The organism is Verrucomicrobiia bacterium (genome assembly GCA_019634635.1).
Taxonomy (GTDB): Bacteria; Verrucomicrobiota; Verrucomicrobiia; order Limisphaerales; family UBA9464; genus UBA9464.
The window spans coordinates 1-57,671 of sequence record JAHCBB010000014.1; the positions used below are offsets into that span (position 1 = coordinate 1).

At 65.8% G+C, this 57,671-nt stretch carries 35 protein-coding genes (1 of these 35 running past the window's edge); 16 read left to right on the forward strand and 19 right to left on the reverse strand.

Going from position 1 to position 57,671, the window contains the following annotated elements:
* Positions 1-32 precede the first annotated feature (32 nt).
* The gene (locus KF791_11350; protein MBX3733175.1) at positions 33-893 is read right to left on the reverse strand and encodes a type II secretion system protein; all 861 of its coding nucleotides are present in this window, start codon (positions 891-893) and stop codon (positions 33-35) included.
* Positions 894-1,150: 257 nt separating this feature from the next.
* Between KF791_11350 and KF791_11355 the strand changes: the two genes are divergently transcribed.
* The 4 genes from KF791_11355 to KF791_11370 all read left to right on the forward strand — a co-directional run bounded on the left by KF791_11355 (position 1,151) and on the right by KF791_11370 (position 4,977).
* Entirely contained in the window at positions 1,151-1,696 is a 546-nt protein-coding gene (locus KF791_11355) for a sigma-70 family RNA polymerase sigma factor (protein ID MBX3733176.1), read from the forward strand.
* A gap of 13 nt (positions 1,697-1,709) precedes the next feature.
* On the forward strand, positions 1,710-2,195 hold the full coding sequence (locus KF791_11360) for a hypothetical protein (GenBank protein MBX3733177.1): 486 nt from the start codon (positions 1,710-1,712) through the stop codon (positions 2,193-2,195).
* 15 nt (positions 2,196-2,210) lie between these two features.
* Positions 2,211-4,142 carry an RDD family protein gene (locus KF791_11365; GenBank protein ID MBX3733178.1) on the forward strand — a complete coding sequence of 644 codons (1,932 nt, stop codon included), beginning with the start codon at positions 2,211-2,213 and terminating at the stop codon, positions 4,140-4,142.
* A 97-nt stretch (positions 4,143-4,239) separates the two neighbouring features.
* Positions 4,240-4,977 carry an alpha/beta hydrolase gene (locus tag KF791_11370; GenBank protein MBX3733179.1) on the forward strand — a complete coding sequence of 246 codons (738 nt, stop codon included), beginning with the start codon at positions 4,240-4,242 and terminating at the stop codon, positions 4,975-4,977.
* A gap of 38 nt (positions 4,978-5,015) precedes the next feature.
* Here the strand turns inward: KF791_11370 and KF791_11375 are convergent, their stop codons facing one another.
* From KF791_11375 to KF791_11400, 6 genes are all read right to left on the reverse strand, one after another.
* The gene (locus tag KF791_11375; GenBank protein ID MBX3733180.1) at positions 5,016-6,827 is read right to left on the reverse strand and encodes an ABC transporter ATP-binding protein; all 1,812 of its coding nucleotides are present in this window, start codon (positions 6,825-6,827) and stop codon (positions 5,016-5,018) included.
* Positions 6,828-6,853: 26 nt separating this feature from the next.
* Positions 6,854-7,945 carry a glycosyltransferase family 9 protein gene (locus KF791_11380; GenBank protein MBX3733181.1) on the reverse strand — a complete coding sequence of 364 codons (1,092 nt, stop codon included), beginning with the start codon at positions 7,943-7,945 and terminating at the stop codon, positions 6,854-6,856.
* An 82-nt stretch (positions 7,946-8,027) separates the two neighbouring features.
* Complete coding sequence (locus tag KF791_11385) at positions 8,028-9,275, reverse strand: sodium ion-translocating decarboxylase subunit beta (GenBank protein ID MBX3733182.1); 1,248 nt, start codon at positions 9,273-9,275, stop codon at positions 8,028-8,030.
* Positions 9,272-11,077, reverse strand: a complete 1,806-nt coding sequence (locus tag KF791_11390) for a biotin attachment protein (protein ID MBX3733183.1) — start codon at positions 11,075-11,077, stop codon at positions 9,272-9,274. The genes KF791_11385 and KF791_11390 overlap by 4 nt, the downstream gene beginning before the upstream one ends.
* Positions 11,078-11,136: 59 nt before the next feature.
* On the reverse strand, positions 11,137-11,406 hold the full coding sequence (locus KF791_11395; protein MBX3733184.1) for an OadG family protein: 270 nt from the start codon (positions 11,404-11,406) through the stop codon (positions 11,137-11,139).
* An 89-nt stretch (positions 11,407-11,495) separates the two neighbouring features.
* Positions 11,496-12,995, reverse strand: a complete 1,500-nt coding sequence (locus KF791_11400; protein MBX3733185.1) for an arylsulfatase — start codon at positions 12,993-12,995, stop codon at positions 11,496-11,498.
* 323 nt (positions 12,996-13,318) lie between these two features.
* Here KF791_11400 and KF791_11405 point away from each other — a divergent pair, with 323 nt between their 5' ends.
* The 6 genes from KF791_11405 to KF791_11430 all read left to right on the forward strand — a co-directional run bounded on the left by KF791_11405 (position 13,319) and on the right by KF791_11430 (position 29,067).
* Positions 13,319-13,915 (forward strand): sigma-70 family RNA polymerase sigma factor, encoded by a 597-nt coding sequence (locus KF791_11405; GenBank protein ID MBX3733186.1) that lies wholly within the window; start codon positions 13,319-13,321, stop codon positions 13,913-13,915.
* Between the two features lie 238 nt (positions 13,916-14,153).
* On the forward strand, positions 14,154-17,183 hold the full coding sequence (locus tag KF791_11410; protein MBX3733187.1) for a hypothetical protein: 3,030 nt from the start codon (positions 14,154-14,156) through the stop codon (positions 17,181-17,183).
* 91 nt (positions 17,184-17,274) lie between these two features.
* On the forward strand, positions 17,275-18,504 hold the full coding sequence (locus KF791_11415; GenBank protein MBX3733188.1) for a hypothetical protein: 1,230 nt from the start codon (positions 17,275-17,277) through the stop codon (positions 18,502-18,504).
* 41 nt (positions 18,505-18,545) lie between these two features.
* Positions 18,546-27,521: a hypothetical protein gene (locus KF791_11420; GenBank protein ID MBX3733189.1), complete on the forward strand. Its 8,976-nt coding sequence runs from the start codon at positions 18,546-18,548 to the stop codon at positions 27,519-27,521.
* A gap of 25 nt (positions 27,522-27,546) precedes the next feature.
* Positions 27,547-28,398 carry a hypothetical protein gene (locus tag KF791_11425; GenBank protein ID MBX3733190.1) on the forward strand — a complete coding sequence of 284 codons (852 nt, stop codon included), beginning with the start codon at positions 27,547-27,549 and terminating at the stop codon, positions 28,396-28,398.
* A 21-nt stretch (positions 28,399-28,419) separates the two neighbouring features.
* Entirely contained in the window at positions 28,420-29,067 is a 648-nt protein-coding gene (locus KF791_11430; protein MBX3733191.1) for a toxin-antitoxin system YwqK family antitoxin, read from the forward strand.
* 22 nt (positions 29,068-29,089) lie between these two features.
* Here KF791_11430 and KF791_11435 read toward each other — a convergent pair whose 3' ends face one another.
* Complete coding sequence (locus KF791_11435) at positions 29,090-34,171, reverse strand: protein kinase (protein MBX3733192.1); 5,082 nt, start codon at positions 34,169-34,171, stop codon at positions 29,090-29,092.
* A 283-nt stretch (positions 34,172-34,454) separates the two neighbouring features.
* Here KF791_11435 and KF791_11440 point away from each other — a divergent pair, with 283 nt between their 5' ends.
* The 6 genes from KF791_11440 (at position 34,455) to KF791_11465 (ending at position 50,380) form a co-directional block, all read left to right on the forward strand.
* Positions 34,455-37,802 carry a VCBS repeat-containing protein gene (locus KF791_11440; GenBank protein ID MBX3733193.1) on the forward strand — a complete coding sequence of 1,116 codons (3,348 nt, stop codon included), beginning with the start codon at positions 34,455-34,457 and terminating at the stop codon, positions 37,800-37,802.
* Between the two features lie 52 nt (positions 37,803-37,854).
* Positions 37,855-39,468, forward strand: coding sequence for an amidase (locus tag KF791_11445; protein MBX3733194.1), 1,614 nt, complete (start codon positions 37,855-37,857; stop codon positions 39,466-39,468).
* 247 nt (positions 39,469-39,715) lie between these two features.
* A complete protein-coding gene (locus KF791_11450) occupies positions 39,716-40,162 on the forward strand; it encodes a hypothetical protein (protein MBX3733195.1) in 447 nt (148 codons plus the stop codon).
* Between the two features lie 1,207 nt (positions 40,163-41,369).
* Complete coding sequence (locus KF791_11455; protein ID MBX3733196.1) at positions 41,370-42,209, forward strand: ThuA domain-containing protein; 840 nt, start codon at positions 41,370-41,372, stop codon at positions 42,207-42,209.
* Positions 42,210-43,137: 928 nt separating this feature from the next.
* A complete protein-coding gene (locus tag KF791_11460; protein ID MBX3733197.1) occupies positions 43,138-46,395 on the forward strand; it encodes a sigma-70 family RNA polymerase sigma factor in 3,258 nt (1,085 codons plus the stop codon).
* Between the two features lie 1,282 nt (positions 46,396-47,677).
* Positions 47,678-50,380, forward strand: coding sequence for a M1 family metallopeptidase (locus KF791_11465; GenBank protein MBX3733198.1), 2,703 nt, complete (start codon positions 47,678-47,680; stop codon positions 50,378-50,380).
* Positions 50,381-50,407: 27 nt separating this feature from the next.
* On the opposite strand, the gene ruvC is transcribed toward KF791_11465, so the two are convergent.
* The 11 genes in view from ruvC to KF791_11520 are tightly spaced (at most 60 nt apart) and all read right to left on the reverse strand, a layout consistent with a single transcriptional unit that may run on beyond the window.
* Positions 50,408-51,010: a crossover junction endodeoxyribonuclease RuvC gene (gene ruvC, locus KF791_11470; protein ID MBX3733199.1), complete on the reverse strand. Its 603-nt coding sequence runs from the start codon at positions 51,008-51,010 to the stop codon at positions 50,408-50,410.
* Positions 51,011-51,055: 45 nt separating this feature from the next.
* The gene (locus KF791_11475) at positions 51,056-51,523 is read right to left on the reverse strand and encodes a DUF420 domain-containing protein (protein ID MBX3733200.1); all 468 of its coding nucleotides are present in this window, start codon (positions 51,521-51,523) and stop codon (positions 51,056-51,058) included.
* On the reverse strand, positions 51,520-52,131 hold the full coding sequence (locus KF791_11480; GenBank protein ID MBX3733201.1) for an SCO family protein: 612 nt from the start codon (positions 52,129-52,131) through the stop codon (positions 51,520-51,522). The genes KF791_11475 and KF791_11480 overlap by 4 nt, the downstream gene beginning before the upstream one ends.
* Positions 52,132-52,191: 60 nt before the next feature.
* Positions 52,192-52,968 carry a cytochrome c oxidase subunit II gene (locus tag KF791_11485; GenBank protein ID MBX3733202.1) on the reverse strand — a complete coding sequence of 259 codons (777 nt, stop codon included), beginning with the start codon at positions 52,966-52,968 and terminating at the stop codon, positions 52,192-52,194.
* Positions 52,965-53,240 carry a hypothetical protein gene (locus tag KF791_11490; GenBank protein ID MBX3733203.1) on the reverse strand — a complete coding sequence of 92 codons (276 nt, stop codon included), beginning with the start codon at positions 53,238-53,240 and terminating at the stop codon, positions 52,965-52,967. The genes KF791_11485 and KF791_11490 overlap by 4 nt, the downstream gene beginning before the upstream one ends.
* Positions 53,237-53,443, reverse strand: a complete 207-nt coding sequence (locus tag KF791_11495) for a hypothetical protein (protein ID MBX3733204.1) — start codon at positions 53,441-53,443, stop codon at positions 53,237-53,239. The genes KF791_11490 and KF791_11495 overlap by 4 nt, the downstream gene beginning before the upstream one ends.
* Entirely contained in the window at positions 53,433-53,813 is a 381-nt protein-coding gene (locus tag KF791_11500; protein ID MBX3733205.1) for a cytochrome C oxidase subunit IV family protein, read from the reverse strand. The genes KF791_11495 and KF791_11500 overlap by 11 nt, the downstream gene beginning before the upstream one ends.
* A 20-nt stretch (positions 53,814-53,833) precedes the next feature.
* The gene (locus KF791_11505; protein ID MBX3733206.1) at positions 53,834-54,697 is read right to left on the reverse strand and encodes a cytochrome c oxidase subunit 3; all 864 of its coding nucleotides are present in this window, start codon (positions 54,695-54,697) and stop codon (positions 53,834-53,836) included.
* Positions 54,698-54,740: 43 nt separating this feature from the next.
* The gene (locus KF791_11510; GenBank protein ID MBX3733207.1) at positions 54,741-56,561 is read right to left on the reverse strand and encodes a cbb3-type cytochrome c oxidase subunit I; all 1,821 of its coding nucleotides are present in this window, start codon (positions 56,559-56,561) and stop codon (positions 54,741-54,743) included.
* 6 nt (positions 56,562-56,567) lie between these two features.
* Complete coding sequence (gene cyoE, locus KF791_11515) at positions 56,568-57,569, reverse strand: heme o synthase (GenBank protein MBX3733208.1); 1,002 nt, start codon at positions 57,567-57,569, stop codon at positions 56,568-56,570.
* A 2-nt stretch (positions 57,570-57,571) separates the two neighbouring features.
* Positions 57,572-57,671, reverse strand: partial view of a COX15/CtaA family protein gene (locus tag KF791_11520; GenBank protein MBX3733209.1) — the 3' portion only. 1,118 nt of this gene lie beyond the right edge of the window; the window shows 100 of its 1,218 coding nt (coding positions 1,119-1,218); the start codon falls outside the window, past its right edge — the gene reads right to left on this strand; the stop codon is at positions 57,572-57,574.

Consider the following 57,671-nt stretch of genomic DNA (forward strand, 5'->3'; position numbering starts at 1 on the left):
GCATGGCCGGGGCAAAGCCCCGGGACGGCCCGTCAAGGCAGCGGGCGCCAGGCGGCATGCTGAAACCGGTCCCAGACCCATCGAAAGTCGGGATTGCGTCCGTTGCCGCCCTGCCAATAGAAGCTGCTGATGCCCCGGGCCGAGTCCTGGGCGGCCTTGATGGTGGCACGGTCCACCCACTTGCGGGCCTCGGCATGCCCGTCGAGGAAGGAAAAATCGCTGACCATGCCGTGAAAAACGGCAAACGGGTCCACCCATCCCGGGGGTTGCACGTCGAGCACCCAGGTGCCCGCATTGAATCCCCGGGGGTCCGACTCCTCGATGAACACCATGCTTTGGGCCGGGTTCGGTGCCGCATCCACCTTGATGAAGGGCCTGATTCCTCCCCACCCGCCGGTGCCCATTCCATCCGCCTTGGAGTAGCTGTCGTAGGCCCATCCACGTCCCGGCCGCAGCCGAACCCTGGTGTCGCCGGGGCAATGATAAGAGGCGAAGGCGGAGACGTACTTGTAAAGCGGCCCCTGTGCCAGGCCTGCCTGGACGCCCTGCATGGCCCGGGCGACAGGAATGCCCGTGGCCGGGTCCGGGTTGGGTGCCGGCCAGTACCCGCCGGCCACCAGGTTGACCACCTGGTTGTTGGTCAACCGCCACGTGGGCGGGAGGAGCCCGTCATTGTTGTCCTGCGCATACATCAGGGTGCCCAGAATGAGCTGCTTCTGGTTGTTCAAACACGCCGCAAGAGTTGCCTTGAGTTTCGCCTTGGCCAGCGCCGGCAGGAGCATGCCGGCGAGGATCGCGATGATCGCAATCACCACGAGGAGTTCAATCAACGTGAAGGCGGTCCGGTGGAGTCGGGGGCCTCGTCGTGACGTGCGGAGGGGATCGGCGTTCATAACGTGGAGAGCGTGGAGGATTCGTTGACTGTATGGAATACCCCAAACGGTTGAGCTGGGAAGTCAAAACTCTTGGCAGGACGGGACAAGGTCCGGTTTCCCCGGGGAGCCGGTGCCTTCCCGGATCAGGGATCGCGTGTTTCCGGCCGCGGTGAGCCCCGGACTCCCGGCCGGGGCCTCCGGGAATTCGCTGAAACTTGCGGGACCCGGCGCGGGTGCTGATGGCACAATGACGTCCGTCCCATGACGGGGAGCCCATGAGTGACCCGGCCCAGTTCGAGGCGTTCGTCGTCGCGTATCAAGACATGGTGTTCAGCACGGCATCACGCCTCCTGGGCAACGATGCCGACGCGCAGGACGCCGCCCAGGAGGCCTTTCTCCGCGCCTGGAACCATTTCCCGGAGCTCGCCGGAAGCCCCACGGCCGGCGGCTGGCTCAAGACGGTCACGCGCAACCTGTGTCTGAACCATCTCCAGCGGTATCGCGCCCGATGGAAGCTCTTCACCGACCTGGCCCGCGAGGATGACGAAGGGGCGGAGCGGATGCCCGAGGCGATTGCACCCGACACGCTCGAAGACACCCTGCTCACGGCCGACCAACGCGAACTCATCGAACGGGTGCTCGCACGGCTGCCGGCCGATCAGCGCGTCGCGCTCGTACTTTACCATTTTGAGGACCTGGACTATGCGGAGATTGCATCGCAACTCGGTGTTTCGCTCGGCAAGGTCAAGACGGACATCTTCCGCGCCCGCGAGACGCTGCGAAAAAGGCTGCAACCGGCCCGCGAATCCGTGGGTGTTTAGACTGGAGCTTTTCATGAATCATTCCCGGGAATCTGAGGAGGCGCTCGCCCGGTGGGCGGATGGTGTCCTCCAGCAACTGCCGCTCCGCCCTGCCCCGACGGCGTTGGCGGCAAGGATCCGCGCCGCCGTGGAGCGCGCGGCGATGGTGCCCTGGCACCGCCGCCCCTGGCTCCACTGGCCGCTGGGACTCCAGATCCTCTCCGGAGTCTGCGGCGCCGCCGCCCTCGCACTGCTTTGGTCGCTGCTGCTCCCGGGTGCGGATGCCGCCACGGCATCGGCCGTCGAACGGGCCGCAGGACACCTGGAATTCCCCGCGCCGTTGAAGGCCCTGCTCACGCTGGTTGGGGTCCTCTGGAACGCCGCCCTGGTGGTGCTCCGAGAACTCAATCCCTGGGTGATCGCCGGTGGATTCGGCCTGCTGGCCCTGTTGTGGTCCACCACCCTCGGGATCGGAACGGCATGCTGGCGGCTGGCCGCCGGCGGGCTGCGTCAGCGTTGATCGTCCCCACTCTCCATGCATCTCCCCCCAATTCCCCGCCGGCAATCCCTGCGCGCCCGCCTGGCAGTCCGCCTGCCCGGGTGGCTCGCGGCGACGGCGGTTGCCTGGGCCTTGGTCCTTGGCGGCCCCGGGGCCGCCGGGGAAACCGCGCCACCGCCCCCTTCCCCGGCCGAACGCCCGCTGGCCCCGGAAGATCTGGTGCCGCCCTTGCCCCCCATTCCAGATCCGCCGGCTCCACCGTTGCCCGATGTCGTGAAGGGGCTGGTTGAAAAGGGCTTCAAACCAGGCGGATCCCGCTCGGAGATTGTGCGCATTGGGGAACCGGTCGTCGTGGCCGCCGGGGAAAGCGTCCGATCCGTCGTCGTGCTCCAAAACTCGGCGACCATTGAAGGCCGGGTCGAGAACGACCTCGTGTTGATCGGGGGCTCCGCCGTGATCAACGGATCGGTGGGCGGAGATGTGGTGGCCGTTGGGGGCCGCATTGATCTGGGACCGGAATCCCGTGTGAGCGGGGACGCCACCGGAATTGGAGGCGGGGTTCGGATGGGGACCAATGCGTTCGTTGGGGGGGATGTGGTCGGGATCGGCGGGGTCTGGAGGGCACCGGGTGCCCGCGCCGGTGGCACCATTCAGGACATTCCGCTGCCGTTCTCCGTCGGATCGTGGTGGCTCCATCCCGAAACCCGCTTGCCACGGACCGCCCAGGCCACGGTCCAAGAACTCGTGCTGAAGCTCCGACCGCTCGCGATTGGCGTGCCGTGGGTCTGGTGGGTCGCCGGAGCCTTCGTGGGAATGTACCTGCTGCTCGCACTGGCGGCGCCCGGAATGGTTCGAGGGATCTCCGCAGTGGTCGCGGATCGTGGGGCCACGGCATTCTTGATGGGATTTCTTGCGCTGCCGCTCGGGGCGCTGCTGACCCTGATGCTGCTGATTTCCGGCATCGGCATCGTGGTGATTCCCTTCGTCGGCGCCGCGTATCTTCTGGCCGCCATCGCCGGCAAGGCCGGACTGCTCCACGCGTTTGGCGCCTCCATCCTCCGACGCAGTCGTCCCGAAGTCCCGGTCGTCGGTGCCGTGCTGCTGGGGTCGGGCCTTGTGATGGTGCTCTATCTGGTACCGTACGTCGGCATGGTCTCGTGGGCCGTGCTCTCCATGTGGGCGCTGGGCGCAGCATGGCTGGCGCTGCTGGACCGGCTCCGTCGCGAGTCCCCTTCGCCCGCACCCGCCGCCCTCCAGGCCCCGGCGCCTGTCGCGCCGCCAAACCCCTCCGCACAGAGCCTGAAGGCCGTGGTTCCCTGGACCTCACCGTCCGGCCCATCCGCGGCCCCGGTTCCTCCGTCCTCGGAAATGCCGCCTGCCGCCAGCCCTCCTCCGGATTCCCCAAGCCCGGAGCCCCCGGATTCCCGTGGAAACGCCGCCGCGTCAGCGACCCGTGCCGAAGTCTCCGGCCCGCCCGCAGTCGAGGGTGTCCCCGCCGGTGCAGGCGCCCCCCCACCGCCACCGCCCCTGGAAGGTTCCGCGTTCGCCTCGCCGGAATCGTCGGGGCCATCGGTGCCCGAGGCGCTCAGCCTGCCAAGGGTCGGACTCAAGGAACGCCTGATCGCCTCGGCAATTGATTGGGTCATCCTGATCCCGGCACTGGCCTGGATGGATTTCGATTCATTGCGCTGGAAGTTGCTGGCCGCCGTGGCGTATTTCGCCGGGTTGTGGGCGTGGCGCGCGACAACCATTGGCGGCATCGTGCTTCAGTTGCGGGTCGCCCGGCTCGACGGCCGCCCCGTGGACGGGGCGACCGCCATCGTCAGAGCTCTGGGCGCGCTGTTTGCCACGCTGGCCCTGGGCATCGGATACTTCTGGTCAGCATGGGATTCCGAACGACAGGGATGGCACGACAAGATCGCCGGCACGGTCGTGCTCAAGGTGCCCCGAGCCCAGCCCTTGGTGTGAGGATCCCGTGCCAGCGAACCGGCAGCGAGGCAGCACTTGCCCGTTTACCGGGACCGTCCGACCGGGTAAAGCAACGGGCCGCTGACCGCTGATTCCCATGAAGCCGTTGATTCCCGACGAGATCCGCAACCGCCACGGTGAACGCCTTGAGTTCGTCCATCACCCTGGACCTGCCGAGGGGACTTCGCTGGTGGTGTTGGGGCACGGCGTCACGGGCAACATGGATCGCCCGCTCCTGGTGGAACTGGCAGCCGCGCTCGCTCAGGCGGGCCATCATGCGCTGCGGTTTTCCTTTTCGGGGAACGGCGGTTCGGAAGGCCGCTTCGAGGCGTCCACGATTTCGAAGGAGGTTGAGGATCTCGGTGCGGTGCTGGATGCCTTGCCCGGGTGGCAGTTGGGCTACGCCGGTCACAGCATGGGCGCGGCGGTGGGCACCTGGCGGGCCAGCCAGGATCCGCGGCTGCGCTTCCTGATTTCCCTGGCGGGCATGGCACACACCGCCGCGTTTGCCCTGCGCGAATTTGGCAATGCGGTTCCGGGACGCGACGGCATGTGGGACAAACCGGAATGCCCGTTGTCCCAGGCCTATTTGGATGACATGGCACGAATCGGGAACGTGCTCGATGCCGCCCGTCAGGTGCCGGTGCCCTGGCTTCTGGTTCACGGCCGCGCCGACGACGTGGTCCCCTTCCAGGACTCCGAGGATATTCTGGCCGTCGCTGGCGGACGGAAGCGCCTGATGGAGATCCCGGATGCCGATCATGTTTTCTCCGGTCACCATGCCCGGGCGATGGCCGGCCTGGTGGTGGAGTGGCTCCGGGAACTCAACCCCTGAACCCGCGGCCAGCAACCCCGGGCCGGGCCATGCGGCGCTCAGCAGGCCGCGGCCTGGGGATTTGCCCGTGGTCCAAACTGCATCGCAAACAGCCGCGCATACCAACCGTCGCGCGCCAGCAGTTCCTCATGGCGTCCCCGCTCGACGATGCGCCCCCCGTCGAGGACCACGATCAGGTCCGCGTGCTGGATCGTGGAGAGGCGATGCGCAATGCACAGGGTGGTGCGCCCCCGCATCAGCGCGTCCAGCGCCGTCTGCACCGCCCGTTCGCTCTCGGTGTCCAGCGCGCTGGTCGCCTCGTCAAGCACCAGGATCGGGGCATCCCGCAGCACGGCACGCGCGATCGCCAGGCGCTGACGCTGGCCGCCGCTGAGGTTGCCCCCGCGTTCGCCAATGACGAAATCGTACCCCCCCGGCTTGGCCAGGATGAACTCGTGCGCCTGGGCCGCCCGCGCGGCCTGCTCCACTGCGGCGTCGGTAGCTCCCGGACGCCCCAGGAGGATGTTGGCGCGGATGGTGTCATTGAACAGGACGGTCTCCTGGGTGACGACGGCGATCTGCTCCCGAAGGTCCCGTGCCGCCACCGACCGCAAGTCCGTATCTCCGATGCGCACCGAGCCTGCCGCCGGGTCGTAGAACCGGAGCAGCAGGCTGGTCAGGGTCGTCTTGCCCGAACCGCTGGCCCCGACCAGGGCGACCAGCTGTCCGGGAGCCACGGTGAGATGAATGTCGTGCAGGGCAGTGCGCTCCCCGTACGCGAAGCGGACGCCGTCGAAGCATACCGCCGCCCCGGCCGCCCGCAGTGGTACCGGATGCGGCGGGTCGGCGACGTCCACCGGGGCCCGTTGGAGTTCCTGCACCCGTTCCCCGGCGGCGCGGGCCTGCTGCAACTGGCCGTAGAACCGGCTGAGATTCTTCACCGGCTGATACAGGAGGAAGATGGCCGTAAGAAACGAAAGCAGATCCCCGGCGCTCATGGCCGCCTGCCCGGTCTCGCGTTGCCGCAGCACGACCAGAAACACCAGGGCGACCCCGATGGAGGCCGATACCTCGATGAGCAACGAAGGCATCTCGTGGCCCCGCACCGTCCGCATGGTCTGGCTCACAATCCCGGCGGACTGCCCTGTGAAGCGGCGCTGGAATTCCGGTTCGAGGTTGTAGGCCTTGACCACCCGCTGGCCGGTGAATGCCTCCTGCATGGTATCCGACAGCTCCGCGTGCCCCGCCAGGCTGGCACGGGACGCCCGCCGGACCCTCCGACCAAAGTACACGATGGGCAGCACGCAGAGCGGAAACACCATCATGGAGATCAGGGTCAGCCGCGGCTGTGCCGCCACAAGAAAGGCGCCAAGGAACACGATGGACAACGGTTCCTTGACGATCACCGCAAGCGAGGACTCCACCACGGAACGCAGGGAACCGGTGTCATTCAGCAGCCGGGCCATCAGCTCGCCGGTGCGCGACCCGCTGAAATACCCGACCGGAAGCCGCATGAGGTGGCGGAACAGCTCCACCCGCAGCTCGTGAATGGCCTGATGGCCGGCGCGGGCCAGGAAATAGAAGTTGCCGTAGGTGGACGAGGCCCGGAGTGCCATCACCACCGGGATGGCCGCCACCCAGGTCCAGGAGTAGCCGGCTCCCGAAGACTCGAGCGTCCGCTGCAGCCACGCGGCCAGTTCGGGGGCGTGACGGATCACCACCGACGGCAGCTCCACCACCGCCTTGCCGGGAGCCGGGAACAGCAGGTCGCAGGTGAGCTTGACCACGGCGGCCAGCAGGCTGTTGCTGATTGCATAGGCCACGCCACATCCGATGCCCAACACCAGGCGGCCTCGTTGAGGCCACAGCATCGGCCAAAACCATTTCAGGAAGTCCTTCATCCGGCTGCCCCCTCCCGGGACCACGGAAAGGCCTCGCGCAGTCCGGAAACCGCAGCCTCCAGCGCGGCGATCTGTTCCGGTCCCGGCGCAATCACCGAACGGACCCAGGGATGATGGTGTTCCGCCGCGGGGAACGACCGGTTGAAAATTGCCACGGTGGGAACCCTCAGAGCCACTGCGACATGATACGGACCCGAGTCCCCGGACACAAACAGGCAGCAGGACCGGATCAAGCCCGGCAGTTCGATCAGGCGGGTTTCCCCCGCAAGATTGACCACGGGCAGTTCGGCCCGGGGACGGTATCCCGCAATGAGATCCGCATTCACCGTCCGTTCATAGGGCGCGCCACTCAGCACCACGGCACACCGGTGGCCACGCTGCAGGCGCTCCAGCCAGAGGCGCAGGAGCGGCAGATCCGGACGCCGGTCAAGCGCTCCAGGGGTTCCGCAGCCCACGTTGAGTCCCACCAACGGCAACTCCGGAGGAATGCCATGCCGCGATCGCAGCGCTTTCCGGAAGCGGACCGCCTCAGGCGCCTCCTCCAGTTCGATCGGTCGCCCGTTCCGGCGGATCCCCAGACCCGTCAGCACCACGAAGTCCAGATCCGAGTAGTCCACCGCCCCGGCCATCCCGGCAGCCTGGACACGACGTCGGGACGGGACCGACTTCTGGTAGAACCACCCCCGACCCGGGACGTCCGCAATGCCAAGGGTCCCGACTCCGAGCGCTTGGCGGGCCAGCCAGGCCAGCATCGCGGTGCGGACCCCGGCGGACTCGAAGTCAATGATCAGGTCGGCGTTGCAATCCCGGACCCGCTGGAGGAACCACCGCCGCGCGTCCCTCCAGGCAGACCAGGATGTGGGCCATTTCGGACGCACATGAAACGAGGCCAAGAGGTGATGGCGGGCGATGAGTTCCTCGGACGCCGCGCCGGGATCCTGTGTCAGAAATACCAGGTGCAGCCTGGTGTCTGGATACCGGTCCTTCAGCGCACGCCATGCGGCCGAGCTGCGCAGCAGGTCTCCCACCCCGGCGCTGTGGCCCTTGAGGAGAATGATGTTGCGCGGCGCTCCCGTCATGAACGGCATCAGCCTACGGGCCGGTTGCTGCCGGGGCGAGCGCCGCCAGCGGGCGCCCGCCCCGCTTTTGCGCGCCGGCAGGAGGCTGCAATCACCCACCCACCACCGCCATCATCACCCCGGCGGCGATCGCCGACCCGATCACCCCGGCGACATTCGGCCCCATGGCGTGCATGAGCAGGTAGTTTCCGGGGTCGGCCTCCAAACCAACGCGGTTGGAAACCCGGGCCGCCATGGGCACCGCGGACACGCCCGCGGAGCCGATCAGGGGGTTCAGCTTTTCCCGCAGGAAGAGGTTCATCAACCGGGCCAGGAGCACGCCGGAAGCCGTCCCGATGCAGAAGGCCACGAGCCCCAGAGCCAGGATGCCCAGCGTCTCCGCGCGAAGGAAGATGCCGGCCGCCAGTTTCGAACCAACGGCCAGGCCGAGCAGGATGGTCACGATGTTGATCAATTCGTTGGCGGCCGTCCGGGAGAGCCGCTCGACGACACCGCACTCGCGAAACAAATTGCCCAGCATGAGCATGCCCACCAGGGGTGTCGCTGAGGGCAGGAGCAGGACGCACAACCCGAGAACGAACAGCGGGAACACGATCTTCTCGATGCGCCGTACCGGACGGAGCTGGCGCATCACGATGCGCCGGTCCGACTCGGAGGTGAGCAGCCGCATGATCGGTGGCTGGATGATGGGCACCATGGCCATGTAGGAATAGGCCGCCACCGCGATCGCCCCGAGCAGGTCCGGGGCCAGTCGTCCCGCGACAAAAATGGCCGTCGGCCCATCGGCGCCTCCGATGATCCCGATGGCGCAGGCCTCCTTCAGGGAGAACCGGACTCCCGGCACCCATTCGGACAACGCCACCGCGCCGAGGACGGTCGAAAAGATGCCCAACTGGGCCGCGGCCCCGAGCAGGGCGGACTTGGGATTCGCAATCAGCGGACCGAAATCGGTCATGGCCCCCACGCCCAGGAAAATCAGCAACGGAAACATCCCGGTGCGGATTCCGAAATCAAAGACCAGCGCCAGAAAGCCGCCCTGTTCGAGGTCGGCTATGCCCGCATAGGGAATGTTGGCCAAAAGCCCCCCGAACCCGATCGGGACCAGCAGCAGGGGCTCGAAACGGCGCGCGATTCCGAGGTAGATGAGCCCAAGACAAACTCCGATCATCACCAGATTGCCCAGACCTCCGTGGGCAAATCCATGGACCCCGGTTCCCTCCCAAAGCCGTGCCAGGCGCACGGAAAAGTCCTCGACCTCGGCATGAAGAGCCCCGGGGAGACACACACAGCCCACAAGGATCCATGACCACCGGAGTGACAAGCGGCGGCGGCGGGTCATGGCGTGATCCTCGCCAATTCCTGACCGGAAGTCACCGCGTCGCCCGTCCGCACGCGCACCTCCTGCACCGTCCCGGATTCAGGCGCGTTGAGCGGCATTTCCATCTTCATGGCTTCCAGCACCAGGATGGGCTCGCCGCGCTGCACCTTCTGGCCGGCGATCCTGAGGATTTTGGTGACGACTCCGGGTATCGGTGCCGGCACAGAGACGACGCCGCCCTTGGGGGACGTTTCACGCGATGGCGCCGACGCCGCGGCATCCGCAACTCGGACCTCGAACTCTCGTCCGTTGACCCTGGCCCGACCGCCCTCCAAGGAGACCGAGAAGGCCGCCCCGTCCACGGTGACTTGAAACGTCTGCGGACCGGCGACCGGAGCCACCGCGGCCGGAGTCTCTGCCGATCGTTTGCGCACCGCGAGCCGGGCCTTGCCCTTCAAGAAGGCGACGCCCTTGTCGCCACAGGCTGCCACGATGAAAATGTTCTCCTCCGTGTCCGGCAACCCCTCGCGCTCCAACCGTGCACGCGCCGGAGCCACCCCCTTCCGCGGATCCTCATTGTCCATGTCCAGCGGACTGCGCGTGGCGGGCGGCAGACCCAGTTGTTCCGAGGCCAGACGGATGATGTCGGGATCCGGGGGCACCGGGGTGCGTCCGAAGTAACCAAGAACCATCCGTCCGTAGCCCTCGGCGACCTTGGCCCAGGGCCCGAGCATCACGTTGTTGAACGCCTGCTGGAAGTAGAACTGGCTCACCGGAGTGACCGACGTGCCAAAGCCGCCCCGCCGCACCACCTCGCCCATGGCTCCGATCACTTCGGGATACCGGTTCAGGATCCCCTGGTCGCGCATCATCTGCGTGTTGGCCGTCAGCGCGCCACCGGGCATGGGACTCCAGGGAATGAGGGGCTCCACCGCCAGCGCCTCCGGCGGCAGGAAATAATCCTGCATGCATGCCTTCAAGACCGCCTCCACGCGCATCACCTTCGCGATGTCGAGGTTCAGGTCCCAGGGACTGTCCCGCAGGGCGTGCCACAGGCTGGCAACGTCGGGCTGCGAGGTCCCCCCGGAACATGGGGCCAGCGAGAGGTCCACCTGGTCCACACCGGCCTCGATCGCGGCCCGGTAGCAGGTCACCCCGGTGCCCACCGTGTCATGGGTGTGGAAGACGATGCGCGTCCCCCCGGGCAGACGCTGCCGCGCATGGCGCACCGTTTCGTGGACCGTGGCAGGGACCGCCGAGCCGCTGGCATCCTTGAAGCACAGGGAGTCAAACGGCACGTCCGACTCCAGAATCTCATCCAGGACGCGGGCATAAAACGCCGGGTCATGGGCGCCCGAGCAGCCGGGCGGCAGGGCCATCAGCGTGATGCAGACTTCGTGGCGCAACCCCTGCTCACGGATCAACCGTCCCGAGACCGCCAGATTCCTCACGTCGTTCAGCGCATCGAAGTTCCGGATGGTGGAGATCCCGTGCCGGCGAAACAGGCGGGCATGCAGGGTGATGATGTCGGCGGGTTGGGAGTCGAGCGCGACGACATTGATGCCCCGCGCCAAGGTCTGGAGGTTGGCTTCCGGACCGGCCTTCTCCCGGAACTGGTCCATCATCCGGAAGGCATTCTCGTTGCAGTAGAAATACAGGCTTTGAAACATCGCCCCGCCGCCTGCCTCGAAATGGGTGAGACCCGCCTCGCGGGCGGCCTCCACCGCCGGCAGGTAATCGGCCGGGATCACCCGGGCCCCATACACGCTTTGAAATCCGTCCCGGAAGGCGGTGATCATCACATCCACTCGCTTGCGTGACATGGCGGCAGGAGGAATTCGGAGGTTTGTGGAAGATCGTTTCGGCCCACCCGGAGGCACCGTCAGCGCGATCCGGATCCACGTCCGGCACCGTGCGCCCGGAACGCGGCCGCCACCGCAACGGCCGCCGCCTCCAACCCGCCGCCCACGCCGGCTCCTGCCATCACACCGGCAACCGGTGCGGTCTCAATCGCCGGATCCGGAAACCGGTGTCCGTGGCGCGCAAAAAACGCTCCCAGTCCATGCAAACAACCCACCAGCAGGAGCAGGAAGGCAAAGACCACGCCCATCCCGATCACCATCAGTCCGAGGCCCTGTTCCAGCATTTCCATCGCCGGGACCTTACCCGAGCGCCTTCCGCCGCTCCAAGCGACAAGCGCAGAAAGCCGCCCGGATCCGGAAACAGGCACCATGTGCCGCGTCAACGACGGGTTGCCGGGTTCTGCTCAAGATCCATGAGCCGCAGTTCGCCGGCATCCGGCCCCCCGCCAAACTGGCGCCAGTAGCGTTCCTTGAACGGATTGATTGCCGGCCCGCGGACCCCCTCGTTCACCAAATGCACCTGGACCGACACCCACCACGCATCGAACCGCGATGCCAGGTCGGTGACGACCTCCGGATCCCTGCCTGCAACATCGTTGGCCTCGCCGGGATCCGCGGACAGGTCGAACAGCATCCAACGCGGCTCCCGTCCGCCATCCGCCGAGACCAGGTTCCAGCGGGTGGTCCGCACGGCGCAGGCCCGATACCGGGCGTCGGCAGGCTCCTCCCAGCGCGCCCACCGTCCGACGTGGGTGACGAGGGTCCTGTCCGGCCATGGGGTCGCCGGATCCTCCAGCAACGGGACCAGACTGCGCCCTTCCACCTGCGTCTCCAGCAGCCCGGATAGCGACACGCCGGCAAGCGACGCCAGCGTGGGCAGCACATCCACGTGCGCCGTGAGCGCGGCGCAGTCCCCGGGCTTGAGCGTGCCCGTCCAGCGCCAGAACGACGCCGCCCGGGTGCCGCCGAGGAATGGCGTGCCCTTCCGCCCGCGCATCCCGGCATTGTATCCGGCCAGCAAACCGCCGTCCGCCCCGTTGTCGGTAAGGAAGATCATGAGGGTTTCCCGCTCGATCCCCCGGTCCCGGACCCAGTCCAGCAGGCGTCCCGCATTGTCATCAATGTTGGCCACCATCCCGAGAAAGCGGGCGGCGTTGGTGTTTGCGACCCTGCCGGCATAGCGCGCCTCGTCCTCCGGCCGCACGTCGAGGGGGACGTGCGGGGCGTTGCACGCGATCCAGGCAAAAAACGGCCCCCGTTCCCGCACCGAATCCATCCAACGCATCGCCTGACCAAAAAACACGTCGGTGCAATACCCCCGGGTGCGGACGAACCGCCCGTTGTGCAGGATGACGGGATCGAAATAGCGATTGGCCGGTGCGTCCCCGCAGGACCCGGGATAGGTCTGACCGATGCCGCCGCCGCCATGAACGAACGTTTCCTCAAATCCCCGCCGCCCGGGCTGGTACGCCTCCTCGTCGCCGAGGTGCCACTTCCCAAAGATTCCGGTCGCATAACCCGCGCCGCGGACGACGTCTGCGAGGGTCACCGTGTCCGGCGCGAGACGCTCCCGCTCGAGAATCGTGTGGGTGACGCCATTGCGGAACTCGTGCCGCCCGCTCAGGAGCGCACTGCGGGTGGGCGCACAGGTGGGGCTGACGTGGAAATCCGTGAAGCGCACCGAGTCCGCGTGCCACCGGTCCAGATGGGGGGTGCGCAGCACCGGATGCCCGTGGCACGAGAAGTCGCCGTAGCCCTGATCGTCGGTGAGCACGACGATGATGTTCGGACGCCGCCCCGACACCGGCTCCGCGACGCCGCTACCACCGCCACAAATCAGCAGCAGCAGAGCGGAAAACACTCGCAGAAACCCAATCATGACACGAGTTGCCGGTTGAGGACCCATGGTTCGGAATCGGCCCCGTGGAAGCCACACCAATCGCAATGCCCGACCATCGGCAGTGTTTCCCGGCCAGTGCGTGGAGTCCCCAAGGCCCCAAGTCCAACAGACGTCAGAGCCTCTCCATCTCGCCCGAGGGCGCCCCGTATTTCCCCGGCATTTCCAGCGCCGGTACCCTGCCCGATCACCTTCCGCCACTCCAAGCGCCCAGTGGACACAGGCGCCGCGTGCCCCGGGCACGAACCGCCCTGGTCCGGCAAATTCCTGCTGGCGCGCGGTATTCCCTTCCACAGGCTGCACGCATGCCAGCGATCCGATCACCCGCAGCGGACTCAACGCCGTCGGACGGCGCTTCATCCGCTGACCTGCTCGAGCGGCTGTACAACGATCTGCGACACCTCGCGGCCCAAAAGCTTGCGCAGGAGCTTCCCGGGCAGACGCTGCAGCCGACGGCGCTGGTCCACGAGGCGTGGCTGCGTCTGGTCAAGTCGGGCGAATCGGTCCTGTGGAGTGGTGAAGCCCACTTTATCGGCGCCGCGTCCGAGGCGATGCGTCGGATTCTGGTGGAGCGTGCGCGGCGGAAGTCCCGGGTCTGCCATGGTGGCCAGTGGGACCGCGTGGAGTTCGATCCCGACCAGATCCAGTCCGCCGCCAGTGATCCCGACGATGCCGTCCTTGCCATGGACGCCGCACTCGAACAGTTGGCGGCGTTGTCCCCGGAAAAGGCTCAAATCGTCCGGATGCGCTATTTTAGCGGCCTGGCTCACGAGGAGATCGCCCGCCTGCTTGGGGTGTCAGAACCCACCGTCCGGCGGCACTGGACATTCGCCCGGGCGTGGCTTTGCACCGAGCTCCGCGGGCGGGGCCAACGTCCATCAACGATGCAGGCTCCGGAATAAACACGCCGGCGGTCCAAGGCGGACCGGGAATGGCCGGGAGTTTCGGGTCCAACCCAGCCCAGCGTTCGAAGACCATCCGCCAAGCGACCGGGTCGGACGCCGTGGGCATGCACGGTCGTTTCGGATCGCGCGCAGGCGCACGCGTCTCCCGATGGGTTTCAAAAAAAAATTCGAATTCGGTTGATCGCTTCGGGACGGAATTGTCGCACATAAGGGTCGAGGGGTTCTCCCCCGGCCTATGTCCGACCCGCATCCGACGTTCTCCAGCAGCGCCTCCTTCAGCGGAGGGTTGTTGCCATCAACTCCAGGCGACGATGTTTTCCTGTCCCGCAAGCCCCGAACACCCCGCGTCCTGAGGGTCATCATCGCCGGTTTCATCCTGGGACTGTTGCTGCCCGAGGCCCGGGCTCAGTGGGTGGCCCAGTCGTTTGAACTCCACGCGGGATGGAATGCCATCTACAGCCATGTGGATGCGTCCACCCACGCAACATTGCGGCAACTGGTGGAACGGGATCCGGGCAATCCGATCACGGAAATCTGGCTGTGGGAGCCCAATGCAGCGCGGGACCAGTTCCTGGAGTCCCCGGCAGAAACGGCGGTGGCCAACAGCCAGTGGCGGAGCTGGAAGCGCGGACTCGATGATGCCGTGGACAATTCGCTCTCCACGCTGCCCGGAAATGCGGCGCTGCTGGTTCGGCTTCCGGAAGGGCAATCCCATGTCTGGCGGGTCGTCGGCAAACCCGTGCCACCCCGACACGTCTGGCGGTCCAGCGGCCTCAATTTTGTGGGATTTCCGACCTCCCCCGAGCGGCCGCCGACGTTTCCTGAATTCTTTGCCTCGGCACCAGAGCTGGATGCCGTCGCAGAGGTTTTCGCTTATGGAGGACCCTCCGCGCCGTTTCCGCTGACCCTCCCGATGCTGGGCACCACGCCGGTGCGACGCGGGCAGGCGTTCTGGGTCCGTTCCGGAGAGTTCTTCAACCGCTATTTTGGCCCCTTCGATGTCACGCTTCAGGACAACACGGGCATCCACTTCGGGGGCCTCGTGGGCCAGTATCGCCTGCGACTTCGCAACACAACGGCCGCCCCGGTTTCGGTGGTGCTTCGCACCGTGGAGGGCGAGGCCGAGCCGCCGGGACAGGAGCACTCCTTCGGCAGGCCGCCGCTGCTGCTGCGCGGACCGATCCAGACCGCGACGCTCACCTACGGCTTCACCGAACTCAGCCGTCCGGTCACCAATCACCTGGCGCCAGCCGGCCAGCCGGGGTTCGAGGCGGAAGTCGTCTTGGGACTCGACCGTTCGCAGCTCGTCGGGCCGGCATTTGCGCTCTTTGCCGCGGTGCTCGAGCTGGCCGACACTCGCGGACTTTCCCTGATCCAGATCCCGGTCACCGCCACCCAGGACTCCACGGACGGACTCTGGGTGGGAACCGCCCTCGTGAGCGAGGTGCGGGAGCACCTCCGGATGCCCGTCCGGGGTCCAGCCGGAGAGAGCCAGCTCGGGAGCTCCCCTGCCCTGCTGGATGAGGATCTCGGGGATTTCGCAGCCCTGGCCGTCCGACTGGCCCGCCCGTTCTCCCCGGTCGAACGTTGGTTGTCGTCCCAATTGGCGCCCTCCACCCGTCGAGCCCTGGCCGGGTTTCAGGCGTCCAACCCGGATCCACCGTCCATCGAATCCTCCAAATTTCTGCTCGCCGAAGTGCTCGACCTCGCAGGCCTGGCGGACCGGGTGGTCCAAGGGGCCGATCCCCTGGCAGCCTGGCTTCAGGAACGATTGCCCGCAGACGGCTGGGGCGTCCTTCAGAGCCTCGGTCAGTCGGAAACCGACCCCCGACGGGTGCGCGCCGTCCTCGTGGACACGCTGAACCGGGCCGTGGTCGGGCCCGGCATTTTCATCGAAGGGTTCCTTGAGAGAAATGACCTGTCGGCGGACACCGTGGCCCTGGTGGACCTCGGCACAGTGCTCGAACCGGCCATAGAGGCACGACGAAACCGCCGCCTGCTCGACGACGCGCTCGCGCCCGCGGTGGGTACTTTGGTGATTCGGGCGCGCCAGGTCCTGCTGGACGATCTCAACCGCATCATCCAGGGACCCGGGATCTACCGGGCGGATCGCTTTGAGGGCACGGCCCTCTCTGAAGGAACCCGCCGTCTGGTCGCGGATCCGCCGGAGGGTGATGCACGCGCTCACCTCAACCGGGCGCTCCTCGTGGAGGCTTTTCCCGGGGAAATCCTCCCGAATTACCGTCAATACGGGGTTCGCGCCCCGGATCTGCGCTCGCCCGAAACCTGGCTGCAACGGCTCGGTGAACGGCCTCCGGAAACCTTCGATGAGTGGCTTTGGGATCGGCTGAGCCCCCAGACCCGCAGCGCAATCGCTGCTGATGCCGGGGGCTCCCGCTCCGGCGAGGGATGGACGTCCCTCCTGGCTCAAGACTTGGACCAGCTGGTCCGTGGTGAAACCTCCCTTCATCAGGCCAGCCGCTTCGATGGAATTCCGCTGTCCACCGAAACGGAAGCCCTCCTGGGTCGCTCACCGTCGGGTGCCGACCTGCAGCGGCTGAACCGAATGCTGCTGGAGGACGCCTTCCCCGGCGCACTGGCCCCCCATTTGGGCCGGGTGCTGGTGGATTCGGTGCGCACCCACTGGGGCGGAGTGGCGCGTCCATTCCCTCTCCGCCTCATAGTGCACTCGGGCGCCGCGGCGTCCGGCCCGCCGGGTCCGGCGCGACTGCTGCAACGCGTGTACCTCGGACACGACCTCCGGCAGCAGTTTGTCGTGACAACTCGGGAGGAGCATCTCGACCCGCAGCGACTGGGAAATGCGCGGCGGATCAGTGCGGCGCACCTGCCGTGGACCGCGGGAAACGAACCCTGGAACTTCAACCGCCCGCTCGCGCCCGGCGCCGAACTCCGAACCGAGGTTCGTCTTGCCCATGATGACCACGCCTCCAATCCGTTTCTTCACACCTACCATCCGGATCATGACAACCGCGACGCCACCTTCGATGAAGAGCTGCCCATGGGATGGGAGTCCTACGCGGTCTCCCGCCGCATCACGCTGAAGACGTTGGAGCCGATGGGCGACTTTGAGGCCCGGACCTCAGGGAGTCAGGTGCTCTCCGGAATCTATATGGAACAGATCCGCCTTGAAGGACGCAGCCCGGGCGGCCGGCGGCCGGACGAAATCCGGACGCTCGAAGTCCGGGGCGGCTTTGCCCTTCACCGGGTTCACCAGGATTCGCCCCTGCTCACCGCTGCGCCCTGACACCCCTCTCCCTCAACTCATACCCCGATTGATCATGACTCCACGCTCCCACCCCCTGCTGCCGCTGACGCTCCGAATTCTCCTGGCCGTCGTGCTGGCCTCGCTGCCCGCCGGCCTCGCAGCGCTGGCGCAGGTCCCCGCACCCCCGGAGAAATTGAGCTACCAAGGGTTTCTGGTGGATGCCCAGGGCAATCCCCTCGGCACGCCGAATCCGCTCAACTATGATGCCACCTTCCGGATTTATGACGTGTCGAGTGGCGGCAACCCCCTCTGGACGGAGCAGCAGACGATTACCGTGGACCAGGGTTATTTCAGCGTTCTCCTGGGTGAAGTGACCGCCAGCCCTTCTCTGGCAACGGTGATCGGAGGACGTCCAGGCTCGGAGCGATACATTGGAATCACCATCCGCGGGTTGCCCACCGGCGACGGGGTCGAAATCGCCCCGCGCCTTCAACTGCTCACATCGCCCTACGCCTTCGTCGCGCGCCATGCCATCAACGCGGACAAAGCGGGTGCGCTGGTCCAGGGGGACGGGTCCTCGTTTGTCACCGTGGATGCCGCGGCCGGCAGCAGCATCCTCAGGGTGGCGGGGAGGCTGGAGGCGACGCGACTGGGCGGAAGCGGGGCCGCTCTCACCGAACTCAACGCAGGAAATATCACAACGGGCACGCTTTCGGTGGATCGCCTTCCATCCATTCCAACCAGCAAGATTGGCGGCAGCCTGCTCGAAACCCAGCTGCCCGCCGCGGCCGCCCGAATCACCGCGGCCAACACCTTCTCGGCGAAGCAGACGGTCAATAATGATCTTCAGGCCCATCGGCTCATCGGCCGCGGCTCAATTCCCGTGGGTGGCATCATCATGTGGAGCGGGGTGGTTTCTGATCTCGAGGGGTCAGGATTCAGGTTGTGCGATGGTCACCAAGTTACGTTGGAATTTGAGGACGGACGGCGGCAGACTATTTCCACTCCTAATCTGGTGGATCGTTTCGTGATGGGTGCCCGTGCGTTCGTAATTGACGAACGGGATAAACAGGGTGGCAGTAGCGAGGTGACTCTTCAGGCGGCGAATTTGCCCCCGCACAGCCACCAATACGCGGACCGCTTTTATGTTGAAAGTCAAACGCGGCCTAATCCTCGCGACCGCCATCCCGAAGCGTCTGGCGCTTTCACAGTGACGGCTGGCCTTGGCTCAGGAAGCTCTGACAACAACAACGACACGATCTGGTATAAAAACGACACGACAAGTCAGACTGGTGGCGGGCAGTCGTTCAGCATTCTCCCCAGTTTCCACCGCCTCGCCTACATCATCCGCTATCGCTGACACGCGATCCTGCGCACCCGCCTCTTCCGTCCGGCGTTGTCATGAACACGCGATTCCTCAACCGGTTCCGGCTCCTGATCCCGGCCCTGTGCCTCGGGCTGTCGAATCCGCTGCTCGGGCAACTGGCAGGGCCCCTCGAGATTCGGGAGCCGGGGACACCCTACAACCGGCTTTCCGACGGCGGCCCGCCAAGGCCGCCGACGTCCCAGCAGCAGGAGGCCGCCGGCCTGACCACCGCGCCTCCGACCCGGGGCCAGTTCGCCGGGTGGATCAGCTATGGCGGTGTGGCTGCACCGCGACCCGCCCGGCGGATCGGCACCGCGCCCGCCCAGGGAACCCCCGTTCCCGGGGATGGTTTTGGGCAGCAGGCATTCGCCCTCGGACTCCCGCTGGTGCGCTCCGCAGGCGACGGTTCCGAGGTTCAAGTGGTGTTGCGACGCGCGACCGTCGGGGCGCCCCTCAACAACCGGCGCCTCGATTTCCGATACGGATCGGTGATCCCAGTACCCTCGACGGATGGGGACGGCCGCTTGCTGGCACCGGGTGCCGCCGAAGACTACTGGCTGGCGGAGCCATTCGCTGCGGACGGGCAACACCATTCCTCAGACTATTATTGGAGTCCTCACGCCCGGAAGGTCTTTGCGGCGCGGGCCGGTCCCATTGAGATCACCTGGAAGCGGCGCGAACCCGAGCCAGGGGCGATCAATGGACCTCCCGAGAATTACCATGTAGTCGCCGGACGCCACTTCCGGCTTCTCCGGGTCCGCTATGTGATCTCCAGCAGCCCGGTCCGGAGTCCCAGAACGATCTACTGGACCGAGGGCAAGTTCGCCCCCATCGGGAAGATGATCGAGGTGCCGGCGGCCCGGATCGGAGACATCCATGTGGTGTACAGCGGCCAGGTGCCCGCGCAGGTCGCGACACCGTTCGAGGGCGGGAACGATTTCGGATTCCAGGGACTGGATGAGAATGCGGTGCTGCCGGTCGAAACCCGGACCCTCTGGTATGACCGGACCCGCGGGCTGATCCGCGCCTACAACGCGGAAGGCCGCGTGCTCGTGGAAATTCTCGGGGATCCCAAGTCCGACGGGATCACCCGGGAGCCACTCGGAATGGAGATTGTCCAGATCGTGAAGCAGCCGTCACCGATCGGTGTGACCAATGAACTGGGGGCCCGCCTGACGGCCTTTGATCCCGCGCTTCAAAGGGATGATTCGCATCTGCAGCCATGGGAGATCCTAAACTCGATCCAGGCGGGCTACACCTTTCGACATGTGCCCGGCGGCCAGGACGTCCAGCACCTCTACGCCACGCGGGAGACCGTGTACCTGAACGATCTCTGGGTGCATTGGCTGGAGGAAGGCGTGGCTGGGTTGCGGTGGCCTCTCCATACCGTTCGTTACACATTGGAGTGGCCTCGAAGCCTGCGGGGCCCCGACTGGTCCCGAGGGGGCGCGGAAGTATCCAAATACAGCCACTACATCCGGCCCCCGGCCTCTGATGACGCAGAGGCAGCGACGACGGCCGTGCCGCTTCCGATTCGGAATGCCGGACAGATTGCGTGGCAGGATGCCCTGCCGCTCAGTGCCGCCGGCGAGCCCTTGGGGGCTCGAATCACCCCGGACCAAAAGTTCTACACCTACCTGGACACCAACCATCCGGTCCACCGCACGCTGCTCCGCTTCACGTCGGCAGACCAGGTGGCCTTCGACCGTGTGCTGTCATGGTTGAGTCCATCCCTCGTGCTCCAGGACCAGCTTCAGGCGGCCGCCGGAACCGGTCCGATCGTGGGTCAGGCGCCCCTTGCGGGATCCGTGGTGACCAATTTGACTGACTGGAGTTGGGGACAGAGGCGCCTCGACCTTGGGCGCGCACCCGGATCCAGTCCGCGCGTCCTCCGCGAAACGGTGGATGTCGGATCCCGCATCCGGCCGCCAGCGGACGAACCCGCGGTGGACCCGCGTGCCGACTATTGGGCGGGACACATTCGACGGGAGGTGGGAAGGGACTTCGACCCCTCCGCATACCGGGACCCATTTGAGGTCGGATTCAGTGAAGCCAACCGGGGGGCAATTCTTCCTGTCAATGCCCGGCCCAGCCCATTGAACCGACTGGAGGTCTGGTGGTTCCGGGCAAACGGGTTCGCCAACCGCCCCGGATTTGACACCATTTACTGGCCGTCCGTCATCGGACGTTACTCGATTCGATGGCCCCAGCAGCCGCGCGAGATTGTTCTGGCAAGCAACCAGGGCAGCGGCGGGTTGGGCAGCCTGGAGGCCAATGGCACCATTTACGTGCAGAATTTCCGGGAGCTGGACGGATACAATCCCAACGAGGAACACGCACTGATGCTTGGCGGGCAGGCGTATGCCCTGCGCGATGATCTGAACCTGTTCGGTTCGGGTACCGGCGCGGCAACCTACACCTCCGAGCCCTTCGTGCTGCTCAGGTACACTGCCGCCGATGGACGTCCGGACATGACTCCGTTCCGGGTGCTGAGGGAGAAGCCGGAAGCCGGGTGGGTCTTCGATTATCCGGTCCACGCAGGAACCATCCTGCAGGCCCCCATGCCGCTGCCACTGCTGGAGCGACCGCTGGTCCGTCGGGACGTCGGAGAACCGGAGCGCAGCCTCAATCAGCAACTGGGATTTGTGGACGTTTCCACCCCGGAGGCGGCCGGAAATTTCCCCTGGCTGGCCACGGTGACCTCGACGACGGAGCACTTTTTCCGGGCCTCGGACTACCAAGTGCTCGAACGGGGTTCCGGGGATTCCCTGGAGGGCTGGGGATTCTACCTCACCGGAGTCCAATACGCCCAGAAGCAGTTGACGGGGATCCCGCTCGACATTTCCCGGCCGCCGTTGCGTGTGCGTTCAGCAGGCCCCTATTTCCGCGAAGGAACCGGTGGGCAGCCGGAAGCCGTCCCGAACTCGCTGCGGTTTCTGGTGACCGATGACGGACCCTTTGCCAGCCCGGAGGCGGGCGACCGGGTCATGCTGCTCCCGACGGGCGCGGCCCCGTCGTTGTGGGAAGCGACGGTGCTTTCGATGGATTCCCGCGCGCGGGAGATCGCGGTGCAGTTTGCGAATTCCGGCGTGGCCGGGTCGGCCCTACAGGCGGGTGTCCTTTTGCAACCCGAAGCAAGCCGTCCCAGTTTCGCCGCGGGTGAGTGGCGTCTGGGGTCGAGCTGGCTAAATCCGGCTGCGCCCGCCGGACCCGGGGAACGCGCGTTTCTCTCGGGCCTGACCCTCCAGGATCGCAAGGGAAACGTCTGGGTGTACCGGGGCGCCCACGAAGCGGCGGATCCGGCGTCGTTCCGCATGCAGTTTTACTACCGGACACTGCCCGACTTCTACTTTCCCCAGTTGGAACCGTCGGCTCAGCCACCCGTGGGTACAGTCACCCCGTATCTGAGAAACCTGCTGGTGCCGGGGACGCGAAGCTATCATGGGGACGCCGTGCACGGGGATGCCGATTCGGATCGTGAGGGCGACGGGAATCCGCTCTGGATCACCTACCGCGCCCAGTGGCCTCCCGCTGCCCCGGTGCTCCAACGGGCGGAAACCTTGGCGCTTCCCAAGCGGGGACTGCCCGCAGTCCGCGGGCAGTCCAGCCTCAGGGTTGCCTATCAGCAGTCACGGGTACTGGGCGGAAGGGATCGCCCCTCGGTCGTCTTGCATGACGCCACCCGGGAGAAGGAATTCCGGCTCGGCGCACGAGACAACGGAACCCGGCTTGATGCCCTTCCGGATTCCGTCCACCACCAAACGTACCGAGGCCGGTCCTACTTCCCCAACCTGCCGCCCCATCTGGCGGAACGATTCTTTCTCGACCCCAACCGCGGGGACGGGGACGGATTCCGGACGTTTGGCGCCCTCGTGTTTCACGGACGATTCGTGGATGAGGCGCTCGGCGAAGACTACCTGCACCTGAACGTGCTGAGTCAGGCCGATCGCGATTCGCTGAAGGTCCTTTGCCTTCCCGAGGATCCGCGGAAAGGGCACTGGGATGCCGCGGTGGATGGGATGGCGACCGTGCTCGAGCGATTCCACGAGTCCCCGGCCCGACCGGGAACGTTCGTCGTGGACACCGGGTGGAATCCGGACGGCGACAGCGTCCCTGGGCAACGTGTCGGAATCGCTGATTTGGCGGCGCTTGATGACGACGAAATTGCCGTGGACTCGTATGCCCTCACGGCGGTGGGGCCGGACACCGGTTACGTGACCCTGATCGCAGGCAACGGGCTCGCATTCACCCCTCCCGAGGAACCGGTCAGCGTCCAGGTGCTCCGGGTCGTGGATCGTCTGTATCCCGGGGAACTCAAGGTCATCGAATCTCCCAATCCCCTCGCAGAGAAAGTCAGCCTGCAACAGGTCGTGGACCTCGCGGGTCAAACGGATGCCTACCTGTTCGAGTGGCGCATTGCCTCGCCGGTGGATGGTTTGCCCCCGCTGGTCTACCAGAATGTCCATGAAGTCCTTCTGAATTCAGGCGAGGTCTGGGAGCATCTGGAATATCCACTGGCTTCCGATTTCCCGGGTCAGGTCCACAACTTCCGGTCCGGGCTCCTGACGTCCGGCGTCCGGTCCGGCGTGGTTCCCAATCGAAGCCTGGCCTTGGAGCCATCGGCGCCCGAACGCGACGACCTGACGCTTCGGGTCCGCCTGCGAACCCCGAATGACGCGGCGCTCCTGCGCCCCGGCAACCGCGTGGTGCTCGGGGAGGCAACCGGATTGGAGCGACATGGAATCGTGATTACCGCCGACGCCACCGGCGCCGTCCGGGTCACCCTCGATCCCACGGGCACCGAACTGCCCGACACGTTCCGTCCGTCACGTCTGTTTGAGTCACCGGGCACCGGCCCTTCCAGCATTGTGGTTCGAGCGCTGGATCTTCCTGCAACGGCCTCACTGGGCTCCTTCTGGCTCAGCATGAATCTGGATGCCCAGTTGGGCGTTCGGGTTCATGTCAACGGCACTCCCGTCGTCACCGCAAACCTCGGAGATGGCGACACCGCCCCGCAGTCGCCGGCCAGCGCCTTCCGCCCGCTGTCGAAGGCGTACCGTCTGAGTCCCGCCGTGTTCGCCGGAGGCATCGTCCATCCAACGGACCCATCACTGATCCGCCATCAGGTGTCGGTTGAACTGTTCTCCCAGGCCAGGCCCGATGTCGCGCAGGCTTTCGATCTCAAGCTCGAGGCCCATCGGTTGACCGACGTCACCGGAGTCCGGACCGACTGGCTGGGCCGTGACGCGCCGGATGGCGTTCGCATGGTCCTTGGCGAAACCGCGGATGTGCGCAGCCTGTCCGACAACTACGTGATCATGCGCTATGCCTCGCGACCTGACGCCGGCGGGACGACCAACTGGTCCGTCTGGACCGAGCCGCAGCTCGTGGAGGGTTACATCAAGCGGGTGCTCAAGGGCATCAATCCGTTCAACCAACGGGTCAAGGATCTCTTCGAAAACCGGGTGAACACCGACGCCAGCATCCTCAGCCAGGCCGGCACCCGCTGGGAAGGCGACGTGGCGCTCAACCTCGACCAGATCAACAACTACGGGCTCATTGAAATTTATGAGACCGTACTGCGGCGCGGGCGCATGCTGAGCATTGATGCCGGCATCAATTTCGGTCCCGCGAACGACGCGCTGCTGCTGGCCGCCGGCTATCTGAACGACCTGTACATGATGGTCGGCAATGAGGCCGCCGCGGATGCGGCCAATCCGACCATCGGCATCGGGACCAAGGACCGGACGTACGGCGACGTGGCCACCGCGCTGTTTGCCTTCAAGGGACAGGTGGCCTCGCTCCTCGATGAGGAGCTCGCCCTGCTGCGCGGAAGGGACGACTTCCTGCAGCCCGGAGTCACCGTGGCCCCGGTATACAACCGCCTGATCTGGAACTATACCCGGGGCATTGACTCGGGCGAGGTGATTTACGCCCTGAACTACAACATCCAGGAAAACAACGACACCGGCGTGAACGGCACGGTGGATGCCGACGATGCACGCCGGATGTTTCCGCAGGGGCATGGGGACGCCTACGGACACTACCTCACCGCGACGAAGGGATATTATTCCCTGTTGATGGACACCGACTTCGACTGGATTCCAAGGACCGAGGCCGTGCTGGTGCTCGGAAAACCGGTGCAGGTGGATTACTCGGACGAACGGAAGTTTGCGGCGGCCGCCGTGGCGCTGGCGCGCACCGGACGCCAGATCTTCGACCTGACCTGGCGGCAGGAGCACACAGGGAGCGGCGACTCCGGCTGGAAGGACTATGGCTCCACGCGATCCAATACGCGCCGCGCTTTGCCCACCACCCGATTCTGGGGGCTCGACCACTGGGCGTCGCGCACGCAGCAGGGTGCCTACCTCAACTGGGTGCTCGGGAACACCCTGCTTCCGGAGGAGGACCCCGACCCGGATCACGAGGGCATCCAGCGCATTGACCGGAGAACCGTGCCGGAATTAAGGGAGCTGGCCTCGATCGCCGGGGACCTCCAGAGCGCGCTCGACCAGGCCGACGCACGGCTGTCCCCCTTGGGACTTCCGGCCGGGTCTCTGGCGTTCGACATCAATCCCAACCTGGTGGCCGGCGCGGAACCGCAAACCCACTTCGAGCAGGTCTATGCCAGGGCGCGAGGGGCGCTCAGGAACGCGGTGACGGCGTTTGATGATGCCAAGGATGTCACCCGGTTGATGCGGTCGGAGTCAGATGCCCTCGCGGAATTCCAGGCGCAGGTGGCCTCAGCGGAGACCGCGTATCAGACCCGGTTGACCGAGCTTTACGGGAGTCCCTATCCCGATGATGTGGGCCCCGGAAGGACCTACCCGACCGGCTATGCGGGCGAAGACCGGTTCCACTTCATGTACGTTGACAACGTGGAACTGACCTATGGGAATCTTGGCGAGGGCTACGGACTGCAACCCAGGGAACCCGCAGTCTTCACGCTGGATTACCAGCCGTACCCGGACGGTTGGGCGGACCGGCTGTTCAAGGAGCCAGGCATCGTTGAAGTGGATACCAAGCCCAATACCAATGCGTATGCCGCCAATCCGCATCACATCAAGTTCACCCTGCCATCCCATGGTTTCTTCGGGAAGCCGGAGTCCTGGCGCAGCCGTCGCGAGACGCCCGGACGAATTCAGCAGTCTATCTCAGATATCATCAAGGCGAGGAACCATCTCGCCGCCGCCCTGAATAACGCCGATGGAGCCAAGGATGATGTGGACAAGGCAATCCAGGCGCTGAGCGCACGGATTGAGAACCGGCAGGATATTCGCCGCCTCGAGCGTTCGCTGCTGGCCGGCCGGGATGCAATCGCAGTCGTTAAGGTGGCGGATGAAGTCCTCCGGGCGAGCCTGAGCGCTGCGAAGGCTATTTTTGAAACCGTGGAAGATGGATCCAAGATGGCGACCACAACCCTATTGATCGCGGGAGTCGCAGCCGGCACCGACAACAAGGGATTGGCTATTCCTGCACATACTGTGAAGGGCATTGCCAGCGCGACCGCGGACCTGTCTTCAATCACCAGTCTTTCGATGACCAAGGCCGCCGAAGCGGCCGCCGAATCCGGGGAACGATGGGTGCGATTCCTTGAGATTGCAGAGAAGGAGTGGGACTTGGAGTTGCGATCGTCCGTCGCTGCCATCGGGGACCTTTTGTGGAAGCAGCACGCCGCACTGTTCGGCATCAACCAGCGCCTGCAGGAACTCGAGGACGCCCAGCGTCGCTATCGCGGGCTCCTGGCCGAAGGGGACCGGATCCGCGACGAGCGACAGGTGTTCCGCCAGCGGGCCGCCGCGGTGATCCAGGGATTCCGGACCCGCGATGCGGCCTTCCGGATTTTCCGCAACGAGAAGCTGGAACGGTACAAGAGCTTGTTCGATCTGGCGGCGCGTTACGCGCTCCTCGCAGCCAATGCCTACGACTACGAGACGGGGCTCCTGAGCACGGGCTCGGGAAGGGACTTCGTCCGGCGGATCATCGGCTCCCGGGCGCTCGGGGTCGTCACGGGGGGAGAGCCCCAGTTCGCGGGCAGCAACACCGGCGACCCGGGACTCTCCAGCGCCCTCGCGGAAATGAAGGCCGATTGGGATGTGCTCAAAGGGCGCCTGGGATTCAACAACCCCGATGCCTACGGCACCACGGCCTCGCTGCGTACCGGTCATTTCCGGTTGCCGGCCGGCGACGGGGGAGACGCCGCCTGGCGGGATTCCCTGCAGCGCGGCCGTACCGACAACCTTCTCCGGGACCCGGACGTGCGCCGATACTGTCTCCAAATCCAGGGCCGGGAGGATCTCCCGGTTCCGGGGATCGTTCTCGAATTCTCCACCACCATCGCGCCCGGCTTGAATCTCTTCGGCCGTCAATTGGCCGCCGGCGACCACGCGTTCAGCCCGACGGCCTTTGCGACCAAAATCCATGCCGCCGGCGTGGCACTCGACGGCTACGTGGGCATGGACGCCCCCGCGGGCAATCGCGCGTCCGTCAGCTTCGCCGGCGGCGTTTCCCCGGAGGAACCTTCCCTCGCCTTCCTCGCTCCCGGCGGATTGTCGGCGACGCCCTACGTGTACCTCGTACCCGTGGGCCAGGACTCCATGCGCACGCCCCCGCTGGGGGATGCCAGCGACATCCGGACCTGGAGCGTAGATGACGTGACCATCCCGCTGCCGTTCAACATCGGCGCTTCTGATCGTTCGATGCCGGCCCTGTGGCAGTCCAGTTCCTCGCTCAGCGAACCGATGTTTGGCATCCGGAAACATCCGGCGTTCCGGCCGGTGGCGAACGCCCAACAGTTTCCCAGCACCATCTTCAACGGGGTCGGTGGCCTTGCGCCCTCCCAGTACACCAGCCGGCGGCTCATCGGACGCTCGGTGTGGAACAGCCGGTGGAAGCTGGTGATCCCCGGAAGCACGCTGCTCCACAACCCGGAAGAGGGTCTGGATCGTTTCGTCCGGACCGTCCGCGACATCCAACTGCACTTCGTGACCTATTCCTACTCGGGCAATTGATCGAACGACGCATCCCCCCTCGGAAATGAAGAATCCCCGGATCCCCAAGCACGGCTGGTGCTGCGCCACCTTGGTGCTGTGTCTGGCCTCGCCGTTCGTCGCCCAAGCCTTCCCGCCAGCGCCGCACCATGTCATTCACGGAATGGTCCGTGACGAATGGGGGAACCCCATCCGGACGCCCGGAGCCCGCGTGCTGTTCGAGACGTCAGACGGCGGCGTCCGCTCAGCCCCTCTGGCCGACGGGGTCTGGCCGGGCCGCAATTACCGGCTTGAAATCCCATTGGACGCCGGCGTGACGTCGGACCTGTACTCGGCCACGGCATTGCGGCCCACCGTCGGTTTCCGCATGCGGGTGGTGGTCGGAAGCCAGGTGTATCTCCCCATGGAGATGGTCGGCCGGCTGGAATCCCTCGGCGAACCGGCAGGAATCACCGTGCTGGATCTCACTCTCGGGGAGGATACGGATGGCGACGGGTTGCCCGATGCCTGGGAACGGGAGTTGGCCCGGCGCCTCGGCCTCAGCTTCGAGGACATCCATCCGGACGCCGACCCTGATGGCGATGGACTCAGTAACCGGGAGGAATACCTTGCCGGAACCTATGCGTATGACCCGGCCAATGGATTCCTCCTGACCATCGAAACCGGTGATGATGCGCTCCCCCTGCTGCGGTTTCTTTCCGTCCCGGGGAGAACCTACGCGCTGACCGGTTCTGCCGAACTCGACGCCGAGTGGCAGCCCGTGGAGTTTCAATCCGCTGATGCACCGGCCCCGGCGCCGGGCCAGGTCAGTTACCATGGCAGGGATGTCCGGATCGTCCGGGTGCACCCGGCGCCGGCCGCGATGGAGTTCAAGTATTTCAAGCTGACCGTTCGTTGAACGAATCAGGGAGCCCGGCCAATGAACCCTGAAAGTCCGATTTCGAGACGCGGGTGGGTTGTGGGCATCGCAGTGCTCGCGATCCTGGCCGCGCTGGTGATGGGATTCCGGGAGCGATGGTCCCGCCGGCCGTCCGAACCCGGGCTGGCTGAGGTCCCGCGGTCCAGTCTGGAGGCGCGGGAAGGCGCGCTGTGGCTTCGCAATGGAGCCCGACCGTTCACCGGATGGATGGTGGACCGCCATCCGGACGGCGACCTGCTCGCCCGATCCCAACTCGTGGACGGGCGGCTTCACGGTGCGTCCGAGGCGTGGCACCCAAATGGCACCCTGGAGCTCCGGGAGTTTTTCCGTGGGGGTGTGGCCCACGGTCCTCGTGTCCGGTGGCATTCGAACGGACAGACCGCATCTTCCGTGGAGCTGGTGGACGGGCAAATGGAGGGACCCTTTCGACGGTGGCACGAGAACGGGGTCCTCGCCGAGGAGATTCCGATGCAGCGCGGTCGTGCGAGCGGGATCGCGCGTGCCTATTACCCAGGGGGCTCTCTGAAATTCGAAGCGGTGCTGGACGGAGACCATGCGCTCCACCTGCAGACTTGGTCCGACGGGGAGAAACCGGCGATCGCCGGCGCGGCAACGAGGCGATCGCCTGTTGCCGTCATGGACCCGTGACTATGGCCACGGAATGGCATGGTCAAGGTCCGATCAAAGACAGATCTGCCCTCATCCGCTCCCGGGCCTCATCGGACAGGATCCGCGCCCCCAATGCATCCGACCGCAATACCAGAAGCGACAAGGATGGACGCCCTGGGAAGTGTCCAAGTGTCGAGTCCAGAGCGACCAGGTCTTCGCGCGCAGCATCCGATTGTCCCAGGTGGAGCCTCGCCAACGCCCTGCAGGCCAGGGCCAAATCCTGCGAGTCGGGCGGCGGGCTCTCCCGTGCAGTCACCTCGGCGAGAAGGAGAACCGCCTCACGCGGTTGACCCTTCCGAACGGATGCCAAGGCAGCCGCAACGGTGAGCTGAGGTCTGCCCGGATCATGCAGAGGGAGCGCATCCAAGTAGGGTCGCGCCAGATGAACCGCCCGTTCGTGCAACCCGCCATCCTGGGGCGGACGCAAAAGACAGGTCTTGAAGGCGTTGTAGGAGGTTTTGGGATCGCCCCATTGCGTCTCCAGACCCACCAGTCGCCGGCAGAGTTCCTCGTACTCCCGGAGCCGACCCAGCCAGAGCGAAATCGCGGCCAGGTGCGCGACGTGCTCGGCGTCCGCGGGCATGGCCGAGACGCAGCGCCTCAGGGTCTCCACATAGGCGTCGAGGGCCAGGGACCGAACGTCGGAGTGACCCGACACGCTTCCCGCCGTTGCCAGCCGTTCCCAGGCTTGCAGAACGCGCCGTCCGTCCTCTGCCGCCAACCCGCCGCTGATCTCTGAACAAAGTGCCAAAGACTGTCGAATCGCCGCATGACCGGCAGGTGCGTTCCCGCCAGGCAGGACCGTGGGCGGTACGAGGGCGACCAGATCGGTCAGCAGGCTCATGCGATCCAGGAACGCCTCCATCCCGGTTCGAGACAACCGGTCGATGCCCGTCCTCAGCGCTTCGACTGCCTCCGCCAGTCTGCCTTCGTGACGCAGCGCACCGGAGAGCAACTGCCAGGATCTTCCGTCGTCCGGTTGGTGCCCGAGACCCTCCCGCGCGATGCGTCCCGCTTCCGTCCAGTCGCCTGTCTGGGCCTGGACCAATCCCAAGGCGCGCCAGGCCTCCGCGTTCCGGGAATCCAGGCGCAGGGCTTGCTCGGCCGCGAATCGTGAAGCCGGCAGTTGCAACGCAGACCGAGCGACCATCGCCCATCGGGCCCACGCCCGTGCGTTTCCGGGGTCCAATGCGAGCGCCTCGCGCAGACGGTCGGGCGCATTTTCATCAATGCGTTGCCGGACGTATTCCACAACGGCGACCATCGAGTGGGGCGACAGGGGCCTCTCTCCCGGTTCCGAGGTGATCCAACCGGCGGTGCGCGCGTAGAAATCATCATCCGCCGTCACGGCGGGCGCCTCCCGGTGGTCCAGCGCCCCCAGTTCAAAGGCATCGCGCATCAGGGGGGACCCCGTGGTGCCGGAGGCGACCCACGCATTCACCCCGGCTAGGAACCAACGTGGAAGAGGCACCGGCGCCGGATGCGCCTCCCAGACCCTCGCGGTGGCGTCGGAAGACGCCGTAACCACCCACCGTCCATCCGGACTGAATCGGGCTGATGTGATGCCCTCCGTGTGACGGAAGGGTTCCGCCATCAACTCGCCGGTCCGGGCATCCCAAATCCGGGCGAGTCCATCCCACGAGGCGGTCAACACGCGCCGCCCGTCCGGGCTGAAATCCGCAAAGACGACGCCCCCGCCATGGCGCATCGGCTCTGCCACCGGCCGGCCGCTCCGGGATTCCCAGATCCGGGCGGTACGATCCTCCGATGCCGTGACCACGTACTCGCCATCCGGGCTGAACCGGGCACTGACGACGGAAGCCTCGTGACGCATGGAACCCGACGCCGGATGACCGCCTTCGACATTCCACACTTGCGCGGTGTGATCCAAGGAGGCCGTGACCAACTGCAGACCGCCGGGACTGAACTCCGCGCCGACCACCGAACCTTTGTGGCGGAGGGGTGCGACCAATGGACGCCCGGTGCGCGCATCCCAAATGCGGGCGGTCTGATCGAATGCCGCCGTGGCAATCCGGGCGCCATCCGGACTGAACCGTGCCGATGCGACAAAATCCCCGTGGCGCATCGGCCCAGTCACCAGCCTGCCAGACCGCACCTCCCAAACCCTGGCGGTGCCGTCGTCCGACGCCGTGACCACCCGGGATCCGTCCGGACTGAACTGGGCACCACGGACACCTTTGTCGTGCGCCAGCGGCCCGGCCAACAGGGTTCCGGTCTCAGCATCCCAAATCTTGGCGGTGCGATCGTCAGAGGCCGTCACGATCCGGGATCCGTCCGGACTGAAGCCCGCGGAATGCAGGCCGGCGTCGTGCCGCATCGGTTTTCCCACGGCCCGTCCGGTCCGCGCATCCCAAAGGCGAACGGTGCCATCCCGGGAGGCCGTCAATACGCGCAGCCCATCGGGACTGAAGCGGGCATCGGTCACAGCGCCAACGTGTCGCAAGGGCTGGGGCAGTGGTGGAATGCCCCGGATCTTCCAGACGCGGGCGGTGCCATCCAGGGATGCCGTGACGACCCGCCCGCCATCTGGGCTGAACTTGGCCTGGAACACCAAACCCTCGTGACACATCGGCTCGGAGAGCGGGCGTCCCGTCAGGGCGTCCCACACCCGCGCCGTGCTGTCAGCGGATGCCGTCAGGATGCGAAGCCCATCCGGACTGAAGGTGGCCCACTGAACCCCACGCTCGTGCCGGAGCGCCTCGGTTTGCGGGCGCCCATCATGCGCGTCCCAAATCCGGGCGGTCCCGTCTGTGGACGCCGTCAGCACCCGAAGACCATCCGGGCTGAATTCTGCCGTAACCACCCGTCCACCATGACGGATCGGCTCGCCCAGCGGCTGACCCCTTGAGGCGTCCCAAAGCCGCGCCGTGCCATCCCAGGAAGCCGTGACGACGCGCAACCCATCTGGACTAAAGCGGGCCAAGACAACCCGATCTTTGTGCCACAAGTGATCCGTCCTTGGCTCCCCAGTGTCGGCGTCCCAGACCCGACCCGTGCCGCTCCACGAAACGGCCGCAATCCAGCGCGCGTCGCGACTGAAAACCGCGGATTGGGCGTATTGACCGTGGTGAATTGCCCGAAGCAGAGATGCCCCTTCCACGCCGTCCCTTATGTGCACAATGCCGTCCTCGGCGGCGGCGGCAAGTCGCGAGCCGTCGGGACTGAATTCGAGCGAGGTGAACGCCGAATTGTTGGTGATCGGTTCCACCAGTGGCTCCCCTGTATCCGCATTCCAGAAGCGCAGCGTCCGGTCTGCCGAGGCGGTTGCCAGGCGATGGCCGTCCGGACTGAACCGCACGGCCGTGACGAGAGCCTCGTGGCGCAGCGGTTCGGAAAGCGGCTCACCGGTGCGTGCATCCCAAAGGCGGGCCGTGCCGTCCCAGGACGCCGTGGCGACCCGCAGACCGTCGGGACTGAACTCAACCTCCGTGACCGCCGCCTCGTGGCGTAGCGGCGGTGCCAGCGGCTGCGGGAACGGGACGAGCACCGCAGAAACCAATCGGGAAGCGGCCAGGCTGTTGGACGGATTCCGTTGCAGGATTTGGGAGAGCAGGCCGATCGCCGGCAACCGTCGGTTCGCTTCAAAGTGGTCGTTGGCCTGCCGGAGCAGCATCTGCTGGAACAACTCCTCGACGCGCCCCCGTTCCCGGGCCTCGGCATCCGCCGCTGCTTCCGCGGCGCGGCGGGCCTCCTCGGCAAGGGCCACATGCGCGCGGAGTTGCTGATTGGCCCAGGCTTCCTGGGTCCGGGCACGGTTCGCGATCGCGGCCATCCGAAGACTGACGGCACCCCCGACCGCGAAAGCGAGGAAGACGACCGCGACCGCCCCAAACGCCATCCGATGCCTGCGCACGGCCTTTTGGAACCGATACAGCGGCCCCGGCGGACGCGCGACCACAGGCTCATGATCCAGAAACCGTTGCAGGTCCGCCGCCAGACCGTTCGCCGTCTCGTAGCGACGTGTTCGATCCTTTGCGAGGCACTTCATCACGATCCAGTCGAGGTCCTGGTCAATCTTGATGCCGCAACCATCCGGCGGGCTCGCCGGGATGCCGCCCCGGGAAGTCCGCCCGGGCCTGCGGTGGGGTCCCCTCCTGCTGGGCCATTCCGGTTCCGTTTCGCGAATCACCCGTCGCATCCCATCCAGGCCACGGGAGCCCAATTGGTCGGAGTCAAACGGCGGATGGCCCGTCAACAGTTCGTACAGGATCGCTCCGAGACTGTAGATGTCGCTCCGGGTGTCCACGTCCAGTTCACCGAGCGATGCCTGCTCCGGACTCATATAGGCCGGAGTTCCAATCAACTGGTACGGCCACGTGCAGGCGGTCCGATCGGTCAACCGACCCTCGATCGCCTTGGCGATGCCGAAGTCTATGACTTTGGGCACGGGAGCGCCGTCCTGGAGGATGACCAGGATGTTCGAGGGCTTGATGTCCCGATGGACCACTCCCTTTTGGTGAGCGTGCTGGACCGCCTTGCAGACCTTGATGAACAGGGCAATGCGCTCCGAGATCGCCAGACGCTCGCGGTCGCAGAAGTCGGTGATCCGAACCCCCGGGACGAGTTCCATCAAAATATAGGGGCGTCCGCCATCGGTGGTGCCGGCATCAAAGACCCTGGCGATCCCGGGATGATCCATCCGGGCAAGCGCCTGACCCTCGGCTGCAAAACGCGCCACCCCCTCCCTTGTGTCCATGCCAAGCCTGATGACCTTGACGGCAACCCGACGGCGCACCGGCCGGGTCTGCTCGGCCAGATACACCACGCCGCACCCGCCTTCGCCGATCTTTTCGAGCAACTGGCACGTCCCGACGCTTTGCCCCACGACGGGATCGGTCAGATGCCATCCCTCCAAGACCACCCGGCTCCGCGATTCTGAAAGGGCTCCGGCATGCTCGTGGGCGGACAACAGCGCCTCCAGCCGGGCCCTCAATTCGGGACGGCCGGCACATCCGGCGTCCAGGAACGTGGAACGTGAAATTGCCGGCAGTTCCAACGCCCGGAAGAAGAGGGTTTCCTCAAGGGCGAGTCCGTCGGTCCCGCTGGATTCTACGGGATTCATTCGCGGCGATCCCAAGGGTTTAAGCGAAATCCCCTTGGGATGTCCAGCGTCCCGCCGTCCGTGCTGCAGGGCTCGTTTTGAATTTGCAAGCCGTTGACGGGGAATTCGTGAGAGACGGAGGTCGTGCAGTTTAGGAGGCGTGCGTGAGGAATGCAGCAGCCGGAGGGGCAGACGCAATCCCAAGAAGGGGAGGGCCGCGACGCGGCAGGGACGCCCCATCCCGCGGGCACCCCACATTTTCTTGAAGCCGGAGGGCGCGTCGCCGGATATCGTTGCACCCCGTATGACGCCGCATCGAAAACAGGGCGGGCTCGCAGGGGTCGGGTATGTGGCCGGAGTGCTGCTCCTGGTCGCCGGGATTGCCGGCCTCGCGTGGTGGATGTCGGGCCGCAGCGGACGCGGAAGCGATCCCGAGGCAGCGTTTGCGTCCGCCATGAACTCCGGCAAGACGTTCTTCGAGCGGGGCGAACCGTCCAAGGCCATCGAGGCCTTTCAACGGGGCCTGGCGATGAATCCCGCCAATCCGGATGCACGCCTCAACCTTGCCAATGCCCATCTGCTGGCGGGGCATCCCGGGCCCGCCGCGGCCGAGGCGCGCGAGGCGCTGCACTACGAACCAGGCAATGCGGCCGCGCTCTATGTCCTCGGGTGCGCCCTGCTCCGTCAGAACCAGTTCTCCAATGCCGTTCAGGTCCTCACCGAGGCCAAGGCCGCCGATCCCACGGAAAATCCGGTGAGCTTTCAGCTGGGGCGCGCCTTCCTCGGTTGGGGCCGCCCGGAGGAAGCCGCAGCCCAGTTTGAGGAGGTCCTTCAATTCGAGCCCGATCATCCGGCGGCCCACTACCTGTTGTCCCAGGCGCTGCTGCGTCTGGGCCGGGGCGAGGAGGCGCAACAGTCCCTTGCCGAACACCAGCGCATCAATGCCGGCAAGGTCGGTGGCGCCGACGACCCGGCCCAGTTCGAGCGAAGCAAGTACACCGCGATCCGCGCGCCCTTCGAACTTGAGCAGCCCGGACCCGCAGGGGTGAGGGTCCGGTTCGTGGACGACACCGCCCGGGCGTTCGGAGCCGGTGCCGGCGCGCTGCGGGGTCCGATCGCCTTGTTGGACATCAACCGTCGCGGCGCGAACGACCTCCTCCTGGTCGGGCCGGAGGGCGTGCGCCTCCACCTCAATTCGAACGGCGTGTTCACCGCCGCCGCGGAGCCCCTGCCCGTGACCGGCGCCGGGACCGTGGCCGCAGCGGTCGTGGGCGACGTACAAAACGACCGCTATGAGGATGCCCTGCTGGTCAGCCCGGAAGGAGTGACCCTGCTCCGATTCGCCACCAACGGCTTGTTCACCGACGTCACCGCATTTTCGGGCCTGCGCCAGGCCGGCGCCGCCGGACGCGCCGCGGCGCTGGCCGACCTCGACTTCACCGGCAAACTCGGACTCCTCCTTGCCGATCCTGCGGGCAACCTCCGTGCCTTCACCAACCTGGGAACCGGACTCTTCCGCGAACGCCGGGCCCCGGAGGGCGCGCCGGATCCGTTCGCGGTCAGCGACGTGACGCAGATCACCATCGAGGATCTCAACAATGACGACCTGCCGGACGTGCTCCTCACCCGGAGCCATCAGCCGCCCGTCCTGCTTCTCAACGTCCGCGGCGGCGGCCTGAGCGCCAGCAACCAGCCGCCGGACTGGCCCGTCGCGCGCGCCGTGGCCACCGGGGACTTCAACAACGATCTGCGCATGGATGTCGCCCTGGCCACCGCCGGCGCCGTCGAGCTCCGGTTCAGCGGCGTGAAGGAACCCAGGCGCCTTGCGGCCCGGGGCCACCAGATCGAAGGCCTGCGCGCACTGGATTACGACAACGACGGCTGGCTCGACCTGGTGGCCTGGGGCGCCGACGGCTTCCACGTGTGGCGCAACCGCGGAAGCCTCGGGTTTGAGGACACCACCGCCGCCCTGGGACTGGACGGGTTCCGCGGCCGCCGCATCCGTGACTTCGCGGCCGCGGATTTTGATGGGGACTGCGACACCGACTGGATCGTGGATGTCGAGGGAGAGGGCCTGCGATTTCTGCGCAACGACGGCGGAAACGCCAATGCGATGGTGAAGCTTCGCCTGCTGGGCAACCGGTCCAATGCCAGTGCGCTCGGCATCAAGGTGGAGTTTGCCAGCGGCGGCTGGAGGACCCTCCGCACCGTCCAGCAACTGCCCGTTGAGATCGGGGTGGGGCGGCGTCCGGTCCTCGACCTCGTGAGCACCCGCTGGTTCGACACCCGGCTCGACACCACCGAAGTGACGACCGAGTGCCAGCAGCCCCTCGTGGTCTTCGAATTGGTGCTGCCCACCGGGTCGTGTCCCTACCTGTATGCCTGGGACGGCACGCGCCACCGCTTCATCACCGACCTCCTCGGCGCGGCGCCCATCGGACTCCCGGTGGCGCCGGGACGCTACATTGAAGCCGATCCCGATGAACTGGTGCGTCTCGGCTCGGACCGGGACCTGGCGCCACGGGACGGCCATTACGAGCTTCAGATCACCGAGGAGCTGCGTGAAATCCTCTACCTCGACTCGGCGCGCCTCGTGATCGCGGACCATGCGCCCGGCACGGAGGTGTTCGCCACATCGAAGCTGGTGCCGGGACGCCCCTTCGCGGCGCCCGGCCTGGTCCAGTTGGGGGGACGCATTCCACTACGCCACGCCACTGTATCCCCGGCGGACGGCAAGGATTCCGCGGACGTCACGCGGGCACTTTTGGAAACCGATGGCCGGCGCGTCTCTCCAATCCAGCTCCGCGAAACCCAGTACCGGGGTCTCGCCGAACCCCATGTCGTAACCCTGGACTTCGGGGAACTGCCCGAGCGCGGTCCGCTGGCCATGGCCCTCACCGGCTGGCTGCGCTTTGGTGGCGGCATGGCCAACATCGCCGCGTCTCACCAGCCGGAGTTCCCCTTCCCCTTCCCGGTCCTGGAAGCCGGGACGCCGGACGGCTGGCAGGTCGTGGACGTCACCGTCGGCGCCCCGGCCGGCAAGACCAAGGGCATCTACGTGGACCTCACCGACCGGCTGCCCAAAGGCACCCAACAACTGCGACTGCGGCAGGCCTTCGAGATCCACTGGGACCGCATCGCCCTGTTCACCGAAATCACGCCGATCCAGGGGGTCTCCGTTGCCCCTGCGTCCGCCGATCTTCATTGGCGCGGATACAGTGTTTTCGAGGAGCGCCCCTGGACGGATCCGCTGACACCCGAATATGGGAACGTCCGCCCCACCCCCCCCTGGCACATCACCCCATCGGGCTGGGCCACGCGATATGGTCCGGTGGGGGAGCTGTTGGCGGACAATGACAACGGTCTCGTAATCCTGGCGGGCGGGGATGAATTGACCCTCCGTTTTTCGGTGGGCGCCCTGCCGCCCCCCGCTTCCGGTCAGGAGCGTGACCTGTTCCTCGCCGTCACCGGGTGGGACAAGGATGCCGACTATCACGTGGCGCACGGCAGCACCATCGAGCCGCTGCCGTGGCGGGACATGGATGACCAACGCCATGGGATCGAACCGCGGCCGGCATTCCCATCCGATGCCTTGCATGACCGTTTCAACACCCGCTGGGTTGGCAGCCGGACATTCTCGCGGAGGCGGTAGACCTCACGGTGCCGGGAAGTTCATAGGAAAGGGATTGCGGGATGCGAAGCTCATGAAGCGACGTACATTTGTCGAAAAATTGATGTACATGGGTACTGCAGTTGCCACGTCCTCTTTGCGATCACACGGCGCCACCCGCGCACCCGTTCTCAGGCACGGTGCCGCATCCACAGCGGTGGAAGAAGCGACGGAGTGGTCGCGGGCGCTGGTGTCGGGCCGCCGGACGAGCCACGAACTGGCGAAAGCGTGCCTGCGCGCGATTCGAGCCACCAATTTGCATGGACCTGCAGTCCGGGCGGTGCTGGTTACGGATCCCGAGGTTCTGGCGAAGGCCGAGGCGCTGGATGAACTCCGGGGGCGGGAGGGTTCGCTGGGTCCCGTGCATGGCCTGCCCATCCTCCTCAAGGACAACGTGGACACCGGGGACCGCCTCCCGACCACCGCGGGTTCGCTGGCACTTGCGGGAACCCGGGCTCCGCGCGATGCGGAGGTCACCCGGCGGCTTCGAAATGCCGGCGCATTGATCCTCGGCAAAACGAACTTGAGCGAATGGGCGAACATCCGGTCCACACGATCGTCCAGCGGCTGGAGCGCCCTCGGTGGACAGACCCGGAATCCCTACGCGCTGGATCGTTCCCCAAGCGGCTCGAGCTCGGGCTCGGCGGTCGCCGTGGCCGCGGGATTCTGCGCCGCTGCGGTTGGCACCGAGACCGACGGGTCCGTGGTCTCACCTGCCGCCGCCTGCTCGGTCGTTGGTTTCAAGCCGACCGTTGGTCTGGTCAGCCGCCGCGGCATCATCCCCATCTCCTCCACGCAGGACACCGCGGGTCCGATGGCCCGGACCGTGGCGGACACCGCACTGCTCCTGGGTGCCATGGCGGGAGAAGATCCTGAGGATCCTTCGACCCTCGGGGCCTCCCGGTACCGCGAGTCCGACTACACCCGATGGCTCGACCCCAAGGCGCTTCAGGGGGCGCGCCTGGGCGTTGCACGACAGTTCTTTGGGGCACATCTGCTCGTGGATGCCCAGATCGAGCGGCAGCTTGGGCTGCTTCGCGAACTGGGCGCGGTGTTGGTGGATCCCGTGACGATCCCGACCCTTGGCCAATTTGGCGACGCCGAGATGGAAGTGTTGCTTTACGAACTGAAAGCGGGCCTCGCCGCATACCTCTCCACCCGGGGCGACGAGGTGCCGGTGCGGACGCTGGCGGACATCATTGCCTTCAACGAGCGGCATCGGGACCGGGAGATGGCGCTGTTTGACCAGGATCTGTTCCTTCGGGCCGAGGCCAAAGGCCCCCTCACGGATCCCGCCTACCTCCAGGCCCGCGAACAGTGCCGGCGGCTTGCGCGAGTGGAGGGAGTGGAGGCGGTGCTCGCCGGTCACCGCCTGGATGCACTTGTGGCGCCCACCGCCGGGTTGCCGTGGTTGATTGACCCCGTGGCGGGCGACGCGCCGGGCGGAGGCTGTTCCTCCCTGCCGGCGGTTGCCGGCACACCGCACCTCACGGTGCCCGCGGGTTACGTCCGCGGACTGCCGGTGGGCCTTTCGTTCATGGGACCCGCATGGAGCGAGGCCCGATTACTCGCGCTGGGATATGCCTTCGAGCAGGCCGCTCGCTGCCGCCGTCCGCCCGCGTTCCTTTTCACCGCCGGCCGGCTGTAACCCGACTTGGCGAACTGGAGGGTAATCTTGAAATGTCTGACTCAAGTCTCAAAACCCCATGATCTACCACCGTCCCGCCGCTCCTCCTCACCCGGAAGTCACGTCCCCCGTCAACTCCCATGCGCCGTTGGACGAGACCTCAGATCTGCCATGGGAACCCGCCGCGTCCTGATGATGCGCAAGAGGCCCTAACCCGGCGTGGGATATCAAAGTTTTAGATGCGACCCCAATGATTTTCCGCGTCACGATGCGCCCTGCGCCGAGCGTTCCCGGTCACCGGCACCCGCTCGATCAAGCGGCGGAGTTGGCGGATGACGTCGGCCAATCGCTGGTCCCAAGTCGAGTGACCTCGCGACGGCGGGCCTACTTTTGGCAAAGCGTCTGCCTCGTGGTCGGCGCGGCGGTGGTCGCGCTTTGCGTGGCCCTTCGTCCGGTCGCGCTCCCCACGGGGCTGTCCGGCCATCTGTCGAAGGAGGACCGACGGAGCATTGCGTCGCTCGTCTGCCGCGACGCGCACCAACGAAGCTGGAACGCTCTCCGGCAATGGGATCTGGAGGCCGCGTGGCGTTGGTTCCGTGTCCCGCGAAAAAGCCGAATGTGGAGCAGCGGACGTCCCGAAGATGAGGCCGTGGTGATCCAAGTGGGCGCCGACGACCGATCCCATCCCGACAGCTATCGCGTGATCGTTCGATAAGTGTTCAAGAAAGCGGACGGCTGTTGGAAAATCAACGGCTCGTACTGAAGTGAACGAACCTCTGGGATCAGTGATCGGAGAAACGGGGCCGCAACGGATCCAATGACAACTTGTCCCCAAGCCGGGTGCCATGGCGGGAACTCCAGAGGTGGTCGGAGAGCGCGGCGCCAAAAGGGTTCGCAGCCTGGGCGGCAGCAGCAGATTCCGGTCCCAGGCTCTTCCAGACCACCACTGTCCCGGCGCTCCTCCTTGCCCGGGATTCACGCCCCGCATCAATTCCCGCGAGCCGTCACAGGACGCCACCGATCTGGCATGGCAACCCACCGCTGGACCAACCGCGGCTGAGGGGACGTGCATGACATCCCCACGGATCCTGGACCTGCCGCGTCTCCTTAGGAAACACGTCGGGCTGGTGTGCGTGGCGAGTACGGCGGTCTGGGGCTGCCCGTCGCCAGGCAGACCTGGCAGACTGAAAAGAACTGGTGATACAAGAGCGACAACACCAGGGAGGAACCATCCGCGGCGTACCTCAACCTTCTCCGAAAGCTTCAACCCCTGATCGGCTCGTCCGGACTGGCCGCTGCGGTATACACGCAGACAACGGATCTGGGGATCGAGGTGAACGGCCTTTTGACCTGTGCCCGGGCCATTCTCAAGCTTGACCCGGAAGTTCCCGCCGCGGCGCACCACGAGATCCTGGGCGCCCCGATCCCCCATCGCGTGTACGGGACGGACACGCCACCGGCCGTTTCCGGCCCGCTCCCCATTTCGAATCCGTAGGGTGTGCCGATGACCCGCGCCGCCGTGTGACCAAGCCCCGTCCCGTGGAGGCTCACGCACGATGGATCGCACGCAGAGGCGCGGAGAAGGCGACAGGCTCCGGACGACCGCTGCCGGTGGCCCGTTTTCAGATTCGGGAGACACCATGCTCGAATCACTAACCTGCCCGTAGAGCGCGACAACTCCTGAGCCCAAGTCCCAATTCGCCGTGCAACCAACCACGACGGCACGAAGTTCACGAAGTCGAAGGCGACGTTGGCTCGCCGGTCAGGATGGATCTGGTGCGGACGCGTGCAGCCGGAACGACGGCTGTTTCCGTCGGGCCCTTCGTGGTGAATCCGCCTTCTCTCGGGCGGACTTCTCCAAGAATCGGGCACGTCGCGGACGGTTGCCGAGGCGCTTCGCCCTCGGTAAGTTGTCAGGGCCGATGAAACACCTGCTGCGACTCCTGACGACCCTGTTCCTATCCTCGCCAGCCCATGTGGCATTGGCTCACGATCCCGTCGCGCCCGCCGCGTTGGGCGGGGATCGCATCAAGGTGCTAGTCTTCTCCGGCACGGCCTACTACCGGCATCCCGACATCCCCGGCATCAACCGGTGGCTGGTGCTGCTCGGCCATGAGAACAGCTTGGAGGTCGACATCACGGAGCATCCAAACGATCTCATGCCGCATGTGCTCGAGAAATACGACGTGCTCCTGCTCAACAACGCCAATGAACTCGACAAAATCATCCCGGAGGAACAGCGACGGTCGGTTGAGGGGTGGTTTCGCAATGGCAAGAAGGGTATCGTCGGGCTGCATGCAGCCCTGGTTCGTCAAACCGGCTGGCCATGGCTCAACGAGCTGGGAGGGTGTGATTTCAACAGCGATTCGGAGTTTACCAAGGCCAGGGTGATCGTGGATCCCGCCGCGAGGAACCACCCCACCGTGAAAGGGCAACCCGCAGAGTTCTGGATTGAGGCGGACTGGACGAACCACGACCGCTCCGTGACCGGGCTTCCGGGATTCCAGGTGCTGCTCCGCGTGGACGAAAGCACCTACACGCCGGTGCGCGAATGGTTCAAGACGCGCGGCGGCGAACCGATGGGCGAGGATCATCCCATCTCCTGGACGAACGAGCCGGCGACAGGTGGGCGCTTTTTCTACACCGAGTTCGGCCACGATCTTCGCTCGCTGAGCACGCCCTTTGTCCGCCAGCACGTGCTGGAAGGCATCCGCTGGGTCGCAGCGGCAAATGGAAGTTCCGATGACATCGCTCCGAAATGAGCGTCGTGGAGCCAGGGAGCAGCCCGTATTCACGGACTCAGCACATAACGATCTTTCCAAGAGGACGTGTATTCCGTCATTGACTAGTGGAGCACTGGGGTCGCATCTAATATAACGGCGATGGATCTCCAAGCCGGATGCCATGGCGGGAACTCCTGGGGTGGTTGGACAGCGCGGCGCGGAAATGGGTCGCGGCCTGGGCTGCAACAGCAAAGTCGAGTCCCAGGATCTCCCAGAGCACCACCGCCCCGTCGCTGCTCCTTGCCCGGGATTCACGCCCCCCATCAACTCCCGCGCGACGTTCCAGGAGACAACCTTCGCGAGGGGTGCTGGACGGCAGCGTTGATACGTGTCCGACCAGCCGCGCTGCCCGACCAGCGCTGAGCGGTGGATGTTCCAGGTAGAGCTGCAGGTCATCCGAGTGGGCGGTCTGCTGTTGTGCCTCTTGTGGAGGCGGGGACGGGTCCGTGTGTGAATGGCGATGACATCCGGCGAACGCCAGACACAACGCCAGTCCACTCGAGATACGCGTGAGGCGCCGGCCCCCTGGGTGCAAGGTTTTGGGGCAGATGCAGGAAATTCATGGTCAACGAATTAGTAAGTAGCTGTCCAGCGGCACGCAGGCAGGGAACGAGCGCCCGGGACGACTTCGGGTGTCGGTTCGGCGGGAGTTTTGCGGACCGTGAGGACCGCCGCAGGACGGCGGGTCGCAGATCCTTAACCGCAATCCGGGGGCCGTGCGGGGATCACCACCCGTTGGTGGAAGGACCGCGAGGGTTGCGAGCAGCAAGGCAACCATGGACCTCAGCTCCGGCGCCGACGTGTTTGTGGACGCGGACTCCCGCAGGCGCAAGGTGCGGGATTGAGCGGCACCGATTTCCAGTGTCCCAAACGGACCTCGCTGCGGAGATTCTCCGGATACAAGCGCATGACTCCCATGGATGACTGGCAACTGCTCGACGCCTACGCCCGCGATGGATCGGAGGCCGCGTTTTCGCGGTTGGTGGATCGTCACCTCGGACTCGTGCATGCCGCCGCCAGGCGGCAGGTCCGCGACGATGCCCTGGCTGCGGATGTGGCCCAGGCGGTCTTCCTGCTGCTCGCGCGGAAGGCCGGTTCCCTGGGGCGCCGCGGGTTGCTCCTGGGGTGGTTGTTCCAGACCACCCGGTTCGTGGCGGCCCGGGCGCTGCGTGCCGACGCCCGCCGGCAGCGACGCGAACAGGAAGCCGCCTCCATGCAGGAACTCCATACCCCGGATCCCCGCTGGGACCAACTTGCCCCCGAAGTGGATGAGGCGCTGTCCCGACTCGGAGCCGCCGACCGCAATGCCCTCCTGCTGCGCTTTGGCGAGGGCCGAAACCACCGCGAGGTCGCCAACGCACTCGGCCTCACGGAGGAGGCGGCCAGGAAACGGGTGAACCGGGCCATTGAAAAGCTCCGCGGCGTGCTGCTCCGCCAGGGCGTCACCGTGACGGCAGGGATGCTGGGCAGCCTGCTTGCCGATCGCCTCTGTGCCGCCCCGCCGCCCGGACTGGCGACCGCCATCTCGCAGGGCGTCGCCGGCGATGTCATCCCGCACGAAGCTGCAGGACTGGCGCAACAGGTCGCGTCCGCGTGGCGTCGGGCGCGGTTGCAGCTCGCTGTCGGAGTCCTGGGAACGGCGGCCGTCATGGCCCTCGTGGTCCTTGCACCGCGGAATTTCGGCCCGAAGCCCACCGTCTCGGCAGCAACCGCCCTCAGTTCACCCCCGGAGTCGGGATCGTCCGTTCATCCCAATACTGGCTTTCAACGGTCTGCCGGTTCCGGGACGTTCCGCCTCCGGGTAGTTGCGGCCGACACCGGGGAGCCGCTGTCCGATGCCCGGGTGCCGGTCAATTTTGTGTCTGATGGCGAGTGGATAGCACCCGCAGATCTGAGGACCGACGTGGCGGGGGAATGCGTCATTCCATTGCCGCGCGGCGTGCTGATGCGACTGGATGCCGGGGCGCATCTGCCAGGTTATGAGAACCGCTTCTTTACCTGGAATGCCCGTTGGCAGCATCCCCGGCCCGAGGAGTACACGTTGCGGCTGGGTCGTGCCGACACCGTGGGTGGCATTGTGGTGGACGGCCGGGGGCGTCCCGTCCCCAGCGTCACGGTCTGGTTGGCCTACCACCTCAGCGACACGTCGTGGCGGGAACCGGACGAGGATCGAGAACGGCTGGGATTTATGCGGCGGCTCCGGGTGGGCGTGACCGACGCCAAAGGACGCTGGACTTGTGCCACAATTCCGCCGGCCCGGGACCGGTTTGCGTTCGAATTCGAACATCCGGATTACGCCCGCGAGGATTCCCTGGCTGTCAACCGCGACGACGCGACCGCGGTGGGACAGGAGGTCCTCGCCCTGGTGGCCGCCGGACGCATGGTGACCACGATGCAGCCCGGGATGATCGTTTACGGTCAGGTCGTCAATGCGTCCGGGGAGCCGGTCCCGGATGCCCGGATCGCGACCTCGTGGCATGAGGCTGCCGTGACTACCGATATCCATGGCGAGTTCAGTCTGGGGCCATTGCGGCAGGGAAGCATCCGGCTGGTGGCGACTGCGGACGGCTACGCGCCTCGGCGGTTTGACGCCGGCCGTGAAGGACCCGTGCGTGTGTCCCTACACCCGGGCGGCGTGTTGCGTGTCCGAATGGTCACTCCCAATGGCGATCCCATCGCCGGCGCCACGCTGGCGCTGCAGGATGGTTTTGGTGAAGGGGCGCTTGGATGGGACGGACGCTCCGATGACGAAGGACGCATCGAGTGGCGCAGCGCACCGCCCGGGGGCCGGTTCACCTTCACGGCGTATGCCCCCGGCCATCAGTATGCCCGGAATGTTCCGCTGACGGTGGACGGCCCTGAACACACGATGGTTTTGCATCCGGTTCTGGTGGTCGCCGGCGCGGTCGTGGACGCCACGACCGGAGAGCCGGTCGCCCGGTTCAAGGCCATTCCTGGAAACGGACGGGAGTTTCCGAACTTCGACCGCAGCCAGCTTTTTTACGGAACCGATGGAGCGTATCGTCTGGACTTCGACGAAGCCGGCGAACCGGTGGTCCGGATCGAGGCTGAGGGGTACGAGACCACCCTCGGCCATCCTGTGCCTGGGCCTGATGGCCGTCCACGCTGTGACTTTGAGCTTCGGCGTGAGGATCCCAACCACGCCGTGCGGGGTGTCGTGCTGAATGCAGACGGGACCCCCGCGGCTGGTGCCGAGGTGGCGCTGTGCACGCTGGAAACTTCGGTGACCCTCGGGCCCGGACGCTTCCTGCGCCGTGAAGGCGGCATCCACACCGTGACCGACGACGCGGGACGGTTTGCCTTTCCGGTGGTTCGGGCGCCCCACACGGTGGTCGCGGTCTCCGTTCTTGGTTTCGGACTTGCGGGCATCCCGGGAAACGGTCCGGCCACGATCCGTCTGGAACCGTTTGGATCCATCGAGGGCGTGGTGAGCCGGGACAGACAGCCGCAGCCGGGACTCGACGTTGTCCTGAGCGAACCCAGCTTTCTGTTCCAGGCAGGCTGCGTGAGCCCGGACGTGGCGACCTTTCAGCAGCGAACGGATGCCGCCGGCCGATTCCTGATGACCTGGGTGCCTGGCGGGGACTACCTGCTTTATCTCAACCCGGGCCTGGGAATTTCCTTCACGGATGAGACCCCGGTCACGGTGACTTCCGGCCGGTCGGCGACCGTGACTGTGGGGGAACCGGATCCTCTGGGGCGCCTTGTCACCGGCCGAGTGACGCCCTCGGAACCCGTGTCCGTGGGCGACTGGCGGCGGCATGTCGGCACCCGCGTCCTTTCGAAGAAGATTCCGATCATCGAACCGCCCGCCGGGCTTACGGCCGAGGCGCGTCAGCGGTGGCGGTACGGGTGGATCCGGACTGAAGAAGGCCGCGCTCATCTCAGGTTGCGTGCCAGCTACACGGTCGAGCTGGATCCCGACGGTAGCTTCTCCGTGCGAGGCGTGCCGCCCGGAGACTATGAATTGTGGGTGTGGGCCCGTCCCGCGGATGCCGCGCGACAGATCCCCTGGGACGCACGGGCCGCGTCATGGCAGGGCACCGTGAGCTGCGCAGTGACCGTTCCGGAACCGGATCCCGCCGATCCGGACGCCCCCCTGGATCTGGGCCCGCTGGAGATGAAGATCCGGCTCGCACGTTGAAGCATCCTGCAGATCGCCACGATGAATCCTAAATTCCCCCTGGGCGATGTGGAGTCCGCCATCGGTCCGCGATTCCATGAGTCCGATGCCGCACCACGGCTCCACTGTGCCCGGGCCATTGACGAGACGGCGCTTCCTAGCCCGACCTTCGATCCTGAGAGAAGAACATGGGAATTTTCTCGTGGCGGCCGAGTGAAAACCCCAATGAAACGGGGGCGTTGCGGGTGAAAAATTGGAGAAATAGCACCGTAGTGGTGCAATGGGGTCGCATCTAACCAATGACAATTGCTCTCCAAGCCGGGTGCCATGGCGGGAACTCCTGGGGTGGTTGGACAGCGCGGCGCGGAAAGGGGTCGCGGCCTGGGCTGCAGCAGCAGAGTCGAGTTCCAGGATCTCCCGGAGCACCACCGCCCCGTCGCTGCTCCTCGCCCGGGATTCACGCCCCCCATCAACTCCCGCGCGCGCTGTTCCAGGAAACCACCGATTTGCTGTCGCCACCCGCCGCGTCCTGATGCTGCGCAAAAGGACCCGGATCCAGCCTAAGATATCAACAGTTTGGATGCACCCCGTTGATACCCTTCGCCATCTCAATCTCCGGCGTGGACCCGCCACCTTCGCCCCGGCCCGATCCCCACCCCCCTCAAGCCTCCGCTCTGCAGCCTCTGGTCTCCGTCCCTCAGGGCGACGATCCCGCGTCTCTCCGCGACGGCGAGTTCTTGATCGAGATCTGCCCGAGGCCGAACTAAGAGCAAGTCCTCACCGACTGAAGCCCGCTCAGCCGATGGACGCCGGCCTGCCAGCGACACATTGGAATCAGTTAGTGCACTGGGATCCCTGCCCCCTCTGGCGGCCTTCGACAGCCACTCGACCCGCTCCCGTCTCGAAGAAGCTTCGCCGTTAAGGTGACAGGTTCAAAAAGATCTCCGCGCAGCTCCACTCAGACTGCGGCCACCAGCATGATCCGGTATCCGTTCGCGGCCGCCCCTGCTGCCGGTTTCTGCTTCAGCTCCGCAAAGTAGCAACAAAGGGACAGACAGGTCATCGGTGGCTCCCATCGTTCCCGTACGCGAGTGTAGTCCCCACAGGCCCGGCTCCTGGTTGCGCGGACGGCTCGGCAGGAGCCTCTCCCCACCGGGCCAACCACCGGCGGCACGCGCCGATCATCCCACCCACCCGGACCCATCGCGTCCGAGACATCTGAAGTGGGCGCCCGGGCATCCGCACCCAGACCCCAAATCCAATTTCACCTGACACGTCCACGATCTTCCGGTAGCCACGTCGGATGCACCATAACGCGCGGAGGCTGGTGGGACGGATTCATTGGCTGCACCTATGCGCCGTGGTGCTGCTGATGTTGTTGGGAAGTCTCCGGGCGGAGGAATGGCTGGCCGGACTCCAATGCCGCCATTGCGAGCGGCTCCTCGCGGCCGCACCCGAGGGACCCGCCAGCGGACGTCACTATGCGCCCGACCGGACCGCCGACATCACCCATCTGGCCATTGATGTCACCCCGAACTTCAGCACCCGCACCCTCCGGGCGACGACCACGTTGCAGTGCCTTCCGGTGGCGCGCCCGATGACCGAACTCGCCCTCGACGCCGTGGACCTGGGGCTTGACTCAGTGGAATCCAGCGCACCGGTGGCCGGTTGGGCGTACGACGATGCCCGTCTGGTCCTCACCTTCGCGCCTCCGGTGCCCCTCGGCACCGAGGTCACCGTGACGGTCCGCTACCACGCCTCCCCGCGGCAGGGCCTGTACTTCCGGACTCCCGCCCAGGGCTACCGCGAAGGGGACACCCACCTCTGGACCCAGGGCGAACCGGTGGAGGCGCGGCATTGGTTTCCCTGCTTCGACGCGCCCAATGAACGCTTTACCAGCGAAATCATCTGCCGCCTGCCGGATGGCATGAAGGCGCTTGCCAATGGGCGGTTTGCGGGAACGGAACGCGATGCCGTGACCGGACTGACGGCGCATCGCTGGGTCCAGGACCAGCCGCATGTCGCGTACCTCGTCTGCCTGGTGGCCGGCCACTTTTCCACCCTGGAGGATCGCCACGGCGGGATTCCCCTGGCCTTTCACACCCCGCCGTCGCGCATTGCCGCCGCGACCAATTCATTCCGGGGCACGGCGGCGATGATGGCGTTCTTCGAGCAGGAGCTCGGGGTGCCCTACCCGTGGGCCAAGTACGACCAGGTGGTCGTGGATGACTTCACGGCGGGTGGCATGGAAAACACAAGCCTCACCACGCTCTCCCACCACACGCTGTTCACCGATGCGTTCGAAAACACCCGCAGCAGCCGCGGCCTCGTCGCGCATGAACTGGCCCACCAGTGGTTCGGCGACCTCGTGACGTGCAAGGACTGGAGCCACCTGTGGCTCAACGAGGGATTCGCCACGTATTACGACGCGCTCCAGGCACGTCACGCATTGGGCGAGGATGAGTTCCGCCTGCTGATGCGCGGTAATCTCAAGGCGGTCCTGGCCGCCCGCGAGGACCGCACCCCGATCGTCTGGAGGCAGTACGCCAGCCCCATGGAGCAATTCGGGTACCGGGCCTATCCCAAGGGCGCCTGGATCCTCCACATGCTCCGCCACCAGCTCGGCGACGACCTGTATCGCCGATGCGTCCAGACCTACCTGGAGCGGCACGCCGGCGGCCACGTGGTCACGGGCGACCTGGTCCGGGTGTTCGAGGACGTTTCCGGACGCTCCTGGGACGCCTTCTTTGACCAGTACGTCTATCACGCCCGCCACCCGGAGTTGAAGGTTGAGTATTCGTGGAATGAGGCGGTCCGGCAGGCCGGCATCCGGGTGCTCCAGACGCAGGAGGTCAACGACCGGGTGCTCCTCTTCGACGTGCCCCTGACCGTGAGGTTTGAGGTCGCGGGCACGACGGTGGATCACGTGTTGCGGGTTCATCGCAAACAGGAGGAATATCAGATTCCCCTGCCCTCCCAGCCCGAAACCGTCCGGGTGGATCCCGACCTCGCACTACTGGCCGACATCCGGTTCGAGCCGCCGCGTGCGATGCTGCGTCCGATCCTGGCGGCTTCCCATGACGTGGTGGGCCGGCTGCGCGCCGTCGAATCGCTGGGCCAGCGAAAGGACGACGAGGCGATCCAGGAGCTTGGCCGGGTGCTGCGTGAAGACCCCTTCCACGGCGTCCGCAGCGACGCGGCGCAGGTGCTTCGCGAGACGGGATCCGACGCCGCCCTGGAGGCGCTGCTGGCGGCGCGGGAACAGCCGGATGCCCGCGTGCGCCTTGCCGTATTCAATGCCCTTGCCGGCTTCTATCGCCCGCAGGTTCGGGACGCCCTCCTGGAGGCGCTGGGCCGGGAGTCCAATCCCGCCATCGCCGCGGCCCTGCTCCGCGGGTTGGGCGCCTATCCGGACCCGGCGGTCCGCGGCCGCCTGGAACCCGAGCTTCAGGGAACCTCCCACGACGACATCCGGCTGCAGGCCGCCCTGTCCGCGCTACGCAGTCACGGAGATCCCGCGGCGGTGGCGGCGGTGCGGGCGGCCATCGTGAGCCATGGGACGGCGTGGCAGGCCGAGGCCCTGGCAACCGCGATGGACACCGTCGCAACGCTCGACCGGGAGGCCGTGGATCGTTCCGGCACGCGCGACCTCCTGTTGGCGCACCTGGACCATCCGAAACGCACGGTTCAGCTGGCAGCGATCCGCGGACTGGGAACCTTGGGGGATCCGGTGGCCATCGGACCGCTGCAAACCGTGGCCGGTACGGTCCGAGGGGAACCCGGCGTCTCCACGGCGGCGACGCAGGCCGTCCGGGACCTGCGGGAGAAGCGTCCGGCCTCTGCCGACCTCGGGGAATTGCGCCGCGAAGTGATGTCATTGCAGCAGGACAACCGGTCGCTCCGCGACGACCTGGAAAAGCTGCGCAAAACGCTGGAGACCCGCACCTCCGCTCCGCCCCCGCCCTCCTCCGAGCGCCGTCCAACGTCCCGTCGCGGCATGCCCTAGCCGGCCCTCAAACGAACATCACGGAAGTCACAAGGGCTTCCGCCCCGGTGCGGTCCGGCGCCGCGACTCGTTGCCGAACGCCAGGGCCAGGGCGAGGGCGTCGGCGGCATCGGCATCCGGCACTTCCGCCAGCCCAAGCAGGCGCTGCACCATTTTCGCCACGGCAATCTTTTGCGCCCCGCCGTAACCCACGATCGCGAGCTTCACCTGGCGGGGCGCCACCTCATACACGGGAATTTCCGCCGCCCCCACCGCCGACAACGCCGCCCCCCGGGCCTCGCCCATGGTAATCGCCGTCTTGAGGTTCTGCGCAAAGAACAGCCCCTCGACGACACACACCCGGGGCTGATGCCGCGCGATCAGATCCCGGACCACCGTGGCGATCCGGCCCAGGCAGCGGCTCCGGGTCCAACCCGGTGGACACCGGATCGTCTCTTGATGCAGGGCCGACGGTCCGGCGGTCCCAAAATCCACGATCCCAAGTCCGGTGCCCCGGAGCGAGGGATCAATGCCCAACACCCGCCGGCAGTCCACGGGCGGTGCGGACGGACCGGGCGCTGGCGAGGCTCCGGGACGCCGGCCCGAGAGCCGTCCCTGGAGGACCGAAAAATCCTTGGGAGAAATTCCCACGAGTCCGGCGAATCCTACCGCTCCCGGACGCCGCGTCACCGGGATTCATCCGCCGGCGACTCCCGCAGCGGTGGCCTGTGGAAAGATCCGGTACAGGAGCAGGTAGATGACCACGCCGGTAAACGATACATAGAGCCAGATGGGCAGCGTCCAGCGCGCGATGCGGCGGTGCCGGTCAAATTCGCCACGGAGCGCCCGGAATAAGGTCACGCCCACCAGAGGCAGGATCACAAAGGCCCCGGCCAGATGGGTCACGAGAATTGCCAGATAGACCGGACGAAACCACGCGGGATCCACGAACGCCGTGTGGGCGCGTCCATGCAGCCGCTGCATCTGGAAATGATACCAGAGGTAGCAGGCCAGAAAGGCGGTGGAACTGAGCAACGCCGCCACCATGCAGGTGCGGTGCGCCTCCCGCCGCCCGCGACGGATGCACACCCATCCCGCGGCGAGCAGCATGGCGCTGAGGGCGTTCAGCGAGGCGTTCAGGGGCGGAGAATCGGCAAGATTCATGGCCAGGATTCCCGACGCAGACGCTCGGCGAGTTCCACGACCCGGGACTCCGAACCGGGTTCCTCGGACTGAACCACGGAGCGAATGCGTCCGCTGCGGTCGAGAAGGACGTAGTTTCCGGAGTGGATGAACCGATCGTCGAGCCTTGGACTCACCTCGCCGGTGTCGAGCACTGTGAAGAGAAGGTCCTTTTCCGCCACCCGGTACACCTCCGCCTTGGGACCGGTGAGAAACCACCAGCGTTCCGGCAGCGCCCCGTAGCGACTGCCGTACTCCTTCAACACTGCCGGAGCATCAAACTCGGGATCCGCGGTGAGGGAGATCAACCGAATACCATCACCGGTGGCCTTCTGGATTCGTGCCATCTGCACCGAGAGGCGGTGACACTGGCCGGGGCAGCGCGAGAAGATCACGTTGGCGATGACCACCGACCCCTGGAGCTGTTCCGGGGACACCGCCGCCCCGAGCTGGTTGGTGAGCCGGAAGGGACCCAAGGTTCCCAATACGGGCAGTGGAGGCACCGCGAACTGCCTTTGCAGGGCAATCCCGACGAGCGCGATCATGACCGCACCGAACGCCACCCAGAGCAGTCGCTGAGAGCGCTTCACGATCAGAGCCGGACAGCCGTCCGGAGCGGATGGTCGCAGGCCACCCGCACCAACACGGACCTACTCAAAGCTGATGGCTCCGCCGGCCGCCGCCTTCTCGGCATACCAGGTCGCATATTCCTCCGCACTCACCACGCGGAACTCCCCTTTCATTCCTGAGTGGAGGTTTCCGCAGAGCTGGGCACAGATGATCATGTAGTCCCCCGTCTCCACAGGCCTGAAATGCACAGGAATTGTGAGGCCGGGGATGGCATCCTGGGTCACGCGCATTCGGGGAAGTTTGAAGCAATGGATGACATCCATGGAGGACACCCTGCAGATGACATCCCGGTTCACCGGAAGCACAAACGGCTCCCGAAGACAGACCACGTCGTCCTGGCCGTCCTCATCCTTGGGATCCAACCCGAACGGGTTGGAGCCCGCGAACTCGATGTCCTGACGCCCCCACTTGCCATCCGGTCCGGGATAATGGGCGTTCCAGGCAAACTGCTGCGCCATGATGTGCACCTCGATCGGGTCGGTCTCCGGGTTCCCGGTGGCGACCGGGAACTGATCCACGGCCTTGGCCCAGAGGGGCACTGCAAACCCCAGCAGCAGCAGCACCTCCACCGCCGCGACACCGACCTCGGCGTAGGTGGAAAAATGCGAGCGCGCACCCACGTGGTCGGCCCGTGGGTTGGCAGACCCCCGGAAACGCCAAAGCGCCACCAGAAAGTACCCCAGCCAGCCGACGAAGAGCACCGCCATCAGGAGGTGCAAGTAGAGCATCAGGTTGTCAATGCTGCCGCCGTGGGCCGCCGCGTTGGAGGGGGGAATAAAATAGTTCCAGAAACTCATGACTGGGACGAAACGGAATCAGTTTGGGAGGGAAACCCATCCATCGCCGGATCCTGAATGCGGGCGGCCCGGCGGCAGATGAAGACAAAAAATGACGCGATCAACCCGAGGAGGGTGCCAATGACGACCAGCAGCGACAGGATCCCGGCATTCATCCCGTGGGCGAGGGGCGAGTCCGTGCGGCCGAAACAGGAGGCGCAGGCTTCCAGCCGGGGCGAGGCCATCACCGCCGCAAGGGCAACCACGAATGCAGTCTGGAGGAGCCGATTCACAAGTAGCTGATGTCCTTAAACTTCTTTAGAAACACCCTGCCATAGACGCCCAGGCCGGCGGCGGCGATCAACCAGACCACCGCCCAGGCGAGGTCGAGCCCCGTGCCCGAGTCGCGATAGTTGCCGAAACACCAGCTTGAAACCACCAGGGCGAGCAGGATGGAGACCGAGACGAACACGATGTGGAACGTCTTAAGGGACATACGAAATCTTGGGCTGGGTCCCCGGGATGGGATCCATGTCCGAGAACAAGATGAGGGCAACCATCGCCACCGCAAATGCGGCCGTCGTCGCCAACACGAGGTAGATCGCCTTCCGCTCGGACAGGAGATGCATGAAGTAGGCGCAGACCAGAAACGCCTTCACGGTCGCAATGAAGAGCGCGACCGCGACGGTGAGCGCGACGCTGCTGAACTCCCATTCTCGGGCGAGGACGGTGATCAGGGTGCCGACCAGGAGCGCGGCCCCCACGGCCCAATAGACCTTCTTGTGGGCGGCGAAGTCATAGTCGTGATGGGCGTGCGCATGGCCCTGGGCCTGCGCGGCGGGGACGGCGTGTTGGGAATCGCTCATGGAGACGGGGCGCGTTGAGATCAAAGCAGGTAGACGACCGGGAACAGAAAGATCCAGACCAGGTCCACAAAGTGCCAGAACAGTCCACCCACCTCGATGCGGTTGGTGAAGCGCTCGGGATCGGTCTTCCACATGCGGGAGCCAATGAACCCGAAGTAGAAGAGCACCAGGGCCCCCCCAAGCACGTGCAGGCCGTGCAGGAAGGTCATCGTGAAGTAGATCGCAAAAAAGGGATGCGTGGACGGTATGAAGGCCTTGACACTGGCGATCTCCGAGACGGGGATGCTCCGATCAACGTGATGAACCCCCTCGGCGTGGGCCTTGCGGATGGGGTCTGGAATAGCGTGGCCAACCGGAAACCGAAACCTGTTGGGCACGTCCTCAATCACCTTGAGGGTCTCCAGATTGGCCCCCTTCACACTGGCGAGGGTCCAGAACATCGGCGACTTTCCGCTGACATCGAGGTGACCGGTGATTCGCGACCCGTTGTTCAGCTCAATCACGTAATGCCCAAACTTCTCCTTGTACTCAAAAGTTTTGATGACCAGGAAGCCAAGGGCGCAGGCGATGGTGACCGCCATGAAGCGCCGGAACCGCACGAAGTCGTTCTGCTTGAGCGCGATCCACGCCATGACAACGGTCACCGAGGAGGTGATGAGAACCGCGGTATTGAACGTACCGATCGGGATGTTCAGGAGGCCGTGGGGCCAGGCGAGGGCGACCTCGGGCCAGAATCCCGGCGGGGCCTGGACCCGAAGCAGAATGTAGGTCGAGAAGAACGCCCCGAAGAGCATGACCTCGGAGGCCAGGAAGAGCCAGATCCCGACCTTGGCGTTGTAGAGTCCGGTGTCGGGCCGGGGTTTGACGGCGTAGGGGATTTCCATGGAATCAGGAAGGCGGATGCGGGATGTGCGTACGGCGGCGGGCTTAGTTGGGCTGGTTTTGCGGCGTGAAGTCCTGCTTCGCGCCCGGCACGCTGTATTCGTAGGGCCCGCGATAGGCCACCGGCGTCTGGGCAAAGTTGCCATGGGGCGGCGGCGTGGGGGTCTGCCAGTCCAGCGTGGTCGCCTGCCACGGATTGTCCGAGGTCACCTTTTGCCCACGGGCGATGCTCCAGAAGAAATTGATGATGAACGGAATCTGCCCGATGGCGAGCAGCACCGCCGCGTGGGTGATGAACTTGTTCAGCCAGAGGATCCCGGGATCCGCACCGACGCCCGCCTCAAAGTAGGTGGCGCCGCCGTCGTACATCCGGCGGCTCATCCCCCGGATGCCCTGGATGAACATCGGCGCGAAGATCAGGTTCATCGCCACCAGCGACACGCCCCAGTGCACCTTGCCCCAGAACTCGTTCATCATCCGCCCGGTGATCTTCGGGAACCAGAAGTACACCCCGGCGAAGAGGCCAAAGATGGTTCCCGGCGCGACCACGTAGTGGAAGTGCCCGATCACGTAGTAGGAATCATGCAGGTAGATGTCCGAGGCGTTGAGACCCAGCGGCAGCCCGGTCAGCCCCCCGATGCCGAACATCGGCAGGAAGGCCAGGGCGAAGAGCATCGGGGTGTTGAACCGGATGGAACCGCCCCAGAGGGAGATGAACAGCGCGGTCAGGATGATCACCGACGGGATCGAGATCATCATGGTGGTCGTCTGGAAGAACGTGGCGATCTTGGTGCCCATGCCCGTCATGTACATGTGATGAGCCCACACGATGAACGCCAGAAAGCCGATCGCGAGCACCGCATACACCATGGAGCGGTAGCCCCAGAGCGGCTTGCGGGTGTTGTTGGCAATGACCTCCGCGACGATGCCCATCGCCGGCAGGATCAGCACGTACACCTCGGGATGCGCCAGGAACCAGAAGAGATGCTGCCAGAGCAGCGGGCTGCCACCGCCGGAGACCTCGAGTGGCGTGGAATTATACACCAGCCCGGTGGGCAGGAAGAACGACGTGCCGAGCAGGTTGTCGGACAACTGAAGCAGTCCGGCAGCCTCGAGCGGCGGAAACGCCAGCAGCAGCAGGAAGCCGGTCACGAACTGGGCCCAGACGAAAAACGGAAGGCGCATCCAGGTCATGCCCCGGGCCCGGAGCTGGATGATGGTGGCGATGAAGTTCACCGCACCCAGCAGCGAGGAGGTGATCAGCAACACCATGCCGATCAGCCACAGGGTCTGGCCGTTGATGTAGTTGTTGGGATCGGCAAGCGTCGCCAGAGGGGAGTAACTGGTCCATCCGGATTTCGCCGCCCCACCGGGAATGAAGAAGCTGGCCAGCATGACCACGCCGCCCCAGAAGAAGAAGTGGTAGCTCGCCATGTTGAGCCTCGGAAAGGCCATGTCCGGCGCCCCGATCTGGAGCGGGGTCACGTAGTTTCCAAAGGCGCCGAAGGCCAGCGGCACGATCGCAAGGAAGACCATGATGGTGCCGTGCATCGCCCCAAAGGCGTTGTAAAGATCCGCCCCCATGGCTCCCTGGGCCGACACCATGTCATCGCCAAGGATCTTGTTGAGCTGGGTGCCCACCACCGGGATCGGCTCGTTGGGATAGGCGAGCTGCTGGCGCATCGCCAGCATCAGCATGAACCCGAAGAACAGGAACAGCAGCGAGGTGAGCCCGTACTGGATCCCGATGATCTTGTGGTCGGTGGAGAAGACGTACTTCGACAGGAATCCCTGTTCGTGGGTGTCGTGCGCGGCCGAACCGGCGTGGGCCGGGCCGACGCCCGAGTGGGTAAGGGCGGTCTGCATGGAATGTCAGTGCAACGGATTCGAAACCATCGGGACCAGCGTACCGCTGGACGGCGGCGATGCTAGCGACCCGGACCTCGGAGAAGTCAATTTCCGGCTTGGCTTGTCCATAACCAGAAGTCCCAGCAATAGCGGCAAGTAGAGGATGCTCGCGAAAAAGAGTCGGCGGGCGGTTGGAAGGGTCCGATGTGCCGCGAACGCAATGGACGCGGCCAGGAATCCAGCGCCCAGGACGACCGCCCCCGCGAGATACCATCGTCCCGAAAGGCCGAACAGGAACGGAAACAGGCTCACGGCAAAAAGCGCCACCGTATTGCGCACGGCGGAGGCCGCCGTACGGCGGCCATCAGGATCGTTGCCCGACAGCATGCGAAAGCCCGCCCCGGCGTAGTCGTCGCGGTAAAGCCAGGCAATCGCCATGAAATGCGGCAGTTGCCAGAAAAAGAGGATGCCGAACAACCCCCAGCCGGGGGCATCCAGGGTGCCAGTGGCGGCCGTCCATCCCATCAGCGGCGGCAGGGCGCCCGGCACGGCACCGACCACCGTGTTGAGCATCGTTCGGCGCTTGAGGGGGGTGTAGGCCAACAGATAGGTGGCGAGTGTGACGACCCCCAGCAAGGCGGTGAGCGGGTTGACCGCCAGGAGCAGCCACGCGGTCCCCGCAACGGAGAGCAGCATCCCCGCCGCGAGGGCCGTCGTGGGTTCAACGCGGCCGGAGGGGAGCGGGCGGTCGGCCGTGCGCCGCATGCGAGCGTCGAACTCCCGCTCCATCCACTGATTGAGGACCGCCGCACCTCCCGCGAGCAGTGCCGTGCCCAAGGTCACCTGCAGCAGGAGCCCAAAATCCACGGGTGCCGTTGAACCCAGATAGAAGCCCACGGAGGTCGTGAGGACCACCAGAAGGGTCAGCCGTGCCTTCACCAACTCGGCAGCCACTGCCCAGACGGACTTGTCACGTGCCTCGGCGGCGGCGGCAGGAAGCACGGTGGCGGCGGCCTTGAATTCCATAATCAGCGGGCAAACGGCTGCGCCAGCGGGGCTGCGGTCTCCCGGAAGTCCCGAACGCGCACGGGCACACTGAGTTTTCGCAGGACGAGAATCAACCCTGTA

Coding starts and splice junctions, on each gene's coding strand:
- KF791_11350 (MBX3733175.1), bottom strand. CDS start 893: ATGAACGCCGATCCCCTCCGCACGTCACGACGAGGCCCCCGACTCCAC.
- KF791_11355 (MBX3733176.1), top strand. CDS start 1,151: ATGAGTGACCCGGCCCAGTTCGAGGCGTTCGTCGTCGCGTATCAAGAC.
- KF791_11360 (MBX3733177.1), top strand. CDS start 1,710: ATGAATCATTCCCGGGAATCTGAGGAGGCGCTCGCCCGGTGGGCGGAT.
- KF791_11365 (MBX3733178.1), top strand. CDS start 2,211: ATGCATCTCCCCCCAATTCCCCGCCGGCAATCCCTGCGCGCCCGCCTG.
- KF791_11370 (MBX3733179.1), top strand. CDS start 4,240: ATGAAGCCGTTGATTCCCGACGAGATCCGCAACCGCCACGGTGAACGC.
- KF791_11375 (MBX3733180.1), bottom strand. CDS start 6,827: ATGCTGTGGCCTCAACGAGGCCGCCTGGTGTTGGGCATCGGATGTGGC.
- KF791_11380 (MBX3733181.1), bottom strand. CDS start 7,945: ATGCCGTTCATGACGGGAGCGCCGCGCAACATCATTCTCCTCAAGGGC.
- KF791_11385 (MBX3733182.1), bottom strand. CDS start 9,275: ATGACCCGCCGCCGCCGCTTGTCACTCCGGTGGTCATGGATCCTTGTG.
- KF791_11390 (MBX3733183.1), bottom strand. CDS start 11,077: ATGTCACGCAAGCGAGTGGATGTGATGATCACCGCCTTCCGGGACGGA.
- KF791_11395 (MBX3733184.1), bottom strand. CDS start 11,406: ATGGAAATGCTGGAACAGGGCCTCGGACTGATGGTGATCGGGATGGGC.
- KF791_11400 (MBX3733185.1), bottom strand. CDS start 12,995: ATGATTGGGTTTCTGCGAGTGTTTTCCGCTCTGCTGCTGCTGATTTGT.
- KF791_11405 (MBX3733186.1), top strand. CDS start 13,319: ATGCCAGCGATCCGATCACCCGCAGCGGACTCAACGCCGTCGGACGGC.
- KF791_11410 (MBX3733187.1), top strand. CDS start 14,154: ATGTCCGACCCGCATCCGACGTTCTCCAGCAGCGCCTCCTTCAGCGGA.
- KF791_11420 (MBX3733189.1), top strand. CDS start 18,546: ATGAACACGCGATTCCTCAACCGGTTCCGGCTCCTGATCCCGGCCCTG.
- KF791_11425 (MBX3733190.1), top strand. CDS start 27,547: ATGAAGAATCCCCGGATCCCCAAGCACGGCTGGTGCTGCGCCACCTTG.
- KF791_11430 (MBX3733191.1), top strand. CDS start 28,420: ATGAACCCTGAAAGTCCGATTTCGAGACGCGGGTGGGTTGTGGGCATC.
- KF791_11435 (MBX3733192.1), bottom strand. CDS start 34,171: ATGAATCCCGTAGAATCCAGCGGGACCGACGGACTCGCCCTTGAGGAA.
- KF791_11440 (MBX3733193.1), top strand. CDS start 34,455: ATGACGCCGCATCGAAAACAGGGCGGGCTCGCAGGGGTCGGGTATGTG.
- KF791_11445 (MBX3733194.1), top strand. CDS start 37,855: ATGAAGCGACGTACATTTGTCGAAAAATTGATGTACATGGGTACTGCA.
- KF791_11450 (MBX3733195.1), top strand. CDS start 39,716: ATGCGCCCTGCGCCGAGCGTTCCCGGTCACCGGCACCCGCTCGATCAA.
- KF791_11455 (MBX3733196.1), top strand. CDS start 41,370: ATGAAACACCTGCTGCGACTCCTGACGACCCTGTTCCTATCCTCGCCA.
- KF791_11460 (MBX3733197.1), top strand. CDS start 43,138: ATGACTCCCATGGATGACTGGCAACTGCTCGACGCCTACGCCCGCGAT.
- KF791_11465 (MBX3733198.1), top strand. CDS start 47,678: ATGCACCATAACGCGCGGAGGCTGGTGGGACGGATTCATTGGCTGCAC.
- KF791_11475 (MBX3733200.1), bottom strand. CDS start 51,523: ATGAATCTTGCCGATTCTCCGCCCCTGAACGCCTCGCTGAACGCCCTC.
- KF791_11485 (MBX3733202.1), bottom strand. CDS start 52,968: ATGAGTTTCTGGAACTATTTTATTCCCCCCTCCAACGCGGCGGCCCAC.
- KF791_11495 (MBX3733204.1), bottom strand. CDS start 53,443: ATGTCCCTTAAGACGTTCCACATCGTGTTCGTCTCGGTCTCCATCCTG.
- KF791_11500 (MBX3733205.1), bottom strand. CDS start 53,813: ATGAGCGATTCCCAACACGCCGTCCCCGCCGCGCAGGCCCAGGGCCAT.
- KF791_11505 (MBX3733206.1), bottom strand. CDS start 54,697: ATGGAAATCCCCTACGCCGTCAAACCCCGGCCCGACACCGGACTCTAC.
- KF791_11510 (MBX3733207.1), bottom strand. CDS start 56,561: ATGCAGACCGCCCTTACCCACTCGGGCGTCGGCCCGGCCCACGCCGGT.
- cyoE (MBX3733208.1), bottom strand. CDS start 57,569: ATGGAATTCAAGGCCGCCGCCACCGTGCTTCCTGCCGCCGCCGCCGAG.